Here is a 57671-nt window from a genome sequence, read left to right as displayed (position 1 = left end):
GAGGCGGTTTTCACTGCGCACATAGGTTGTCATTTCCACCCTCCCCGGTCGATTTGATCTAAGTTATCCTCAAGCCACTGGGCCATTTTCGTTGCTCGGAACCTGTAACCATCTCCCCGACCCTTCGACCAGTGCAGTAAGGCACCGCATCTCTCAAGCTCCGTTCGCTTTGGTTTCAAAACGTTGTTCAAAAAGTCAGTTCTGCGGTAGCCATTCAATCGCCTCAGACAGTCAGCAATTGACCAACGACCGCCAAGCAGTGCGGTTTCAGCTTCTTGTCTGGCTACCGCCAGCCGCTTTTCTAAGTCTTCCTGCCGTAGCACAATAATTCCTTCATCTGTGTCTTCAAGTACTTTTACTTGTAGCATCCCGTTCATTCCCTTTCACTTATGGTTTGTGTGTCCTGCGTCCTTTCCATTCAGAGGAAATAGCGCTACACTTGACTCATCAAATTGGACAAGGAGCTGATAGCTTTGGAAACCTTTTTGATTTTCACTGTGAGGTAATACGTTTGTCAGCACTGCGAAAGTGGGTACGCCTCCCTTAAAGCGGGCTCCAGCAGTCATGGAGAAGTGGTGCGAGCGACGTAGTTCATCAGCAGTACCGGACGACGATACCGGTGAATTGATGAAGACAAGTGTCGGATTTTTAACTGAGCAAAATTTCGCAGCCCCGAGTAGCCGACACTATTTGGGGTTTTTGATTGCCTGATTAGAATCAAAGTCTGGAAAACGCTTCTTGACCCGCCTTAGCAAGGCAATTCTTGGTTCTGGAAAACTGCCCTCGATTTTTGAGTAATGCGAATAGGAGGTCCCAATTTCCCTGGCAAATTCTGGCTGCCGCCATGAACCTTACACTCGACTCTCTCGTCAGCCTACTTGACCTCGCTGAGTGGATTACAATCAGTGACATTACTATGTCCTTTTCAAGATGACATCTCAGTTGTTTTCAACAAGCTCGCGAAAACGCGTCAGTAGCACGTCTGTGTCTTCGACTCCTATCAGCTCCAGAAACGGTCTGGTGCCAAAATGGCTGAGCAACAATGTGATCGATTTTCCTGAAGATCGTGGCGTTGTGATAGGCCGGATCCACCGTTGCAGGCAATACAGTTGACAGCGATACCCGGAATGCTGATGCGGTGTCCTCGCTAGTCAAGGTCGATGACATTCCCGTGGCGCGGACGAGATTGTCACTATCGATGGTGGTTCCATGGAGCCCACTACCAGCTGGGCGACCAAATCTGCATCCACTGGCAGCAGGTCATCGAATCCGGCGAGCTGGCTGTAGTCCGCGTACGGGGTGAAGTCGTCACCTTCAAGCAGATTCGCTTAGACGCGAAGGAGCTGCACAGATTCAATGACGCGTACCTCGGCAGAGAATTCAGCTACGAAAAGGTCGAAATCATTGGAAGGGTCATTCAGTAAATAGAGCCCATGTCATGAAATTACCAAGAATGAGAGAGGAAATTAGATATGAATAGCGCAACAGCCGTCACCATAGCATCACTAGTTCTTGCATCTATACAGTTTGGTATCCACTATCTGAGACACGATGAATGGGAGGTGTTGCTTGATAAAGACAAATTACAGTCCACCAGTTTAGAAACAGGGTTATTAACGATATGCTCCTTTCTTCTAGAATTCGTCTCAATCATTTTATTTGTTCTTCTGCTGTCGGATACAATCTTAAGGTTTACCCAGCCCAGTGCATCGCATTTTAATCATCCTTTTATTGGCTTTGTCATTGTACTAGTCTCAGCATGGTGCGGATTATCGGCGATGAGACTATTGGAGCGCCAAACTAGATACCTTGCTTTTGTACACACAAATCATGGCTACTTCAAGATAATCAAACTCATTGAACCTGGTTATCTCGTGGAAATTCTCGATAATAGCTTTGACGTAGCTGACATTACCCCAGCAAGAATGATTCTATCCAAAGATGCACTGACGGCACCAGGTACACAACTATATATTTCCAAACAACTGAAGGTGCGCTCACTGAGCTTCAATGACATCAAGGAGAGGCTGGACGAACAGCCTGCTCACCCTTGAACCTTTTTTCATTTAGCACTGAAGCCGCTCATTCACCTGAATTCAGCCGGGGTACAATCCACTCAAACTTAATTTGATTCGGAAGGTCGCAGAATACTACGGCTAAAGATAAAAAAGGCCCCGCCTAGGCTGAGGCAGAAGGAGAATAAATAAAAAATTTCTGACTTGAGTGTAAAACAAAAACGCCTATTTCTAGGCGTTTTTGCTTGTCCCAATTTGTCCTAAATGGGCTATTTCTGCGCAGCCCGGGAGTCGAACCCGGATTTCGAGAACCGGAATCTCACGTGCGATCCATTACACTAACCGCGCAAGTACTCAATTATGATACGTGACTGCCTCTTAAAAAGCAAGGGGCAGAAGCGATTAATTGAGCAACGCGGCCAGAATGCGCCGTTAGTTACCTGCCGGCTGCCGGGTGCCCTCGGCAATTTCGTTGAGCTTACGCAGGCGATGGTTGATGCCAGATTTGGAGATTGGACCACTAGGCACCATCGTCCCAAGCTCCTTCAACGACACATCAGGATGCGCTAGGCGCAACTCGGCAATCTCCCGCAGTTTGGCGGGTAGGCTGTCGAACATGCCATGGTCGTGCAAGTAGTTGATATTTTCAATCTGCCGCTGCGCCGCATCAATGGTTTTGTTCATATTGGCGGTTTCGCAGTTCACCAGTCGGTTAACGGAATTGCGCATGTCGCGGACAATCCGCACATCCTCAAACTTCAGCATTGCATTGGTGGCGCCAATCACCTGCAGAAAATCGGCAATTTTCTCGGCTTCCTTCAGATACACGATCCAACCACTGCGGCGCTCGACGGTACGGGCATTCAGACCAAAATCATTCATCATCTTGAGCACGCCGTCATTGTGGTCTTTGTACAGAGAATAGATTTCCAAATGGTAGCGGGACGTTTCCGGACTATTCACCGAACCACCAGCCAAAAAGGCGCCGCGTAGGTAAGACCGTTCGCGCTGCGGCTCATTCAGCACCTTGGGGGACACCGCCGTGCGAATCGCCATATCCGCGGGATCGAGAATGTCAAGATCCTGCAAGACCTCATTGACGCCTGAAACCAAGCGCACGATGTACTGATTATTCTTCTTAAGCTTCATCTTGCGCCGCACCACCAGCGCGGCTTCGCGATGATAGACCTGATCAATCAGCTTGTAAATCCGCCGCGCAATCGCCGGGTTTTCGGTTTGGACATTGAGCACGAATTCATGGGCCTGAATGGCCAGGGAACCGTTCATGCGAATCAGCGCCGACAGCTCGGCTTTAGCATGCTCTGGATGCACCTCCAGCTGGGTTAATTCTTTTTTGACCGTACTGGCGTAACTGGCCATGTTCTCACCGCTTTCGTTTCTTCATCGTCCCCACCTGAAAGGCCAGGTTCAAAATTTCCGAGGCGACTTTATCGCCATCATGAAACACCCCGTGATCGCGCAACTTCAGGAAGTCAGCGGAAATCACGCGGCAACCCATGGCGCGCAAGCCGGCGTAATCAGGCCGCACTGGGACGAGAATTTCGTTGTATTTTTGTTGATCGAGGTAATGACTCGGCACCGGCGCAATGTTGACCAGCACCGTGTCGACGAAATTGGCCCCGAGATGCGCGTTCAGCACCCGGACATGATCTGCGTCGGTGAAGCGCTCGGTTTCGCCTTTTTGGGTCATAATGTTGACCACATAAATCACTTCGGCCTGGGTTTGTAGCACCGCTTGACCGAGATTTTCAATCATCAGGTTCGGCAAGACACTGGTGAAGAGGCTCCCTGGCCCCATCACCACCACGTCGGCGGCCAAAATCGCTTGCACGACTTCATCCACCGCCTGCGGCTTCACTTCGCCATTACTGTCAGTGACCCAGACGCGCTTGATATGTTTGCCGGCCGCGGTAATCTCCGCCTCGCCGGCCAAAGTGGTACCATCAGTAAATTCTGCATTCAAGGTGAGCGGCCGGTCGCTGGCCGGATAGACATGGCCATCGACTTTCATCATGGCGGATAAGGACTGTACCGCCTGGAAAATGCCGCCGCGCATTTCGGACAGCGCCGCAATAATCAGATTACCAATCGCATGCCCGGCAAAAAAGGCATCACTGGTGTCAAAACGGTATTGAAACACGCTTTTTTCTAGCTCGGGTAAATCCGACAACGCCACCAGGACGTTGCGAATATCACCAGGCGGCACCACGTTAATATAGTTGCGAATCACGCCGCTGGAGCCGCCGTCATCCGCCACAGTCACCACCGCGGTGACATCGGCATTTTGCTCGCGTAGACTTTTTACAATCACCGGCAAGCCCGTGCCACCGCCAATGACGACGACTTTCGGGCGCCGGCCGCGAATCACGCGAATGGTTTTGGTTTCAGTCATGGTCATGAGCGATTCACCGTCGCTTTCCGTTTATTGACATCCCGATGTGTGATATCCACTGGGTAGTCGGCTTTGAAGGCTTTGCCAATCCGCTCGGCGAAGGCCACGCTACGGTGCTGGCCGCCGGTGCAACCGATGGCAATCGTGACCGAGCTTTTACCTTCTTCTTGATACTGCGGCATGATGGACGCCAGCATGCCATAGAATTTTTGATAAAAGTCTTCGGCGGCTTTATTGTCCATCACGTAATCGTAAACATCCTGATCGCGGCCATCGCGATTGCGGAAAGCTTGCACGTAATAAGGATTGGGCAAAAAACGCACATCCATCACGATATCAGCGTCAATCGGCAGGCCGTACTTGAAACCAAAGGACATCACTTCCAAGTGGAAAGTCGGATGATTGGCCGATTTAAAGGTGACGAACAGTTTCTCCCGCAGCTGTCGCGGACTGAGATTGGTGGTATCAATCACCACTTGAGCGCGATTACGCAGCTCTGTCAACAGCGCCCGCTCCTTGCGAATGCCATCCATCAAGCGGCCTTCTTGAGCCAAAGGGTGGCTGCGCCGCGTTTCCTTGTAACGGGAAACGAGCTCCGCATCAGTGGCGTCCAAAAAGAGAATTTTGGTGGTGACAAACGCCGTATTGTCCAAACTGGCCAACATATCGTTGATTTGATCGTAAAAGGCATGACTCCGCAGGTCGATCACCAAGGCGATTTTGGTAATCTTACCACTCTCCTTCACTAGTTCCCAAAACTTGGGCAGCAAAGCCGGGGGCATATTATCAACGCAAAAATAGCCGAGGTCTTCGAATGACTGCATGGCGACCGTCTTGCCGGCCCCAGACATCCCTGTGATCACAACGAGGTTCAATGATTCCGCCATCGTATCCCTTCTTTCTCGCTTCATTGTAACATGCCGGGCGTGTCATTGATACCAACCGTCTTCAAGGCAGCAAAAAAGTCGCATCCTGAAGATACGACTTTCTCTGGTTATAACTGCCGTTTCACAGCGGCGACAAGCTTTTCATACCCGGCATCATTGACATGCAAGCCATCTTTGAAGGCACTGGTATCAAGGTGCCCATTTTCGTCATACAAGGCGTCAAACATATCGATCATGTGGACGTATGAATATGGGATGACGCGCTGGTACTCCGCAAAGACCATGCGCAGGGTGTCATTGCGTCTGAGCGTGGTGCCTTTGGCCATGTAGCTTTGAATGGCTTCATCGCAAGGAATACAGCTCAGCAAATTGATGCGGCAATCAGGTAGATTATTGTGAATGATTTCAATAATCTCCTTCACGTTCAGGGCAATCTGCCGGGGACTCGTCATCGTAGTATTGCCCAGGTCATTGGTCCCCACCATCAGAAACACGGTGCTGGGCCGGTATTTGAGCACCCCTTCATCGATAAAGTGCAGCAACATATCCGACGTAATCCCAGCAATGCCGCAGTTATAAGCATTTTTGTATTCAGGATAGAAGCGCTTGAGATCCATGAACTGAGTCAAGGAATCTCCGAAGAACACTACCCCACCAGGCACCGCGTCCCGGTTGGCCATTGTGACTTCATTCAGACGCTCAATAATGTAATCGCGCAGCTGGTAGCGGTCCGTATCGTAAAGCATTTGTTCGCGCATAATTTTCCTTCTAACTATCTCGCAATTATTGTTGATCAGCGAGTTGTTCTTCGGCTTGCTTCTCAGCCACTTTGTCATTGATTTTGACGAATGGCGCGTAAATCAGCACCCCAGCGACTAAGATCAGCAACTGAATGACCACGGCGCGCCAGTCGCCCGCCGTTGCTAGAAAGGCACTGATGCCAACCGGCGTGGTCCAAGGTACCAAGGTCACACATGGGTTCATCCAGCCGGCCACTGTTGCCGCCCAGCTAACAAAAACGCCCAGCGCTGGGACGAAGATGAATGGGAAGATCAGGCTGATGTTGTAAACAATCGGGTAACCAAAGATGACTGGTTCGTTGATGTTAAAGATCCCAGGGGCAACGGACAAGCTCGCCACATTGCGGGAAACCTTGTTGCGGCTGAACAGGAAGGTCGCAATCAAGAGGCACAGCGTTGAACCGGAACCACCTATCAGGCCAAAGGAAGCGACCTGCGAAACGTTGATGATGTTGGGAATTGCTTTGCCGGCACTGTAGGCGGCAATGTTCTGGGTAATGTTGATGATCAACAATGGCTCCAAGATGGAACTGTAAATAACTGAGTGGTGAATCCCAAACAGCCACAGCAAATTGCCCAGAGAATAGAGCAGCAGCACGCCCCAGATTGAGGTCCCAACGTGGCGCAGTGGTTCTTGAATGAAGGTGGTAATCAGGTTAATCAGGTTCATCCCAGCCAAGTTGTTCAACAAGGCGGAAACAATCGCTAAGCCCGACAGCACCAAAATGACAGGAATAAGCACATTAAACGAGTTAGAAACTGCTGGCGGAATGTTGTCGCCTAAGTTGATTTGCAGGCGCTTCATGTGAGACACGCGGATAAAGATTTCCGTTGCCACCAAGCCCATGATGATCCCGGCAAACATCGCGCCGGTGCCCAGGTTGGTGTATGGCAACACGGCAGAAATCGAAACCGCCTTTTTCGCCCCATCAGGAATGAGGAAAACCGTGTTCGGCATCATCAAAATCAAAGCCGCGATTGAAACCATCGCTGCAGCAATGGGATTTTCAAAACGCCGATTTTTGGCCAAGCAGTACCCAATCATGGCCGCAATCATGACCCCAGAAAAGTTCAGGGTTGCATTGCTCAACAGCGTGCCCCAGTACTGGACTGACGTTAAGGTACTACCCTTAAAAATCCAGGTGAACACGGTGTTGTTCAACAAGGTCGCCAAGCCAGCCAAAATATACAGCGGCATGACGGTCGCGAACGCATCTCGCAATGAGCGCAGATGAATTTGATTGCCGAGCTTGGCCGCGAAAATCGCGAACCGATCGCCCAGTTTAGAGTTCTCCAAAGACATAATGCCATCTCCCTTTTATAAGTGCATCGCGCAGTTAGTCAGCGCCAACTACCACGAAAGAATGAAGCGATTTCATCAACCGCCAAAATCAGTATATATCAGAATGTTTCCATGTCAATACTTTTATATTTTTCATGTATATACCTATGTACAAAAAAAGCACCTGCAGTCAGGTGCTTAGGTGCTAGCGCTTCACGTCAATAAAGGTGTAAGTATGATGGGCGCTATAAGGATGTTGATCAATCGACATTTCAAAGGGTTGCCCGTCGTCCAAATACACCGTCTGCTTCACTTGCAAAATCGGCTCATCCGGCTTGGAATGCAAGTATTGCTCGTTGTATTGATCCGGCTTTTCCGCCGAGATCGAGCGATTGGCCCCACCGATCGTCAGCCCGCAGGTTTCGTGGAGGTAGCGGTAAAACGAACCTGTGAACACTTCCGGCTTCAATTGCGGAAAAATGGCGGCGTTTAGAAAGGTGTGCTCAAGCCCATACGGCTGGCCATCCACTAACCGCAACCGGCGAATTTCATAGACCGGCTGGTTTTCCTCGATCTCAAGCGCCTCCTGGACTTCCGCGGTGGGAAACCCAATGTCGAACAAAATCACTTTGCTTTCCACCGGCACCCCTAAGTCATTGCTCAGGCCGCCGTAGGAACTCAGCGGCAATGAATTGCGCTGTCGCACCACTTTGGGCCGCACGAAGGTCCCCACCCCGCGCTTCGGCAGCACATAGCCATCAACCGTCAAAATATCCAGCGCTTTTTTAACGGTCATGCGACTAACGCCCAGTTCTGCTGCCAGTTCCTCCTGCTTTGGAATCACACCGCCAGTTGGATAAGTGCCATCGGTAATTCTTTTTTTGATGACGTTCACAATGTGCATGTACTTCGGCTCCACCTTGCCATCCCCCATAAGTCTTTGTTTTAGATAAGTCTATACTTGGAACTATAGGCTATCCTTGGAAGCGCTGCAAGTCTCGAGGTTATGGCAGCGCAATTTTGCGAACCCTGGCCGCACAGGTAAAAAAAGACCCTTCACCGGATTGAAGGGTAAAGAGTCTGCTTGATTTTCGTTTTAGTCGCGAGCGGATTAGATCTGGCGCCGGGCAAAAGCCAACAGAATCGCATTGAGTCCCAGCAGGAAGAAAGCCGTGGCCAGTAAGATGACCATCCCGACTGCCGCCACTACCGGCTGCATCAACAGCAGTACGCTGACGACCAGCGCAAAGATGTCTAGCACCAAGTTCAAGATGAACCAGCCGGTACCAGCTGCGCGCATTTGTCCGGCATTGGCAAGGTTAGCGATACTATCGATCACGAACCAGATGGCAAACAGGTAAGCTAGCGTCAACGCCCCGGCTTGCAGGTTGAACAGGAAGACCACACCCAGGATCAAATCAAGAATCCCAGAAATCAACGTCAACCAAGCCAACTTTCCCGTAAACTCACGCAACTTGGCAAATGCCGCCAAGGTCGCAATCCCCCGGATAATGGCCACCAACGCGAACAGGAAAGTCAACGTGGCTAAAGTCGCCCCAGGGTGATGCAGCACCACTACCCCCGCTAAAATCAGGGCAATCCCTGTCATAAATTCGCCCCAGTCAAATCCAAAATGTGTCCGATTAAACATAAACCGCGCCTCTCTTTCTACCCCTATCATACCGGCTTCATCTACGTGGCACAAGAAAATTCAGTTTTAGCCGGCACTGCCGCGGGTTGTGGTGGTCGCTCAAGCGACGCGCATCCCAGTCAACCACGATTCAGCTCAGACAAAAACCGCCACTCAACAGTAGCGGTTCACAGGCTTATTTACTTTGGGCAGCCATGCGGGCCTTGTCCCGGGCCAGAATTGGCGCGAGGTATTGGCCGGTGTAGCTGTTCTTCACCTTGGCAATGGCTTCTGGCGTGCCGGTAGCAATCACTTGACCGCCGCCATCGCCGCCTTCTGGTCCTAAATCAATCAGCCAATCGGCGGTTTTGATCACATCCAGGTTATGTTCAATCACCAACACGGTGTTACCTTCGTCGACCAATCGTTGGAGCACCTCCAGCAACCGGCGAATATCGTCGGTATGCAAGCCAGTGGTTGGCTCGTCGAGAATGTAGAAGTTGCGGCCGGTAGAAAGCTTTTGCAGTTCAGAAGCGAGCTTCATGCGCTGGGCTTCCCCCCCAGATAAGGTGGTGGCGCTTTGGCCCATTTGGACGTAGCCGAGGCCCACATCAACAATGGTTTGCAGCTTGCGGGCGATTTTAGGAATCGGAGCAAAGAACTTCACTGCTTCGTCCACGGTCATTTCCAGCACATCAGCAATGTTCTTACCTTTGTAAGTCACTTCGAGGGTTTCGGAGTTGTACCGTTTGCCATGGCAGACTTCGCAAGGCACATAGACATCTGGCAGGAAGTTCATTTCGATCTTGATAATCCCGTCACCTTTACAGTTCTCACAGCGGCCGCCTTTGACGTTAAAGGAAAAACGACCTTGGGTGTAACCCCGGAGTTTAGCTTCACCAGTTTGGGCAAACAAGGCGCGAATGTCGTTGAACACCCCAGTGTAGGTCGCTGGGTTACTGCGCGGCGTGCGGCCAATTGGACTTTGATCAATGTCCACAAGCTTTTCGATATTCTTCCAGCCTAGCAGTTTGCTGTAAGCCCCAGGCTTAGCCGAGTTGCGGTACAACTTCTGGGCCAAGGCCCGCTTCAAAATCGAGTTGACCAAAGTGGATTTACCGGAACCGGAAACCCCGGTCACGCCAATGAACTTACCCAGTGGAAAATCGACGTCAATGTGTTTCAAGTTGTGGTCAGCCGCACCTTCCAGACGCAAAATCTTGCCACTACCGGCGCGCCGCTGGGTCGGTACCGGAATAAACTTCTTGCCGGCGAGATATTGGCCAGTCAGGGATTTGCTGGAGCGCATCACCTGCTTCGGGGTGCCGGCGGCCATAATGTGGCCGCCTTTGTCCCCAGCGCCAGGGCCAACGTCAATCAGATAATCCGCCGCCAGCATGGTGTCCTCATCATGTTCAACCACGATCAATGTGTTGCCCAAATCGCGCATTTTCTTCAGCGAAGCGATCAAGCGGTCGTTATCGCGTTGGTGCAAGCCGATGGAAGGTTCATCCAAAATATACAGCACGCCAGATAAATTGGAACCGATTTGGGTGGCCAAACGAATCCGCTGCGCTTCCCCACCGGACAGGGTCCCAGCCGCCCGACTCAACGTCAGGTAATCAAGGCCGACGTTTTCCAGGAAGGTCAGGCGATCGTTCACTTCTTTCAAAATGGGCTTGGCAATCACCACTTCATTTTCGGACAGCTCAATTTGGCTAAAGAACGGCAAAGCATTTTTGATGGCCAAGTCAGAGGCTTCCGCGATATCCTTGCCCGCCACTTTCACCGCTAGTGCTTGACGATTGAGGCGCTTGCCGTGGCACACCGGGCAAACTAGGGCGGTCATGTACTGCCGCATCTGATCAGAACCAAACGGTGTGTTATTGGAGCGGTAGCGGCGCTCGATGTTCGGTAGCACGCCTTCGAATGGGGCCATCACATCGCGCACCCCGCCGAAATCGGAATCGGCATGAAAGTGGAACTTCTTGCCTTGACTGCCGTTCAGCACCAAATCACGCTGGCGGTCAGTCAACTTATTGAATGGCTTGTCAATCGGCACCTTGAACGCCGTGCAGGCTTGTTCCAGCATGGTCGGATAGTAAGTGGAACTAGCCGTGTACCATGGCGCAATCGCCCCTTCGGCAATGGTTTTGTCAGGATCTGGCACCACCAAATCCACATCCACCGTCAACTTTTCGCCTAACCCATCACATTCCGGGCAGGCTCCAAATGGTGCGTTGAAGGAAAACAGCCGCGGTTCCAACACCCCAATCGTAAAGCCGCACAGCGGGCAGGCAAAATGTTCTGAGAACACGAGCGGCTCGCCGCCAATCACATCAACAGTGGCATAGCCTTCAGATAGGCGCAGCGCTGCTTCAAAAGAATCGAACAGGCGTGAGCGATTATCAGCATCTCCTGCCTTCACGACAATGCGGTCGATGACAATGTCGATGTCATGGTTCTTGTTCTTGTCCAATTCAACGTCGGCGCTGGCGTCCATAATCTCGCCATCCACCCGCATGCGCACATAGCCTTCACGGACAATCTTTTCCAGCACCTTTTTGTGGGCACCTTTTTTCCGGCGCACCACGGGCGAGAGAATCTGAATCCGCGTTTTGTCCGGGAGTTGCTGGACCCGGTTGACCATTTGCTCGACGCTTTGGCTGGTGATCGGCGTCCCGTCATTCGGGCAAATTGGCTTGCCAATCCGCGCCCACAGCAAGCGCAGGTAGTCATTGATTTCAGTGACCGTGCCCACTGTGGACCGCGGATTTTTCGAGGTGGTTTTCTGATCGATGGAAATCGCCGGGCTCAAGCCGTCGATTGAATCCACATCAGGTTTGTCCATTTGGCCAAGGAACTGGCGTGCATAGGCCGACAGACTTTCGACGTAGCGGCGCTGGCCTTCCGCATACAGCGTATCAAAGGCCAGGCTGGACTTCCCGGAACCGGACAAACCGGTCATGACCACCAATTTATTTTTGGGAATGGTCAAATCGACATCTTTTAAGTTGTGGGCGCGAGCGCCGTGAATCACAATTTTATCGTTAGCCATAAATCCTCACTTTTCTGCTTCCAGTTCCAAGATTGTGTCGCGCAATGTGGCCGCCTGCTCGAAATCGAGCTTCTTGGCAGCGGCTTGCATCTGCGTTTGCAAATTGTTGATCAGCTGCTGGCGCTCTTGCTTGGTCAGGTCATGCAGATCGACCTCGGCAAAGCTCTTGTTCTTGTCATCATCGCCGTTGCCGCTGGTATCCACCGCGGTGATCGCCTCGCGAATGGGTTTGATGATGGTTTTCGGCGTGATGTGGTGTTCCTTGTTGAACGCCATCTGGATGGTCCGGCGCCGCTTGGTTTCATTGATGGCGGCTTCCATCGAGTCCGTCATCTTATCGGCATACATGATAACCTTCCCATGCGCATTCCGGCTAGCACGGCCAATGGTTTGAATCAGTGACCGCTCCGCCCGCAGGAAGCCTTCCTTGTCGGCATCCAAAATCGCAATCAGGGACACTTCAGGGACATCGATTCCTTCCCGCAGCAAGTTGATGCCGACCAGGACATCATACTTGCCTAACCGCAAGTCGCGGATGATTTGCGTCCGTTCCAGCGTTTTGATATCTGAATGCAGGTAAGCCACCTTAATGCCTTCTTCTTTCAGATAATCGGTCAAATCTTCCGCCATTTTCTTGGTCAAAGTCGTGACAAAGACGCGCTCGTTGCGTTCGATGCGCTTGTTAATTTCTGAAGTCAGGTCATCGATTTGGCCCATAATCGGCCGCACTTCGATTTCTGGATCCAGCAACCCAGTCGGCCGAATAATTTGTTCGGCGATATCGGCTTTTGGCACCCGGTCCAGTTCATAAGGCCCTGGTGTCGCCGAAACATAGAGGATCTGGTTAACGTGCTGCTCGAATTCGTTGAGCTTCAGCGGCCGGTTGTCCAATGCGCTGGGCAGGCGGAAACCATAATCAATCAATGTTTGTTTCCGGGCCCGATCGCCGTTGTACATCGCCCGCACTTGCGGCATGGTGACATGGCTTTCATCCACCATGATCATGAAATCCTTGGGGAAGAAGTCGAGCAGCGTGTACGGCGGCTTACCTGCCGCGCGGCCTTCCATGTGCCGTGAGTAGTTTTCAATGCCGTTGGTGTAGCCCATTTCCCGCAGCATTTCGATATCGTAATTCGTCCGCTGTTCCAGGCGTTGCGCTTCCAGTAACTTACCTTGGTCACGCAGTTCTGCCAGCCGCTGCGTCAGCTCAGCGGCAATGCTTTGAATGCCTCGCTCCAGCGCGTCGTCTGAGGTCATAAAGTGGGTTGCCGGGAAAATGGAAACCTGTTCCCGTTCGCCGATGACTTCCCCAGTCAACGCGTCGACTTCAGTGATGCGATCGACTTCATCGCCAAAGAACTCCACGCGAATGGCGTGATCATCGCGGCTGGCTGGGAAAATTTCCACCACATCGCCGCGCACCCGAAACCGCCCGCGTTGAAAATCAATGTCATTGCGGTCAAACTGGATGTCCACCAGCTGCCGCAGCAAAGTGTTGCGGTCAATCTCCATGCCTTTGCGAATGGACAGCACATGGTCGCGGTACTCGGTTGGTGAGCCTAAACCAAAGATTGAGGACACTGACGCCACCACAATCACATCATTGCGTTCCAGCAAAGCGCTGGTGGCACTGTGCCGGAGCTTATCAATTTCATCATTGATGGCGGAGTCTTTTTCGATATAGGTATCTGAGCTTGGCACATAAGCCTCTGGTTGGTAGTAATCATAATAGGACACGAAATATTCCACCGCGTTGTGCGGGAAGAACTCCTTGAACTCCCCGTACAACTGGCCAGCCAGCGTCTTGTTATGTGACAAAATCAGAGTCGGCTTATTCAGGTTAGCAATCACATTGCTCATCGTGAACGTCTTCCCGGTCCCAGTCGCGCCTAACAGCACTTGTTCCTTTTCTCCAGCCAAAAAGCCCTGGGTCAGCTTTTCAATCGCTTCAGGCTGATCCCCCGCCGGCTTATACGGGGAGACCAAATCAAATTTTTTATCGGCAATGCGTTCAATCATGGCCGCAACCTCCTCACCTCAACGCGCAAAAAGCCGGAACCGAAATTCCGACTTTTTCATTGGACTAATTATAACATAGCGAACACACATTCGCCAATGTGTAAAATAGGCTGCGAAGACGGGCGCATTTAGCTCGACGAATAGCCTAGCCCTGAGCATTACCGGCGCCCTTTGCCGGTGAGGCTCGGGGCGTAGCTATTCGCTCGAGCGTTGCCCGCCGGAGCGCAACTACACGCTGCGGAGGGTGGCCGCCCTTAGCCGGATGGGTAGCCTAGCTCAAGGCATTGCCGACGCCTTTTGCCGGTGAGGCCTTGAGCGTAGCTAGCCACGCCGGCGTTGACCACCCGGAGCGCAACTACAGGCTGCGTAGCGGGGCGCTTTTAGCCCGTCGCTTAGCCTAGCGTTAGCCATTGTCGCGCTTTTTGCGACGAGGGCTAATGCGTAGCTAGGCGCACGGGCGTTGCCCCGCGGAGCGCAACTACACACTGCCGAGGGTGGCCGCTCTTAGCCGGATGGGTAGCCTTTCTAACGCATGTCTGCCTGTACGCGCTTTGCGCTACGGGCTGATCAAGCCAGATGGTTTGCCACCGCTTTTTGGTGGCTACTTCCTACTGTTTCGCCATCACCGACCGGGTCAACTTGGCCAGCATATCGCGATCCGCAAATTCTTCATTGAGCATATCCGGCAGAATTTGATCCAGGAAATACTGCACTGATGGCCGGTCTTCGAACGACATGATGACGCTCAAGCTTTCGGTGTAGATGTTAACAAAGACTCGCTCGGGGTTACCTTTTTCAATTTCGCCGAAGGATTCATACAGCAAGTCCACCTTGTCGGCGATGCTCAAAATCTGGCCTTCTAAGGTATCGTCTTTGCCTTCCGAAAGGCGCCGGCGGTAGACATCCTGATAATCAGCCGGGATTTCGTTTTCGATGAAGTTCTCGGTCATGGTGTCCTCGACATCAGCCAACATTTTGCGCAGCGTCGGCGTGGCATATTTAACCGGGGTCTTGATATCGCCGATGAACCGCTCGGTATAATCATGGTTTAAGGCCTTTTCGTATAGCATCTGCCAGTTGATCTGGTTGCCAGCGTGCTCTTCGATGTCGCCCAGTAGCTGCGCGATTTCTGCGACCTTAAAGCTGTGAGCGGCCACGCTGTGTTCAGCATATTTGAAAAAGCCTGGGGCCCGCCGCAAGGTTTCCAAATTGTTCAAGCCTTGAATAAATTGGTGCATTCCCATGATTAACATCCTCCTGTAAAGTTTCTAAAAGCTTACCACCGCGCAAAAAATCCGGCAAGCCACTTTACGACTTACCGGATAGCTTATGCTTTAATTATGCGGTGCGAAAAGCCGTCAAAGCCGTTTCAAAGCTGGCCAGTTTCTGCTCTGCTTCGGCCTCGGTGGCAGCTGAGGTGCCGACATAGAACTTCACTTTTGGTTCGGTCCCAGAAGGCCGAATGGCAATCCATGTGCCATCTGCCAAAATGTACTTCAGCACATCAGATACCGGCATCGTGATGGGACTGGTGCCTTCTGCCGTGGTAATGAGTTGCTTCTTGTAGTCTTCAGTACGCACGATCTTCACGCCGGCAAAGTCCGCTGGTTGCTCTTCCCGGAACTTGGTCATCAATGCGGCCATTTCTGCTGGGCCTTCCAGCCCTGGGAAGTCGACGCCCACGGTCTTTTCGGCAAAGTAGCCGTACCGAGCATACAAGGCCTGAATGCCATCCCACAGGGTTTGGCCTTTGGACTTGTAGTAAGCCGCTACTTCCGCCAGCAGTACAGTGGATTGAATAGCATCCTTGTCCCGGACGAATGGTTTGATCAGATAGCCATAACTTTCCTCAAAGCCAAATAAGAATTCATGGCTGCCGGTTTCTTCGTATTGCTTGATTTGGTCGCCGATGAACTTGAACCCGGTTTCCACATTGATCATGGCCACGCCATAATCCTTGGCAATCGCGGTAGCCAGTTCCGTCGACACAATCGACTTCACCACCGCGCCATTGGCGGGCAAAGTGCCGGCTTGTTTGCGGGCTTCCAGAATGTAGTGGAGCAACAAGGAAGCAATTTGGTTCCCGGTCAACAGTTGGTAGCCATCCCCGGTCCACACCGCGGTGCCAAGGCGGTCAGCATCCGGATCAGTGGCAATCAGCACATCGGCATGACTGGCTTTGCCCATTTCGATCGCCAAGTCAAAGGTTTGCGGGAATTCCGGATTTGGGAATGGTGTCGTCGGGAATTCAGGGTCTGCTGTGGACTGCGGCAGCACCAGCTGGAAGTTTTGGAAGCCGGCGTTGCGCAGCACCATTTGGGCCGGAATGCGGCCAGTCCCATTCAGCGGCGAGTAAATTAAACTCATATCCTTGCCGACGGTGTGGACCAAGTCTTGATTGATGGTGACGGTGGCCACGGCCTTGTAGTAGGCCTCATCGACATCTTCGCCAATCAAGTGCATCAGGTTCTGGGCCCTCAAGGCATGCACATCAAGCGTCTTAATGGCGAAGAGATCATCCACACTCCGGACGTACGCCGTGATGCGGTCGGATTCTTCTGGTGGCATTTGGCCGCCATCTGGGCCGTAAATCTTGTAGCCGTTATACTGCTTCGGGTTGTGGCTAGCCGTGATCATGATGCCCGCGTAAGTCTTGAGATACCGCACGGCAAATGACAGCTCTGGGGTTGGGCGCAAGCTGTCGAAAACATAACTCACAATCCCATGCGCCCCTAAAACTGCCGCCGCCTCTTGGGCAAACTGCTGGCTTTGGTACCGCGAATCAAAAGAAATTGCCACCCCGGCTTGTTTTTGACTGGCATCCAGGGTATCCATAAACCGGGCTAAGCCTTCAGTGGCCTGCCGCACCGTGTAGATATTCATCCGGCCAATGCCTGCGCCGATGATGCCGCGCATGCCCGCAGTCCCAAAGGCCATCGGCACAGAAAAAGCGGCCTCTTGCGTCTTCTCGTCATCCGCCATGGCGGTGAGCTCGCGCGCTAAGTCAGCGTCCATCGTCGGTGCGTTCACCCATGCTTGATAATTTTCTTTATACCCCATTTGATTCACTCCTATCCTTTGTCCGGTGCCTATTGCAAGTTCATTGTACGCCGCGAAGTTATTTCTGGCATTCACCAGCCCTTGGCCAGCGCAAAAAAGCATCGGCATAACGGTTTCATTATCGCATATCAAAAGCGGGTTTCAACTCAAGGTGACCAATTGTTACGTGATGTTAAACAATCACGGGCACCAAAAAGGGGGCTGACAAATGTCACACCCCCGATATTCATTCCAAATTTTCCAGCAGAGTTACGTGCCAAAAGGCCGGCGCCGAGCAGCTTGATCAGCCTGTAGTGCAAAGCACGTACAGGCTGACATGCGGCAGCAGCTACGCCATCCACCGAGTCCAAAGTTCGGACTTGGTAGATGGCTAGGCTACCTGTCGGCTCCAAAACCGCCTTTTGTCACAGCCTCCACATGTTACTTCGTTGCTGCCGTTAAAGTGGCATCTTGAAGACTTTGAATATAGTTGAACGCACTTTGGCCAGCCTGGCCGCCTTCGCCCACTGCGGTCGCGATTTGGCGCAAGCCCTTGGCCCGCACATCACCAATGGCGAAAATGCCTGGCACGTGGGTTTCCATCAGGTCATTGGTCGGAATCCAGCCGGCTTCATCAAGCACGCCGACGTTTTTGAAACTGTCGGTCAGTGGCTTGATGCCAACATAGATGAAGGCACCCGCCGCAGGAATCACATGCGTTTCGCCAGTCACTTTGTCCTTGTACTGAACGCCGGTGACTTTCTGGTCATCCCCGAGGATTTCCTGCACGTCTGCGTTCCAGACAAAATGCATCTTGTCGTTGGCAAAGGCGCGTTGCTGGATAATCTGCTGGGCCCGCAGCTGGTCACGGCGGTGAATCACCGTGACTTTGGAAGCCAGCCCGGCGAGGTAGAGGCCTTCTTCAACTGCTGAATCACCGCCGCCGATCACTGTGACTTCTTGATCCTTGAAAAAGGCGCCATCGCAGACCGCACAGTACGAGACACCACGGCCGCCGAATTCTTCTTCGCCAGGAATCCCCAGCTTACGATGTTCGGCCCCGGTGGCAATGATTACCGCTTTGGCTTCAAACTCGCCTTCGTCAGTCACCACGCGCTTCATGGCCCCTTCATCACGCAGGTCCGTCACATTGCCATACGCGTATTCGGCGCCAAATTGCGTGGCGCCATCATACATCTTCTGGCTCAGGTCTGGTCCCAAGATCGAGGAAAAACCAGGATAGTTTTCCACCGCGGCGGTATTGTTCATCTGACCACCGTAAATCCCGCGGTCCAGCATCAACACGGACAAATTGGCCCGTGAGGCGTACAGCGCCGCGGTCATGCCACCAGGGCCGGCCCCGATTACGATCACATCATATTGTTTTGCCATGGGACGCACCTCTTTCCAATTCGCTTACCTTTCGTAAGTCAAATTATACTATACCTTGTTTGGGACGACTTGTAAAGTGACCCCAAAATCAGATTCGGCCTTACCTTCCCGCGCCATTAGATCCGTAATCACCGTCTTGATTGGCGCCCCTTGGTAAAGGACTTGATAAATCGCATTGGAAATTGGCATCTCGCATTGCTGCTGCTCGGCCAATTCGTGCACGACTTTGGCCGTGGACACGCCTTCGACCACCATCCCCATATTGGCCAGCACCTCAGGCAATTTTTGGCCTTGCCCCAAAGCATTGCCGGCGCGCCAGTTGCGGCTGTGGACACTGGTACAGGTAACAATCAAATCACCCACGCCAGACAGGCCGATGAAAGTCATAGGATTGGCGCCCATTTTAACGCCCAACCGGGTGATCTCGGCCAAGCCACGCGTCATCAGCGCCGCTTTGGTGTTATCACCATAACCGAGGCCATGCAAGGCGCCAGCGCCGATGGCAATCACGTTTTTCAAAGCGGCCCCATACTCAACGCCAATCACGTCGGTGTTCGTATAGAGCCGGAAATAGTCGTTCATGAACAGTTGCTGCACCTTTTTTGCCACCGCTTCGTCTGCCGCCGCTGCGGTCAAGGTCGTGATGTCCCGCGTCGCCACGTCTTCGGCGTGACTCGGCCCGGAAATCACCACTGGGCCCTGATAACGGCCGGCTGGGAGCACGGCTTCCAGCACCTGCGAAACCCGCAACTTGGTGCCCAGCTCCAGCCCCTTCGCCGCATGGGCAATGATGGGCCGCTGCGTTTCATCCAAAAGCGCGCTAACCTGGGTGGCCACACTGCGAATGGCATTCGTCGGCACCACAAACAAAATCACCGTGGCGTCTTTCACAGCCGCCGCCAAATCAGCGGTGGCATGCAGCGCTTCATGCAGTTTGAAATCTGGCAGATAGTGCTGGTTGGTGTGCTGCTCATTGATTTCAGGTACTTGAGCCGGCTTATGTGTCCACAAGGCAACCTCCAGCTGGTTTTCCGTCAACAGGTTAGCCAGCACGGTGCCCCAGGAACCGGCGCCTAACACGGCGATTTTTTCGGTCAAAAGATCACTCCTATAAGTTATTGATCGTGTACCCGTCCATGTACCACGGCAGGTCTTGCTTGCGCCGGCGCCAAATGAACAGCCCCAAGGCGCCAACGAACAGCACAATCGACAGCAGCTGCGACACTCGCAGGCCTGGTAACATATACAAACTATCGGTGCGCATCCCCTCAACGAAGAACCTGCCAAAACTGTACCACATCACATAGCTCAACACGATTTCGCCGCGCTTGAACCACCCTTGATGATGGCGCACGCTCATAATAAGCACAAAGCCCACCAGGTTCCACATCGATTCATACAAGAAGGTCGGCTGGCGAAAAGCCCCGTTGATGTTCATTTGTTGGATGATGAATTCCGGCAAATGCAACCCGCGCAGGTAAGCCAGTGTGGTTTTGGCCCCGAACGCCTCTTGGTTCATGAAGTTGCCCCAGCGCCCAATACTTTGGGCAATCATCACGGTCGGCGCCGCAATATCCAGCACCAGCCAGGCTGGTAGCCATTTGATGCGGCAATAAATCAAGAACACTATCACGCTGGCAATCAGCGCACCGTAAATCGCAATCCCACCATTCCAAATCGCGATAATTTGATCAGGGTGGGCCGCATAATACGGCCACTCAAAGGCCACATAATATAGCCGCGCCCCAATTAGTGCAAATGGTAGCGCCCAGAGCACCAAGTTGATGATATGGTCTTCGCCGATGCCGCGCGCATTGGCTTCCCGGGTGGCGAGCCAGACTGCCAGCAGCACCCCGCAGGCAATAATCACCCCATACCAATGAATTTCTAAACCGCCTAGCTTCAGTGCAATTGGATTTAACGCCGCTAACATACTGTCCCTCTCAATCCGGAATCGTTACTTCGCCTTATCGGCCGCTTCATTTGATTTGATCAACTTGTTCAAGTTGGCCTCGAACGTCTTGGTAGCATCATAGCCCATGGATTTGGCCCGGAAGTTCATCGCCGCCACTTCGATAATCGAAGCCAGGTTCCGGCCGACTTTAACCGGAATGGTAATCTTAGGCACATTGACATCGAAGATTTGCTGGCTCTGCTCACCAGAACCCAGCCGGTCAAACTGCTTATCCGGCGTCCAATTTTCCAGATGCACAATCAAGTCGAGGTTGGTGTGCGTCCGCACGGCGCCGGCGCCAAACAGATTCATGACATCGATAATGCCCAGCCCGCGAATTTCCAGCAAGTGGGACAAAATCGCCGGCGCTTCCCCAACGATGGTTTGTTCATCTTTTTGGTAAACATCCACGCGGTCATCGGCGATCAGACGGTGGCCCCGCTGAATCAGCTCCAGCGCCGTTTCGGATTTACCAACGCCAGAATCCCCGGTAATCATGACTCCTAAGCCATACAAGTCGACGAGCACCCCATGCATGCTTTGGCGTTCAGCGAGCTTTTCTTCCAAATAATCCGTCAGCAAACTCGACAGCCGCGTTGTGGGCAAATCAGATCCCAGCACCGGCACCCGCACTGCCGCGGCTGCGTTCAGCATTTCCGGCAGCGGCTCAATGCCCCGCGAAACCAGAAACGCTGGCGTATCTTCCGCCGCCATGCGTTTGAAAATGACGAGTCGCTCCGGGGCGGACATATTGCGCGCAAAGGCGCTTTCCGTGCGGCCGAACAATTGAATCCGTTCATGCGGATAGTAATTGAAATAGCCCGTCAGCTCCAGGCCAGGCCGCGAAATATCGCTCACCACCACCTGGCGCTCCGGCAAATAATCCTCACCGCTATACACCTTCAACTTGATATCGGTCACCAATTGCTTCACGGAAACTTGATCTGCCATCAGGTCCACCCCGTCTTTCACATAGTTAGGTTAAGTTTATCATCACTGAAGGCAAGTGAACAGAGGAAGGCTGTGAAGCAGGCTGTGGAGGCGGGCGCACTTAGCGGGATGATTAGCCTAGGTCAGCACATTGAAGCCGTTTTTTGGCTTCGAGGTGCTGGCCGTAGCTAATCACTCCCGCATTGCCCGCCGCAACGCAACTACAGGCTGTGAGGCAAGGCGCACTTAGGGGGACGGGTAGCCTAGCTCCGGGCATTGCCGGCGCTTTTTGCCGGTGAGGCTCAGAGCGTAGCTATCCGCTCCCCCGTTGCCTTGCTGAACGCAACTAGACTGTGGCGGGCACCGCACTTAGCCGGACGAGTAGCCTTCTAACACGCCCCGGTTTCACGCAAAAAAGGAACCTGCCCTAGCAGATTCCTCTCTCATACGTTAATCGCGTCTCGGTTCCCCAAGCGTGGCATTCACGACACTGACAATGATGGCCAAAATCATTTCGGCCCCAAAGCCACTGAAGATGATGCCCGGCACCAAATGCGCCATCAAGCTCACCATCAAGGCATTCAAGATCAACAATGAAATGCCCAACGTCAGCAAGGTCAGCGGGAAGGTCAAGACCTTCAGGATTGGCCGCAAAAGCCCATTCAAGAGCCCCAGCACCACTGCGCCGGTTAACGCGGTTTGCCAATCGGCCACATACAGTTGCGCCGGAAATAGCTGGGAATAAACGATGAAAATCACCATCGTTAAAACCACTTTACGGATGAAACCCATTAAAAATCACTCCAGTCATCATGGTGCTCATGATGTGCTGGCTTTTCTTCGTGCACATGATGGGCTTCTTTGCGTTGCCGCGGCACAAATTGTTGCCAATCTTGATGCCGCGCCGGCCGGTTGCTGCCGTTGCGGCGGCGCAAGACCCACCAGACAATCAGGCCAATCACCACTGGCCAAAAAAGAATGTGAATCAACGCGACTCCGATAAACAGGCTCATGCCGATCACCAAGATCAACGCAATGCCCACCGCGATTAAAATGATGGGAAGTAACAGTAATGGCATGTTAGCCCTCCTTATTTCGTCAGCTCAGTGTCTTTCAGTTGCACATTACCACTGGAAACATTGAGTTTCAATTCGCCGCTGCCGGTGCCTGGACGATCCAAGGTCAGATTTTTGACCTTATCATCCAACACCACGCCGCTCATGCGACTCTTCAAACTGCCAAAGCGGGTTTTGATTTCACCCTTGGCCGCCACGCTGGCAGGCAAAGCCAGTTTCAGATCACCGTTGACGCTTGAAGCCGTTAACTGGGTGAAGTCGCTGACCAAAGTGGCCCGCACCGTACCATTGACGGTTTTCAGGTTCAGCACTTTGGCATTACCTTTAACTTTGATATCGCCATTGACGGCATCCACCAGCAAATCGTGAATCTGGCCGCTGACATGGACACTGCCATTAACGCCTTCGGTTTCCAGCATCACGGCGTCTAAATCCGTGAACTGCAAGTCGCCATTGGTGCTCTTGGCGTAGAAGTCCTTACCGGTCAGGTGCGCGGCTTTCACGTTCCCATTGAGCAAGCGCAAGGACACGTGGTCATAGCTGCGCGTTGGCAAGGTAATGATCAGGTCGGCTTGCACCCGCTTGTTCGGTACTTGGAAAATCAAATGATCATCCGTCACTTCGATGCGGCTGCGATCCAGAAAGGCCTGCAGCGGCTCGCCATCCATTTTACCAAATAACTTCACGTCAGCTTGAATGGTGATGTCGTCGCCGTCGCCTTGCACCAGCTGCACATCCCCGTTGGCCACCTTGACATCAATGATGGAGGCCTGGCTATTCGGGTAAGTGAAGGTGTGACTGAACTTTTCTGTTGCCAAGCCTGGCACGCGGACGGTTACATCTTTCCAATCCACGTTGTCGAGCACATCGCTGAAGGTCTTCTTCATGAAAGACCCCAGCTGGTTCGTAGCGTCATTCACAGTTTTGCCAATGTCGTTCAGCGCGCTCTTGGTTTGGTCTTGCCAGTCATCAGGCAGGACATGGTCGGTAAAGCGTTGCTTGGTGAGCTGGCGCTTTTGCCGATTCAAATCACTGAGCTTGTTGCGCAGTTGTTCTTGTTGATCGGCCAACTGCACGAGTTCCTCGCCCAGTTGTTCGTTTTCGCGTTTCAAGGCGCCGCGTTCTTGGTACTTATCCGCGGTCAAAGTGTCCAAATCTTCCATTGTGTCGAGCACAATGATTTGTTCCTTGTTGGCCGCCACTTTAGCGCGGGTCTTTTTGATCTGCATCGTGGCCGCATCCAGGCTGCCAGCAGTTTCCGCAATCTGGGTATTCAACGCGGTTAACGCTTCGTCTTCAGCTGACGATTGCTGCTGCGGTTGCGCGGCTTCCGGCTGCGCGGTGGTTTTGTTATCAGTGGTTTGGGCCTTAGCCAAGTTTTCGAGCAAGACTAATGCTTCTTCACTGGTGATGATCCCTTGTTTGACTAAATCTAAAATCCGTTCACGTTCATTCATGAGATTACCTCCACGGTTTTGACTACTGCTCTGTAGTTATAGTATGAACGGTCCCGGGTAAAATGACATAGGGCCTAAGGTTGATTTTGGCTTCGGGCCGAAGATGCGCAACGGCCTGCGCCCATCGGCAAAGAAAAAACAATCTAAGATTAGTTCCGGTAAGAGCTGGTGAATTCCAGTTTCTTACCGGAACTTTCTTTTTGCCCGTTACACTGAAGATGAAGCTAAGATCGAACAAAGCCCCTGGGACTTCGAGTCCGCAGCATTAAAAAAATCTCCGTCATCTTCGTCGCGCAAATCTGGTTTAAGATTGTGGACCCTTGAGGTCGTGTTTAGGAAATGAGTTACGAGAAGAAGATGCGGCTAGCTTCACCGGTTCAGAAAGGAAGTAATATTTTGTCCGATGTATTCGCATTGGATGTTTCCAAAGGCCACAGCTACGGTGTTTGGTATCGCGATGATCAGTGTCTAAGGGAGTTTGAGTGTGTGCACAACAAGATTGGTTTCGCTCAGCTCGGTCAAATGATTAAGCAAGCTGATGACCCGGTTGTATATTTTGAAGCCACGGGTATCTATTCAGAGCCACTAGTGCGGTTTTGCCAAGACCATCAGTTACGATACGGCCGCTTGAATCCGTTAGAGCTACACCTACACTCAGAGTCCCTGAGGCGAGTGAAGACAGATCAAAAAGATGCTCACAGGATTGCTCTATCTGTCCTGCATCATCAGTATCGGTTGACCACTCCCTGGAAGCCGGAATACGAGCAATTAAGGCAACTTAACCGTTTCTATCAACAAGTGATCGTTGATGTTAAGCGCACGCGCCTAAAGCTATATACCGCTCTCCAACAGACTTTCCCAGAAGTTGAAAATTTGTTCAGCTCTCGAGTATCAAAACTTGCACTAAACGTGATTCTTCTATTTCCGCACCCAGACTTTGTGCGTGGAATCTCACGTACTTGTTTGAAGAACAAACTGATGAATCAGACAGATAAAAAGCTGTCCAAGGCCAAGGGGCTAAAGTACGCTGAGAAGCTGATCACCTTCGCCAAAGATAGCTACCCTGCCGCCAATTCAGACAGTATTCAGGTTCAAGAAGTGCAATATTACTGTCGCCAGCTGATCGAGTTGACCATGCAAGAAGACTCGCTGCGTAAACAAATGACGACTGCCGCGGAAGCTTTACCACAATTTCAAATCTACCAATCAATGCCTGGCATTGGGGCTTTATCGGCGGCGCAACTGATTGGTGAACTCGGTGATATTCGTCGGTTTGATAATGCCAACCAAGTCAATGCTTATGTTGGAATTGACCTGAATCGCTATCAATCTGGTAAGTACACTCGCCAAGATCACATCAATAAGCGCGGTAACCCACACGCCCGTGCCTTACTATATGTGATTGTTAGAAATATGATTAGTCAAAAGGCCGCGGCGCCTAACCATATCGTCGATTATTATTACAAACTAAAAAAGCAACCCTTCCCGAAACGAGATAAGGTTGCCGTCGTGGCTTGTATGAACAAGACACTGAAATGCCTATATGCCATGGTCATGGCAGGCACAAAGTATCGTTACCGATACACGGACTCGAAGTCCACTATTAGCACGGAGTCGTAAGCTCCGACACCTGTATAGTAGTTCAAGCCACGTCGATTTAAAAGAGGAGAAGGCGAGGTTTATTTAACTTACCTAAAAAGCGATGACCGTTTGCGGCCCCCACCCCTAAATGCGAAATCCAAACACTTAGGTTCAAGACCTAAAACTCGGTTCCAAACCCTTGACTAATCGTAGGAAAGGGGCTGTGACAAATGTCACAGCCCCTACATTCACTCCGAATGTTCCAACAGAGTTACGTGCCAAAAGGCCGGAGCCGAGCAGCTAGCTACGCCATCCACCGAGTCCAAAGTTCGGACTTAGTAGATGGCTAGGCTACCTGTCGGCTCCAAAACCGCCTTTTGTCACAGCCCCACGCTGGTCATCAAGGTTTAAAACCCATCCTCTTTGGCATTGGAATTCAATTCCAAAAGCTTGCCAGTTTTGAGGTACAAAATCCATTCGCAGATGTTGGTGACGTAATCGCCGATGCGTTCCAAATAGGAAGACACCAGCATGTAATCCATCGAGCCCACGATGGTGTCGGCATCGCGAGTCATTTCGTCAATGCAGCGCTGGTAGATGTCCTTAGAAAAGGCATTGATGCCATGATCTTCTTCAGCAATTTTGCGTGCTTTGAGCACATCTTCTTTGACGTAGGCATCCAGCACGGATTCCACCATCGTCTTCACCGCCGCCGCCATTTCGGCAATCACTTGCTCAATCGCAGGCACGCGGGTTTCGCCTTTAACGCGAATGGTGGATTTGGCAATCGATACGGCATGGTCACCCATCCGTTCCAGATCTGAGCTGGCCTTCATGACGGTCACAATCATGCGCAGATCGGTGGTCACTGGCTGCTGCAAGGCAATCAGTTCAAAGCAGCGCTTTTCCAAATCGACCTCGCGCTTGTTGATGTGGTAATCATTGTCGATGACGGTGTGCGCCAAGGCTTTGTCATGATTCACAAACGCCTTCACGGAATTAAAAATGGCTTCGTTGACCATCATGCCCATCTCGGAAAAACGAGCGTGCAAATCATTCAACTCGTCTTCAAATAGTCGCCGCATGTCGGACCTCCTTTGTCTGTTGACTTACCCAAACCGGCCGTTCAGGTAATCTTCCGTTTCTTTTTCTTTGGGATTCAAGAACATTTTCTTCGTATCATCGAATTCCACGACGCGGCCTTGCAGGAAAAAGGCGGTTTTGTCGGAAATGCGCGATGCCTGGTGCATGTTGTGGGTCACTAAGATAATTGTATACTGACTGCGCAATTCCAGCAGCATATTTTCGATTTGAGTACTGGAAATCGGATCCAGCGCCGAGGTCGGCTCATCCATCAGAATAACTTCGGGCCGCACTGCCAGCACCCGCGCAATGCACACGCGCTGCTGTTGACCCCCGGATAAGGACAAGGCGCTTTCATGCAACTTGTCTTTGACTTCATCCCAGATGGCCGCCGCCTTCAAGCTGGTTTCCGCCGCCTCATCGAGCTGCGCGCGGTCCTTAATGCCGGCTAAACGCAGCCCGTACACCACGTTATCATAAATCGAGAAAGGGAACGGGTTAGGCTGTTGAAACACCATCCCCACTTGCTTGCGTAGCTGCACCACATCGGTATCCGGCGCATAAATGTTTTTGCCTTCAAGTTCAATGTCGCCGGTAATTTTGACGTTGGGAATCAAATCGTTCATCCGATTCAAAATCCGCAGGTAAGTGGACTTCCCGCAACCTGACGGGCCAATCATGGCGGTAATTTCATGCTCATTGAAGGCCAAATCAATCCCGGTTAAGGCCTCAAAGTCGCCATAAAATAAATGCACATCGCGACTGGTGATGACTTGTTTTTTCATCGCTGCCTCCTATACCGGTTTAGCCAAAGTGGCCTGATACATAATCTTCCGTGGCTTTAATCTTGGGCCGGGTGAAGATTTTGCGGGTTTCATCATATTCGATCGCTGTGCCAGAATAGAAAAACGCAGTGTAGTCGCTAATCCGGGCCGCTTGTTGCATGTTGTGGGTCACGATGATGATGGTGTAATCATCCTTCAGCCGCAACAACGTTTCTTCAACCGTGGCGGTGGAAATCGGATCCAAGGCACTCGCTGGTTCATCCAGCAGCAAAATATCCGGCTTCATGGCAATGGCCCGGGCGATGCACAGGCGCTGCTGCTGGCCGCCGGAAAGCGACAAGCCGCTTTGGTTGAGGTCGTCTTTGACCTGATCCCAGAGCGCCGCCTGCTTGAGGCTAGTTTCCACCAGCTCATCCAAGACTGCCTTGCGCTTTTCGCCAAAGCGCCGCGGCGCAAAGGTGATGTTATCGTAGATCGATTTGGCAAAGGGATTCGGACGTTGGAACACCATGCCGATGTGCTTACGCATCTCATACACATCCACCGCATTGGAGTTGATATCAAGGTCCCGGTACATGATCTGGCCGGTGACCTTAGTGCCTTCAATATTATCATTCATCCGATTCAGGGACCGAAGAAAAGTCGACTTCCCGGAACCACTGGCGCCAATCAACGCCGTAATCTTGTAGCGTTCAAATGGCAACGACACGCCATGAATCGCTTCTTTTTCCCCATAGAAGACTTTGAGGTCCTTGGTGGCGATGGCGATTTCTTGGCCGGCGTCAAAAGGCTTGAGATACGTATCGGTCAGCGAATAGTTTTGCATAAAATCCCTTCTTCCGCTACGATTCAGCGGTCATCTTGCGATACAAGCGATTACCCAGGAACCGGGCCAGGATGTTGAATAGCAGCACCGCTAAAATCAATACGGCACTGGCGCCGGCGGATACCGCGGCGGCATCAGGCTGAATGCCTTCGGAGTTGATTTTCCAAATATGAACAGCTAAGGTTTCCGCCGGCCGGATCGGATTAAGCGGACTCGCGATGTCAAACGGATTCCAGTCGCTGAAATTAAGCGCCGGCGCACTTTGGCCGGCGGTGTAAATCAGCGCCGCGGCTTCACCGAAGACCCGGCCAGCGCCTAAAATCATCCCAGTGATAATCCCAGGCAGTGATTCTGGAATCACGACATGAATCACCGTTTCCCAGCGCGACAGCCCTAGCGCCAGCCCCGCTTCCCGCTGCGCAAAGCTCACTTGCCGCAGCGAGTCTTCCACGTTTCTGGTGAGCAGCGGCAAGTTGAACATCGTCAAGGCCAAGGCGCCAGAGAGAATCGAGAACCCAAAGTTGAACTGCAGCACGAACACCAAAAAGCCGAACAGCCCTACCACCACCGAAGGCAGCGAGCTCAGGATTTCAATGGCCGTCCGGACAACATCCGTAATCCAGTTGGCCTTGGCGTATTCCGCCAAGTAAATGCCGGCGCCAAGCGCAATCGGCACGGAAATCAGCATGGACAAAACCAGTAGGTAAACCGAATTGAACAGCTGAATGCCAATTCCCCCGCCGGCTTCAAAGGCTTTGGCGGGCGAGGTGAGGAAATGCCAGGACACATGCGGCAAGCCTTGGATTAAAATGTAACCCAACAGGCTGGCCAACAGCAGGACGATGATGCCAGCAATGGCATACAAAATGCCGGTCGCCAGTTTGTCTTTTTGTTTCGCGTCCATCACTTCATCTCCCCTTTCTTCCCAATCCAGCGAATCAGCAGGTTAAAGGCCAAGGACATGAGCAGCAGCAGCAGGGCCAAGGACCACAAGGCATTATTTTCGAGGGAGCCCATCACGGTATTGCCAATGCCTGAGGTCAACACTGAAGTCAAGGTTGAGGCGGGGCTGATCAGGTTTTGCGGCAGCAAGGCGGCGTTACCAATGACCATTTGCACGGCTAGCGCTTCCCCGAAGGCCCGCGCCATCCCGAACACCACGCCAGTTAAAATGCCTGGCATGGCGGCGCGCAACACTACCTTAGAGATGGTTTGCCAGCGCGTGCCGCCTAACGCCAGACTGGCTTCGCGGTAATGGCGCGGCACGGCACTCAAGGCGTCCACCGTCATCGAGGTCACCGTCGGCAAAATCATGACGAACAGCACGAAGGTCCCGGCCAGAATCCCAAAGCCGGTGCCGCCAAAGACATTGCGAATCAGCGGTACCACCACGGACAGGCCGATGAACCCGTAAACGACACTGGGAATGCCCACCAGCAATTCAATCACCGGCTGCAGCACCCGTTTGCCGACTTGCGGCGAGATTTCCGTCATGAAAATCGCGGCCCCTACGGCAAAAGGCGTGGCGACAATCGCTGACAGGAAGGTGACCCCAAAGGAGCCCACAATCATCGGCAAGGCGCCGACTTGTGGGGCGCCGTGGGCATCTTTCACCGCTGGCGACCAGGTGGTTTTGCTCAGAAAGGACCAGAGATTGACTTTATTATCGAAAAACGTTGCCAAGCCCCGTGTGGCCACGAAGGAGAAAATCGCCACCACCACCAGCACGATGATGCTGATACAGGTGAAGCTGATCCAGCGGCCGCGCCGTTCCAGCTTGGCGGCTTTGGAGCGATGGAGCATCGCTTCTTTGATTGGATCCATCTTAGTTGCCCCCTAGTTTAACGAGATTGCCGCGATAATCGCGTTCAACTTTCATTGCAGTCATGGGAATGTAGCCCATTTTGCTGACGAGTTTCTGTTGCATGGTGGCACTTTGAATGTAGGCCAAAAACTTCTTGGTCAAGCCAGTCGGCGCGCCTTTGGTATACATATGTTCATACGACCAAATGGGCCAGGCCCCGGTGGTGACATTCTGGTCGGTGGGTTTTACGCCGCTGAGAGCCAGGGGCCGCACAGTTTTGTCCACATAGGAGAACGCCACATAAGACACCGCCCCTGGCGTGCTGGCCACAATCGACCGCACCATCCCGGTGGAGTCTTGCTCCTGGGCCGCCATCGGTTGCCGGTCGCCGAGCACCCATTTTTCAAACGTGGCCCGGGTACCGGAGCCTTGCGCGCGGTTAACCACCACCACTGGCAAGTCTTTGCCGCCGACTTGCTTCCAGTTGGTGATTTCACCGGTGAACAGACGGCGCAGTTGCACCACCGTCAAATCAGACACGCCCACGGCTTTGTTCACAATCGGGGTAATGCCAACCACCGCCACGCGATGATCGACCAGCTTTTTGGCGTTGATGCCGGTTTTTTCTTCGGCGAACAGATCCGAATTGCCAATTTCAACAGCGCCTTCTTGAATTTGCGAGAGCCCAGTACCACTGCCGCCGCCTTGGACGTTTATGAAGACGCCTAAGTGATCGCTTTGATACTGCTCCGCCGCGGCTTCCACCAGCGGCTGCAAGGCACTGGAACCCACCGCGGTAATCGATTGGCTGTTACTTTGTTTTCCGCACCCGACTAAGGCGAGCAAACCGGCCAACACAATAAAAATCAGTCGTTTTTTCACATCCAACCCTCCATTGACATAACAGAATTAATTGTAGCAATCACGTGTAAAACTAAAGGTCAATCCTTGTAAAAGGTGGGTAAATCGGCCAGGGGCAAGGACACAACGAAGGTGGTGCCCACCCCAAGCTGACTGGATAAAGAAACTTCCCCGCCCAGTTGCAGCACCATATCATGCACGATTGCCAGCCCCAGCCCAGTCCCACCATTGTGGCGACTGCGGGCCTTGTCGACGCGATAGAAACGCTCAAAAATGCGGGCCTGATCATTCTCGGCAATCCCAATGCCGGTATCGGCGACGCTCAGCAGCAGGCTCTTATCGTCCGTGGTGGCAGTCACGGTGACCTTGCCCCCATTGCGATTATAGAACACCGCATTGTTGAGCAGGTTGCGCACGACTTGTGAGAACTTCACCGGCACCGTGGTCAGCGTCAAGTCATCAGGAATGATAGTTTCCAAGGTCAGGTTCTTTTCTTCAATTGGCTTGCGCAAGTTCACCAGCGCCGTTTGCACGACTTCAGCCACTTTCACCGCCGTCGCTTGCGCCTGTCCGGTATCAGGCCGCGACAAGGTCAAAATATCGGTAATCAGTTGGGTCAAGCGCGTGCTTTCATCAAAAATAATCTGCAGGAACTGATTGAGCGTCGCCGGGTCATCCTTGGCGCCATTCAGCAGCGTCTCGGCAAAGCCGCTGATCGCGGTCACTGGCGTCTTCAGCTCATGGGAGACATTGCCCACAAAATCCAACTGCATTTGTTCAACTTGCCGCAGATAGGTCACGTCATAAAGCATCACCAAGACTTCCAAATGATCCGTGCCGCGGTTAAGCGCAATCACACTCGCATCAACCGCTTTTTGGGTGTTAAGCATGGTGAGTTCTTTGTGGTGCGTTTTCTGATTGCGGTAAGTGTGCTCAATCATCCGTGCCAGGCGGTAGGTTTTGATGTCATCAAAATAATCATGCTTAACCGCCGCAATCTGGTGGCCTACCAGCGTGCCCATCGCTTGGTTAGCCAGCACCACCTGACGCTCATCGTCTAGCAGCATGATGCCCAGAGGCAAGTGATCGATCAGGCGGTCAAAGGACGCTTGGCGAATGGCCACCTTATCCCGCAAGTGCCGCATCTCTTCGTCCAAAGCGTCAATCTGCTTGCCCATGGCCATGAACGCCGAACCTGGGGTCAAAATAATCGGCTCTGGCACCCCGCCGGCTTCGATGCGGGCCAAATTACTAGTCATTTTTTCGACATGGCCATTCCAATAATGGAATCGTTTGATCATCAAAGTGGCAATGGCCAGCAGGCCGAGCACACCGACCACAATCAGCGTCCAGGCAAAGGCCGGCGCTTCAGAGAACAAGGTGGCGCGCTGCTGCCAGACGCCAATAAAGGTCGTGCCTTCCCGCGCCACATAGACTTGCTCGGCTTGACCGTTGACCGTCAGCGTGGTGGTATGGCCAGCAATCGTGCGCTGGCGGTTCACCAGATCCTGCAGCAAAGTGCCGCGCCGATCAGTGGGTTTGCCTTTCAGCACCGTAAAGGTCACATGGTTGTCTTTTGCCAGCGGTTGCACTTGCGCCGCTGCGCCGTCAAAATCCCGGTAGGTTTGATACAGCGCGCTTAAATGATCTCCTTGCTGCTGATAAAGCGTCCGGTCCATGCCGAACCAGAGTAGAAAAAAGCCTGCGACGAAAGTAATCCCCGTCCAGGCGAGCCGGCGCTTGAATCTGCTACTCATTAGGCGCCTCCATTTGGTAACCAAAGCCGCGGACCGTCTTGATGTAGTCCGGATGCTTTGGATCCACTTCAATTTTATCGCGTAAATGACTGACTTGAATATCCACCATCCGCGTTTCGGCCGGATACTCAAAGCCCCAAACGCCGTTTAGCAGCGCATCACGGGAAAGAATTTTGCCGACGCGTTGTGCAAAGAACACCAACAGTTCGAATTCTTTCGGGGTCAGCTGCAGGCGCTCGCCATTTTTGGTTGCTTGATAATTATCTGGGTCAATCACCAACTCGCCAACGCTGAGAATTTTGGCTGGCGCCTTGGCGCTGGTTGGCGTCGGGGCTTGCACCCGGCGTTCGATGGCTTTAATCCGCGCCACGATTTCCCGCGGCGAGAACGGCTTGGTTACATAATCATCCGCGCCTAACTCCAGACCCACAATTTTATCGGTTTCGCTATCCTTGGCGGTTAAAATCATGATCGGCGTTTTGTTGTCAGCCGCCCGAATTTTCTTGGTCACTTCCAGCCCATCCAACCCTGGCAGCATCAGATCCAAAATGATAAAGTCAAAATTTTGCTGCAGCGCCAGGCTTAAGGCGGTATCGCCATCCCCGGCGGTGGTGACAGCGTAGTGCTCTTTTTCCAGGTTGTATTGCAATAAGGTCACGATCGCTGGTTCATCATCGACAACAAGAATTTTCTTCATGCTTGCTCCTCCGCAAATGTGATCATTCCTAATTCATGTGGGGCCCCTTTGAAAATCGCGGTTTCGGCGAGACGTATCGCCCCATCTAATCGCATGACCTTCAGCCGGCAATAGGTCGGCTGGGTTTGAAGCGCCGCGTAGAGTTCGGCTTCATTGTGCACCGGCAGATGGTTGCAGGTCAAAATAATATCGCCGGCCTGCAGCGCCATTTTACTGGCTGGCGTATCAGGCTGAACTGCCACCAGCCGCACGCCGGCACTGGTTTGGGAAATCGCTGCCGCGCCAAGCTTGGTGGCGCGCCAGTTGCCAATGCCCACAATCACGCCAAGCACCGCCAGCATCGCCACCGCCGAACCGGCAGCGGCGGGCCGCCAATAGGTCAGACCGGCGATGATCAAAGCCAGCACACTGGCGCCTAAGTATTGCCAGCGCCACTGCAGCGTCGCGGCTTGCGGTAGCTGCCGCTTGGTCATCAGCGCCGCCCCAATCACCAGCGGTACGAACAGCAAAGCGAACTGGTGCGTCCCAATCCCCAAGGTCGGCCACCAGCTCGGGGCGGCGAACCAAGTCCCCGGCACTGGCACCACCAGCGGCAACCAGTACCACTGGCGGTGGCGATAAACCGCGACTTTTGCGCCGCGCTTGCCTGCCACCACTTTGGGAATGTCGATCGGTGGATTGAGCAAATGAAGCAGCAGCGCCGTGGCGGCCCAAATCCCCGCCACCAACACGGCAAACCCACCAACCCAAGCTCCTAACGCCAAATGGGCACTAGGAATGAAAGCGACTAACCCGGCGAGGGCAAAGAACCATGGCGAAAAACCAAACCACGATAGCAGCAGCGCCACCACATTCAGCCCCACCACCGTCAGCCACACCCATTGCGGTAGCAAGGCCCCGGCTGCCAAGAGCATCCCGTCGAGCACCAGGCTGACCGCGACGCCGCCAATTAACCCGGCCCATAGTCCAGTCCAATGGCGATCGATGCCAACGCCAAATAGCCGCCTTTCTTGGCGAATGCGCAGCACCCGGCCGAAACCAGCGACCAGCGCGCCCACCCAAGTCACTGGGCTTAAGATAAATGAAAGCACGAGCTGTCCCATAGGTGCCCCTTTCCTGACTGGATTTACTGTAAGTATAGCATATCTGACGCGAACTCGAAGCGGGATGAATTAGGGCTAAGTAGGCATAGCAAAAGGGGCTGCGACGAGTGTCACAGCCCCTAGCATTTAGCTTAACTGTTATAGCAGCACTGCGCGCCAAACAGGCAAACTCGCCTTTTGTTACAGCCCGCTTAAATTTTCAGGAAGCGGCGCATGGAAACCACCGCACCTAACGCCCCGATGACCATCCCGATCACTGCCAAGGCGAGATCGATCCACACCAAAAATGGCATGTTGGGATACAACGAGAACCCATTAGCCGCTACCGTGAATGGCGCATTGCGCGTTACCAGGCCGTAACCAAAGTCGACAATCAGCATCGGCAGCACCGCGCCGAACAAGCCGGTCCAGGCGCCTTCCAGCAAAAATGGCCAGCGAATGTAGGCATTCGTTGCCCCCACCAGTCGCATGACGCCAATTTCAGTGCGCCGCGACAAGATGGTAATCCGGATGGTATTGGAAATCAGGAACACGGCCACAAACAACAGCAAAATGGTAAAGCCGAGCCCCCAGCGCTGAATGGTGGCCACGGTCTTAAAGAGCTGCTTGGCCTTGGCGCCACCATAAGTGGCTTCCGACACATGCTTGAGTTTGTCGGCTTTCTTGGCCACTTTGATCGTGTCCTTGGCGGCTTTCGTGTCTACCACGAACACGTTGTTCAGTGGGTTTTGATCGCCCTTGAAGGTCTGCCACTGCTTGCCGTAACTGCCAACGATGGTGTCCAGTTCTTGGCTGGCCGAGCGGAATTGCACGGACTTGACTTCGGCGAAGTCCTCCAGTTCCTTTTTCAAGGCTGCCTGTTGCTTCTTGGTGGTGCCTTTTTGAATGGAGACCCGCACCCGCACGTCATTTTCAACCTGGCTAGAAACCCGGTTAACATTGGCCAACAAGGCTAAGAAAATCCCCACCAACAGCAAGGTGACCGTCACGGCAGAAACCGCCGCCACTGACATCCAGCCGTTGCGTTTCAGGCTCTTGAGGGAATCTTTGAGGTGGCGCATCATGACATCAGTCTTCATCGCTGTAACTCCCTCCTTGTTCGTCCCGTACCAGGCGGCCGCCGGCAATTTCTAGCAAGCGGTGCGGCCGGGCATTGACGAGTTCGCGATTATGCGTCGCCATAATAATGGTGGTGCCATCGGCGTTGATACGCTCCAAAATGTCCATGATGCCATCAGACGTATCTGGATCAAGGTTCCCAGTCGGTTCATCGGCAATCACGACATCTGGCGCGTTAACAATGGCGCGGGCAATGGACACTCGCTGCTGCTCGCCACCGGAAAGTTCACTAGGGAACCGGCGCACTTTTTGTTCCAAGCCAACCAGCTTCAACACATGCAGCACGCGCGGCTTAATGTCTTCGTCGCGGGCTTCGATAACTTCCATCGCATAGGCAATGTTTTCGTACACCGTCAGCCGCGGTAGCAACTTGAAGTCCTGAAACACAATGCCGATGCCGCGCCGGAAATAAGGCACATCCTTATCGCTCATTGTACTGAAATCATACTTACCAACCTGGATGGTGCCGCTGGTGGGCACCAGTTCATGGTAAAGCATTTTAATCAACGTTGACTTCCCGGCACCACTGGGGCCGATGACATACAAAAACTCCCCGGGGTCCACCGTCAAGCTGAGATCTTTAATCGCGATGACACCATTGGTATACTTTTTCATCACGTTTTTCATCTGAATCATGACTTCGCTCCTTTATTGAATCACTAGGCCGAGTATAGCAGACCAATAACACAGACTGATTGCAACCACGTTACAATTGCTTTCAGACTGGATTCGACTGGGCCAGCTGCCACTGCAAATAGGCATAGATGAACGGATTAAGGTCGCCGTCCATCACGGCCTGGCCATTGCCGGTTTCATAATTACTGCGGTGGTCTTTGACCATCGTATAGGGATGAAACACATACGATCGGATTTGGGAGCCAAACGCCACGTCTTGCTGCTGACCTTTGATGGCCGCCGCCTCTTGGGCTTTTTTCTCTTGCTCGCGCTGATACAGCTTCGCCTTCAACATCGCCATCGCGGTGGCTTTGTTTTGGAACTGGCTCCGCTGAGCCTGACTCGAAGTCACAATGCCAGTGGGAATATGAATCAGCCGCACGGCGCTAGAGGTTTTGTTAATATGCTGCCCACCAGCGCCACTGGAGCGAAAAACTTCCATCTTGATGTCTTCGGGCCGCAAATCGACCTCAATGTTGTCATCTAGTTCCGGCATGACATCAACCGAGGCAAAGCTCGTGTGCCGGCGCCCTGCCGCGTCAAACGGCGAAATCCGCACCAGCCGGTGCACGCCTTTTTCGCTGCGCAACATGCCATAAGCATTGGCGCCATTGATCAGCAGCGTCACGCTCTTGATGCCAGCTTCATCCCCAGCTTGATAGTCGGCGACTTCGACGCTGTAGTCATTCTGGTCGGCCCAGCGCTCATACATCCGGGTCAGCATCGAACCCCAGTCTTGGGCTTCAGTGCCCCCAGCCCCGGGGTGAATTTCAACGATGGCGTTATTGTGATCATAAGGCTGGTTCAGCAGCAAGGTCATTTCGTAATGATCCAACTGTTCTTGCAGCGTGGTGATTTGGGTCGTGACTTCCGTTTGCAGCTCGGCGTCAGGCTCTTCCTGCAGCAGCTCAAACGCCACTTCAATGTCTTCCAGCTGATTCTGTAAGTTCAGGAAGTTATCATGCTTGCCTTTCAGCTGATTGTTTTCATCGATTAGCTGCTGGGCCTGCTCAGCGTGGTCCCAGAACCCGGGTTCCGCCATACGGCCTTCGTTTTCAGCGATGCGTTCGTTCAAGGCATCGAGGTCAAAGCGACCCCCTAAAGTGATTAATTTTGGCCCGCATGGTGGCCAAGATGGTGCGCATTTCTGCAATTTCCATGTTTGTGTGCTCCTTTTTTTGCCTCGTCTAGTGTACCATGCCGACAAAAATGGGACAAAACCATTTTGGTTTGCCCCATTCCCGATTCGCTATTAACGGCGAATGTTTTGCCGAATCTGTGCCTTCATGAACAGACGGGTCACACCATCGTCCATGTTCGCAATCATTTCTTCAAACATCCGGTACGCTTCTTCTTGGTATTCGACCAGTGGGTTCATTTGCCCATAACCCCGCAGGCCAACGGATTGCCGCAGCTGATCGAGCGCATCGATATGATCCGTCCACAGACTGTCGACCACCCGTAAAATAACGACTTTTTCAAACTCAAGCATTTGGTCTTTATCGCCGAGCTGGCTGAGCTTGTCAGCGTAGTTGGCTTCCGCTAAGGCTTGGAGTTGCGCGATGATTTCGTCTGGCGTCTTGTCATCCAAGGCTGAGCGCTTCAAGTCCTCATCAGTGACCATATTGGTAGTGACATAATCGTAGATCTTGTCCAGATCCCAATCTTTCTTGTCGCCTTGGGTATGCGCCAAGACAATTCGCGTGACGCAGCGATTGATCATGGCCATCAAGACTGCCTTCAGGCTTTGGTCTTCGTTGATCACTTGCTGGCGCTGCTTATAAATGACTTCGCGCTGTTCCCGCATCACATCATCATATTGCAAGGTATTCTTACGGGTATCGTAGTTGTTCCCTTCAACCCGCTTTTGCGCGGATTCAACTGAGCGGGAAATCATCCGACTGCGAATCACTTGTTCATCGTCTTCCAGCTTGAAGCGATCAAGCATTTGCTTGATGCGATCTGAGCCGAAGCGCTTCATCAAGTCGTCTTCAAGGGACAGGTAGAACTGCGTCGAGCCTGGATCCCCTTGCCGGCCAGACCGGCCACGCAACTGGTTATCAATCCGGCGGCTTTCATGGCGTTCGGTCCCGATGACGGCCAAGCCGCCCACTTCCTTGACGCCAGGGCCGAGCTTGATATCGGTCCCCCGCCCGGCCATGTTGGTCGCGATGGTGACAGCGCCGCGCTGGCCTGCGTTCATGACGATTTCGGCTTCACGGGCATGGTTCTTCGCGTTCAAGACGCTGTGCGGAATCCCTTCATCATCCAGTTGTTTGGACAGGCGTTCGGAAGATTCAATGGCGACGGTACCAACCAAAATCGGTTGGCCCTTTTCGTGCCGCGCCTTGATATCGGCAGTAACGGCGTTGAACTTGGCATCCAGCGTCGGGTACAACACATCAGGTGAATCCACCCGGATGACCGGCTTGTTGGTGGGAATGGAAATGACTTCCATGTTGTAGATTTCGCGGAATTCTTCTTCTTCGGTTTTCGCCGTCCCGGTCATCCCGGCCAGCTTGTTGTACATCCGGAAGAAGTTCTGATAAGTGATGGTCGCCATGGTGGCATTTTCGTCTTGAATCTCGACGCCTTCCTTGGCTTCAATCGCCTGGTGCAGGCCATCCGAGAAGCGGCGACCTTCCATGGCGCGCCCGGTGAACTGATCGACAATCAGCACTTCGTTTTCCGGTGACACCATGTAGTCGATATCCTTCAGCATGATGAAGTTAGCCCGCAGCGCCTGATCCAAATGATGGGTCAAGGCGGTGTTTTCGGTGTCATAGAGGTTCTTCAAGCCGAAGATTTTTTCGGCTTTGCGAATCCCGTTTTCGGTCAAAGACACGGTCTTGGTTGGCCAGTCGATCTTGTAGTCGTCTTCTTCTTTAAGCGTCTTGACGAAACGATCCGCCCGGATATAAAGCCCGGTGGACTTTTCAGCCCCACCGGAAATAATCAATGGCGTCCGCGCTTCATCGATCAAAATGGAGTCAACTTCATCGACAATCGCGTAGTTCAGCGGCCGCTGAACCATTTGCTGCTTGTACACCACCATGTTATCGCGCAGGTAGTCAAACCCAAGTTCACTGTTGGTGGAATAAGTGATGTCGGCATCGTAAGCGGCGCGCTTCTCATCGGAGCTCAAATCGTGGGTATTGAGGCCCACACTCAAACCGAGCCAGTTATACAACTCGCCCATTTCGGTCGCGTCACGGCCACTCAGGTATTCGTTAACGGTGACCACGTGCACCCCTTGGCCGCCAAGGGCATTCAGGTACACGGGCATTGTCGCGGTCAGGGTTTTCCCTTCCCCGGTTTTCATTTCGGCGATGTTACCTTCATGCAAGGTAATCCCACCAATGATTTGCACGCGGAATGGGAACAGGCCCAGCACCCGCTTGGCGCCTTCACGGGCAACCGCAAAGGCTTCTGGCAAAATATCATCCAGCGTTTCGCCTTTTTCCAGGCGCGCTTTGAGGGCCGGTGTTTTGGCTTGCAGCTGTTCGTCGCTTAATGCGGCATATTCATCTTCATAGCTTTGGACTTGATCGGCGATTTTACCAAGCCGCGTCACTTCGCGCTTGTCGCTTTCAACCCATTTTTTTAAGACGTTAGGCATTGTTGATCCTCTCCTGTCATCAGTATGCGCATAATACTGACAGTATCTTATGTATTTTAGCATTGATGAAGCGGCTTTAACACCTCGTTAAAATAAAAAAACGCAAATCCTCACCGGATCTGCGCCATGTTTAATCAGCGATTGCTTTATTCGTCGGTTTCAATCAGCCCATAACGGCCATCCCGACGCTTATACACGATGCTGGTCCCATTGGTATCGGCATCTTCAAAGATAAAGAAGTTATGCCCAAGCATATCCATTTGCAAAATGGCTTCCTGCGAATCCATTGGCTTCAGTGATACCCGCTTGGTGCGGACCACTGTCAGGTTATCCTCTTCTTCCGCTGGCTCAGTTGGTGCTGGCGTGCCTTCTGGGGCCACGTCAATCGGGGCAAAGCCCTTTTCCCGCGACTTACGGTTGATCTTGGTCTTGTACTTGCGGACCTGCCGTTCCAGCTTGTCGGTGACTAAATCGACGCTGGCGTACAAATCAGGGCTAGTTTCTTCAGCGCGCAGGGTCAGATAGGACAATGGAATTGTCACTTCGACTTTGGCGGTTTTATCAGGATACACCTTCAAGTTGACGTGCGCGGTCGCCTGAACTGAGCTCTCGAAGAACTTGTTGAGCTTGCTGATCCGCTTTTCGACATAACTGCGGATGGCATCAGTGACCTCGATGTTTTCGCCACGAACGTTGTATGTGAGCATAAAACTTCTCCCCTTTCATCCGTGCAAGTCGCTTGCACGTGGGCGATTGGGTCTATTAAAGCCCTTTCACCCTACACCCTTATTATAGCGAACTGCTCGCCTTGAAACAAATATAATCCGTTTATCTAATCAAGGTCCGAGCCGTAATCGTGCCCTGATAGCCGGCCTGGCGCAGTGCGGCCTGAGCATGATACAAGGTGCGGCCGGTGGTGTATAAATCATCTAATAAAATCACATGTGGCGGCAACTTGGCCGGCAAATGCGCCGTGAAGCTTTGCGGCGTCTGCAGGCGGCCTTGGCGATCTTTTTGGGCTTGCGGCATTGCCGTGTCGGCTTTCTTCAACCACAGCGCTAGCGGCAAGTGGCCAAACAGCCCAATCACCGGATCAAAGCCGCGCCGCGCATAATGCCCAGGTTCAGAAGGCAGCGGCACCAGCGCCGTACGCCGTGTAGGCAGCTGAAGTTGGTCAGCAAAGGCTTCATGCAACCGGTAATCGCCTAAGCCTTTGTACTGCTGAATAAAGGCTTTCATGGCTGGTGTATAGCTAAACCAGGCGCGGTTGTGGAGCAGCGCATACCCTTGCTGCCGCCAGCGCTGGCAGTCGGCACAAAGCTTTGGCGAGTGGGCGCGGCCGCAACCAGGGCAAGCCGTGGCGGCCGCAATCGGCGTGAATTGAGCCAGGCATTGGGCACACAGCCGACTCAGCGTTAGCGGTTTGAAACTGAGCAACTGCGCCAGCGCCCAATCACTGCGTAAAGGCTGCTGGCATAGCAAGCAGTTCATGACTGGCGCCGATTCATTTGCCGAATGGCATGAATCGCCTCAACTTGGGCCAGGGTGACGTGCCGCGCCAAAAACCACACGGGATCATCAGGGTTGGCCGCACTGCGACCGGCCCGGCCAGCCATCTGAATCAGGCCACTGGCCGAGAATTGCGGATCATCGGCGGCCACCACTACCACGGCGCAGCGGGGAATGGTGACCCCGCGCTCCAAAATCGTGGTCGTGAGCAGCACCGTAAACTTACCTTGCCGAAAGGCCTGCACCACCGCCGCCCGGTCGGAATCGGCGGCATGCGCTGTGCGCACCGCCAGCCCAACTTGCTGCAGGTGCGCCGCCAGCGGCTTGAGCCAGGCAATCCGGGGCACAAATACCAACACCCGGCGGTCAGCAGCCAGGCTTTGCAGAAGCGCCAAATCCCGCTTGCCCAGCTGCTTAGGCACCTGTTTGAGCGCCGTCAGCCGCAGTTGCGGCACCGGCAGCGGGGCGCCATGAAACCGCCGCGGCAGAAACGCCACTGCCAGTTGCTGGCGTCTGACCGCCTGTTGCATCGGCTTATCTGGTGTGGCACTCAGAAAAATGGTTGGCCCGCGCCTAGCCTGTTTGACCGCTGCCGCCAGCATCGGGGTTTGCGTATACGGAAAGGCGTCCACTTCATCCACCACCATGAGATCAAAATGCCGATAATACCGCAGTAGTTGGTGGGTGGTGGTCACCGTTAAATCCGCGGGGTTTTCTGGCCAGGCGCTGCCGCCATACAGTACCGCCAGCGACGCCTGCGCAAATGCCTGCGCAAAACGCGGGGCTAATTCGCGCACCACATCGACTCGCGGTGAGGCAATGGCCACCCGCTGCCCCCGGCTTAAAAACGCTGCCACCACCGGAAATAACATTTCAGTTTTGCCGGCCCCGGTCACCGCCCAGAGCAAAAAATCCCGGCCTTGGTCGACTGCTGTTAACGCCGCCTGGGCGGCTTGCTTTTGCGCCGGGGTCAACGTGCCACGCCAGGTCATGGCACTGGGGTTGGCTGGTCCTGATGGCAAGCGCCAAAGCTTGGTCGTGGTGGTCACCCGCCCCAGCCCCACGCAGGCGGTGCAATACTGCCGGCCATCCGGTAATGGCGCCAACGCGCGCTGCTGACAGCGCTGGCAGCGCCCGGTTTGAATGGCCATGATTGGCGTGACCTGTGCTAAACTGGCCATAGTGAGGCTCACTTTTGGCAATTCTTCATCAGTCAACTGAAAGCCTAACGGCAACATTTTGCTCACCTCAAAAGGAGATTACGCAATGTCTGAGTATCGCACCATCAAAGCCGCTGGTCAGGCGGAACTGGTGATTAAAAAATCGCGATTCATTTGCCAGGTGGGCCGCGTGCACACCGAAGCTGAGGCCCAAGCCTTTATTGCTGGCGTGCGTAAACAAGAACCGAAAGCCACGCACCACGTCCCGGCTTATCAACTCGGCGATGACGATCACATTCAGCGCGCCAGCGATGATGGTGAACCTGCCGGTACCGCTGGCGTGCCGATGCTCAAAACCCTGCAAGAAATGGGACTGCATGATGTCGTTGCCGTTACCACGCGGTACTTCGGCGGGATCAAACTCGGTGCTGGCGGCTTGATTCGAGCCTACGCCAACAGTGTGGCGGCAGCGGTCCATGAAGTGGGCATCGTGAGGCGCGTTATGCTCCAAACCATGAACCTAGCCGTGCCTTACCCCCAGCTCGATTCGCTCCAGCATTATCTCAACACCAACGCCATTGCTTTACTCAACAGCGATTACGGCGCAGCGGTCACGTTAACCATTGCGGTCCCCAAATCTGAAGCCGCCGCGGTGGCCATGGCCATCACCGACTTAACGGCTGGCAAAGTTGGCATCACCTTGGGGCCGCTGCAAGCCAGTGAGGTCCCAGTCACCGAATAAAGCGCTAGCAACGCAAAAAAGGCCATCAAACTCCAGGTTTGATGGCCGCTTTGTTGCGGTTATTCGGGATCTTCTTTGGGATTGATAATCTCGGTTTCAGTTTGAATCGGTTGGTTCTTTGCCCGCAGTTTGAAGGCTTTCGCATTCATAATCTGATGTTTCGAGAAGGCCACGGTGCGCGGCACGCTGATGAACAACGGCACGACTTCTTCGACCACATTCGAGAATTCAAGGCCGTACCAGTTGGCCGGGCTCGTGGTGACATTTTGCAACCAAAGTCGGCCGCCAATCAAGCGGCGCTGCCACCCTGGGATATTTTCCGTCGCCATCAAATTCTGCGCTTGCTCGCGAATGATAACGAACTTGAAGTCCCCGACATTGCGGTTTTTGACCGTGGTGTACTTTGGCGTCTGCGGATCGATCACCTTGGCGTTGAGCAGGTCATTGATGATCTTACGAATGTAGACATTGACATGCTGTGACATTCTGAAGCCCAAGTAAATCTGGACCGAAATCACATTGCGGGTGTGGAGCATGTCGACGGTGTAACGCATTTCCACCGGCTTGTCGGTTTCATTCACCGTCACGAACCAGTAGACTTTGGCGCGCTTGGGCCGTTTGTCCAAAATCGAGTACAGCGTGGAGCGCTTCAGCCGGTACCCCGGTTTAACCTTGGTCATGTAAACCAAGTTCGTGGTGTAAGTCGGAATGCTGTCATCCGCCGCCAATGCGGTCAGCTGATCCAGATAATCAGTCAGCACGACATATTCGCTTTCATCCTGGTAATGCTCGCGGACTTTGTTCCCGAAGTACCACACCACCATCATCGCCAAAATCAGCAACATGATGAACAGCGTGATGTAGCCCCCATGCAGGAACTTCACCAGGCTGGCAATCAGGAAGACGGTTTCGATGATGCCGAAGAAGCCGGCCACCAACGCCGCCATTGCTCGCTCGATGTGCATGGCCAAGAATTCGTAAAGCAACAAGGTCGTCATCAGCATGGTGACCGTGATGGCCAAACCATAAGCCGCTTCCATGGCTTTGGAAGTCCGGAAGAACCAAACCACACTCAAGGTGACCAAACACAGGAACCAGTTCACAAAAGCGATGTAAATCTGACTGCGTTCACTGGATGGATGCTTGATGGCCATCCGCGGCAAGAACTTCAACCCCACGGCTTCGTGCACCAGCGTGTAAGAGCCGGTAATCAAGGCCTGCGAGGCAATGATCGCCGCTGCCGTCGCCAGAATAATCGCGTATGGCCGCAGCCCCGTTCCTAGCATTTCATAAAACGGGTTCATCGTCGTCAGGTTGGCATACGCCGCATCTTGATAATGCGCAATCAACCATGCACCTTGGCCAAAGTAGTTCAGCATCAACATGACATAGACAAATGGCCAGGTGGCATAGATATTACCCTTGCCGACATGGCCCATGTCGGAGTACAAGGCTTCCGCCCCAGTGGTGGCCAGGAAAATACTGCCTAGCAAGAAAATGCCGACTTTATTTTCCGGGCTGAACAAGATCTTAATCGCATAAACCGGCGACAAAGCCTTCAAAATTTCCAGATGACCAGACATATGGCTCAGGCCAGCCACCCCGAGGAACAAGAACCACAAGAACATGATTGGTCCAAAGGCGTTCCCAATCTTCGCGGTGCCGAAGCGCTGAATCAAAAACAGCGCCAGCAACACGCCGGTGGTAATCACCAGCACCACGGTTTGGTTATTGCTGAAGACAAAACGGCCAAAGGTTTGACCCTTTAGCCCTTCCAGCGCGGTGGTGACCGTCACAGCCGGTGTCAATGTGCCATCCGCCAGCAGCGCTGCGCCCCCAATCAAAGCGGGAATGGCCAGCCACGCGCCACGGCGGCGGACCAGAGCATAAAGCGCAAAGATACCGCCTTCGCCGTTGTTATCGGCCTGCATGGCCAGCACCACATACTTGATGGTGGTCAAAATCATCAGGGTCCAGAAAATCAGCGATACCGACCCAATAATGTAATCAGGCGAAAGCGCCCCAACCGAGCCGGCATCAGCGATGATCGCGTTCATAACGTACAGCGGTGACGTCCCAATATCGCCGTACACGATGCCCAAAGTAATCAACATGCCAAGCATGGTGGCTTTTTTCTTACGTGTCATTTTTCTCTCCTCAACCTCCACGCTTTACCGCGGTGGAAGAAACTACTGTCAAGGAATCATAGCTCATTGCTGTGATTGCGTCAAACTGTCAAGGCTGCGGAGCTGGACGCACTTGGCCCGACGGGTAGCCTAGCGTTAGGCATTGCCGCTGGGCTTAGCGGCGAGGCCTAATGCGTAGCTAGCTGCTCGGGCGTTGCCCAGCGCAGCGCGACTACGCTTACAGCACTCAACTGTCGGCCGGGCAGGCCAGCTTCCGCAGGCATGGGCTGGAACGTGGTGGCCAGCGCTTTGAGCCTCTACGCGTCTCAAAGTCGCGGCTTGTTCTAAGCCAACAAGTTGGCTAAGAACAATTTCACCACTGAGCCCCTGCCTGCTCCAGCTGACCCGCCCTAGTTTGATCGTAAGATGCTGGATAGCGTCTCACTCACGAATTCCGTCTTGTTCAATATTAAGACCCAGATGACGCAACAGCCAAAACAGGCATCATGATGTAACGATAAAACTTGAGCCTCACTATTATTGACCGGACCCGCGGCCACCGAATCAAAAAGTGCCAGGTTACCCCAGCGCTTGTGATCACTTCGCGTATTCCACCGTCCTCTTTTCGCGGATGACAGTGACTTTGATGTGACCTGGATATTCGAGTTCTTTTTCGATGCGATTGCGAATGTCGCGCGCCAAGACGACGGATTGTTCATCCGACAGGGCCTCAGGCTGCACGATGACGCGCACTTCGCGGCCAGCTTGAATGGCATAAGAATGATCGACACCGGTGAAACTGTTGGCAATTGACTCCAACTTCTCCAAACGGTGCAGATAATTCTCCAGCGATTCTGACCGGGCGCCTGGGCGGGCGGCGGAAATAGCATCCGCTGCCGCCACTAAGACCGCAATCACACTGGTTGGTGCCACGTCGCCGTGATGCGAGGCAATCGTATTAATCACCACTTGTGGTTCTTTGTACTTGGTGGCTAATTCCACCCCAATTTCCACGTGGGAGCCGCCGACTTCACGGTCCTGCGCTTTCCCGATATCATGCAGTAATCCTGCGCGTCTCGCTAAATTGACATCTTCACCCAGCTCAGCGGCCATAATTCCAGCCAGCTTCGCCACTTGAATCGAGTGATCCAACACATTTTGCCCATAACTGGTCCGAAAATGAAGGCGCCCTAAAATCTTGATCAGATCCGGATGCATGTTATGAATGCCCACGTCAAAAATGGCTTGCTCCCCGACTTCACGAATGCGTTCATCCATCTCCTTGCGCGCCTTGTCGACCATTTCTTCAATGCGAGCAGGGTGGATTCGCCCATCCTGAATCAGTTTTTCAAGCGCCATCCGCGCAATTTCACGCCGAATCGGGTCAAACCCTGATAGCACAACGGCTTCCGGGGTGTCATCGATAATCAAATCAATGCCCGTTAAGGTTTCCAACGTCCGAATATTACGCCCTTCACGGCCGATAATCCGGCCTTTCATGTCGTCATTCGGCAAAGTCACCGTCGTCACCGTGGTTTCGGCCACGACATCAGAGGCGCTTCTTTGGATGGCATCAGCAATCAACGACTTGGCCGTGCGGTCAGCCGTTTCATGCGCTTCATCTTCACTTTCTTTAATCAACTTCGCCCGTTCATGGGCCAACTCTGCCTTGGTGGCAGTGAGGATTTGGTCCCGTGCTTGGTCTTTGGTTAAGCTGGCAATGCGTTCAAGTTCTGCTTGTTGTTTGGCAATGGTTGAAGTAATGTCTTGTTCTCGCTCGTCCAATTGTTGCTGCCGATCGTTGAGGTGCCCCTCGCGATCCGACAAGCTCTGTTCCTTCCGATCAAGGGTATCATCACGATGGTCCAAGGCCTCTTCCCGCTGCAAAACGCGGTGTTCTGACTGTTGGACTTCATGGCGCCGTTCCTTGAGTTCGTTTTCCACCTGCGTGCGATATTGATGGGATTCTTCTCTGGCCTCGACTAATTTCTCTTTTTTTAGCGTCTCGGCTTCTTTGTTAGCAGTCTCGATGATCCCGGCAGCACTATCGTGGGCTTGGTTCAAAGTATTCTGGTGGCTCCGTTTCTGAAGCCAGTTTCCAATCAACAATCCGAGCAATAAAGCGATGACTGCGAGGATTATCGAGATCAGCATTTCTGCGCTCATCTTTTCACCTCCGCATCATCAATTTCTTTCAAGATGCAAATTATATTTTTAAATATGACACAAGGTCGATTGTAGCGGTTTCGCGATTTACTGTCAATACAGGGCCAGGCCGCCAGCCTTACGCTAAAAAGGCTTTGACGCCGGTTCTAGCCAGCATCAAAGCCTTTTTCAGTTACTCTGCTTGCAGCGTTTTCAATAGCCAAAACAACCCGGCTTTGACCGCCCGCCCGCGAACGGCCGCCCGGCTGCCAGGAAAATGAAACAGTTGGGCCTGAGCTTCCTGGCCGCGCTGGGCTAACCCAATCCACACCGTGCCGGCCGGTTGACCATCATTCGGGCCCGGCCCGGCCACGCCGGTAAAGCTGACGGCGAGATCCGCTTCGGCTTTGGCCAACGCGCCAGTAGCCATCGCCTTAGCAGTGGCTTCACTGACCGCCCCATCACGATTGATTGTGGCTTCATCAAGGCCGAGAAAGGCTGCTTTGGTGTGATTTGAGTAGGTGACAAAGCCGCCTTTGAACCATTCAGATACCCCTGGCACATCCGCCAAGGTCGCTTGGAACGCGCCTGCAGTCAAGCTTTCCGCGGCCGTGACTTGCTTTTGCTTTTCCGCCAAGGCTTTCACCACCGCTTGCGGCAAGCTATTGTCGTCGCCATAGCCGTAGAAGTACTGCCCGAGGCGGCTTTGAATTTCAGCTTCCATGGGATCAAGCAAGGCCTTGGCCGCCGCTTCATCAGCCGCTTTGGCAGTGAGGCGCAAAGTGACTTCATAGGGTTTGATGTAAGTGGCTAACGTGGGATTAGTTTGCCCTGCAATCAAATCCGCCAGCACCGTGGTGACTTTGGATTCACCGATGCCGAAGAACCGGAGCACGCGGCTCACCATTGTGGCATCGTGGCCTAGGGTTTTGAGCAGATAAGGGACCAGCTGATCAAGCACCATCGGCTCAAATTCTTTCGGCGGGCCTGGGAGCAAGATGTACTGTTTGCCTTGGCTGACGCTCACTGCACCGACTGCCAAGCCGACCTTGTTCATCAGCACCGTGGCGCCGGCAGGATATTTAGCTTGGAGCAAATTGTTTGGCGTCATCGGTTGTTGCTGCTGGGCGGCATACGCCTGCAGTTTCGCCAAAGCCGGCGCATCATCCACCAGCGCAACGCCTAAATGCGCGGCTAACGTCTGCTTGGACAAATCATCTGGCGTGGGGCCCAACCCACCAATCAAAATAATAATCTCGGCGCGCTGCTCCGCCAAGGTGATGGCGGCGTCCAACCGGGCCTGGTTATCACCCACCACCTGCTGATTAAGGCTGTCGATGCCTAACTCCGCCAACTGATTGGCCAAAAACGCGCCATTGGTATTGGTGATTTGTCCGAGTAAGATTTCCGTGCCGACTGCGATTAATTCTGCGCTCATTTTGCCACCTCGAATGATTGACTTGATTGCATGAGAAAAGCGCAAGGGCGAAGGCCCCTGCGCCGTTGGTTATTGTCCAAATGAATCCGCAAAGACACTGCGATTTTTGTAGAAGTATTCGACCCCGGAGTACACCGTAAAAATCACGGCCAGGTAAAACAGAATTTCACCCAGGCCAACGCCGAAGATGGCAGGAATGCCAAAGTCATTCATGAATAGAAAGACAATCGCCAAATCCTGAGTCACGGTTTTGATTTTGCCAGGCCAAGCTGCGGCGAGGACCTCACCGCCATTGGCTAACAGCAGCCGCAAGCCGGTCACCGCCAGTTCCCGCCATAAAATAATGGCGACACCCCAAGCCGGGATAATCCCAGCCGCAGTGAGGAAAATGAAGGCGGTCATCACCAGCAGCTTGTCGGCCAACGGATCGGCAAACTTGCCGAAGTTGGTGACCAAGTGCCGGGCCCGGGCAATTTTGCCATCAGCCAAGTCTGTCAGTGAAGCCGCCACAAAGATAATGGCTGCCACCAGATACGTGACGCTGAGCTTCGCGCTTCCCAGCATGATGGTGCCGGCTGGCCAGCCCAATACCAGCAAAATCGTGAACACTGGAATCAGGATAATCCGTAGCATCGTCAGTTTATTTGGTAAATTCACGCCTAATCCCCGCTTCCTGTGGTACTGCTATCAGCGAGCTTAAAGGTAATCGTCCGCACCACGCCGGTAGCCCCGCTGATATCCACGGTCTTATCGTTCAACTTGATGGTGGTCCCTGGCGTATTGCCCGAATGCACGGCAAAGCTCGTGACTCCATCGGGCAAATCAACAGTGTGATCTGAGCCGCCTTGGAGCGTGCCTTGCCAGCTGATACTACCGTTGACGTACACTGCAATCCAAGCGGCGCCATCAGGAGCAGCGACCGTCAGCTTGTTGCCAGATTTAGGCAGGTTGGTGACCGTGGCCGTTTGCTGACTGGAGCTGACCGTGGTTACCGCAACGCTCTGTTCAGCTTTTTTACTGCTGGATGAGGCCTTCTTCTTGCTGGAAGAGGCCGCCTTTTTGCTCGAGCTGGTCTTCTTGGTCGAAGACTTAGCTGAGCTGCTGGCTTTCTTCGAAGAAACCGAAACGCTGGCGCTGTCTGTCGGCACGGTTTGCTTGGGCCCTTGTGAGGACTTCCACATCACAAAGTACACGCCGAACACAATAATCACCACCGCCACCACAATCATGATGGGTACGGCATGCTGGCGCAACTTGTTCACTGGGCTGGCGGCGCTACTACGTTCACTGCGGGTCCGATTTTCAACTGATTGTTCAACATATTCCTGCGGCTGTGTGTCGGGAATATCCTGCTGAAATTGTGTGAGCAGCTCGTCGGCGTTCAGGCCAACGGTTTCCGCATATTGCTTAATGAAGGCCCGAACGTAAAAGTCACCTGGAAGCGCATCAAAATTGCCTTCTTCGATCGCGATCAAATAACGCTTTTGAATCTTCGTGATCTGTTGAAGGTCATCTAATGTATACCCTTTTTCAATTCGAGCAGTCCGCAGCTTTTGCCCAATTTCATCCATTTGTTTTCTTCACCCGCTATTAATTATTCGTCGTTTTCAGTATAGCATGAAAATTACATCCCATGAATTAAGAAATTGTTGAGATGCTAACGCAGCCAACCCCCGGTGACATATAACGTTTGGCCGGTTAAATACATCGCTTCTGGCGCCAGTAAACTGGCCACATAGTAGCTGATATCCTCTGGCTGGGCTAATCGACCAGCGGGAATATCCGCCTGCACCGCCGCTAAAGCCTCCGGCGAGAAAAAGCGATTCATCTTCGTCGCCACCGCGCCTGGTGCCACCACATTCACGGTGATACCAAGACTGGCTACTTCTTTAGCATAAGCCCGGGCAAACGCTGACTGAGCGCCTTTCACCGTGCTATAAGCGACTTCCATCGCACTGCCACTGCCGCCATAGACGGAGCCAATAAACACCACCCGGCCGTGCCCTGAAGCGGCCAATTTGCCTTGGAGCTTGGTCAACAAGGCCATGGGCGTGAGCAAATGCACCTGCATCAGCTGGGTCATTTCCGGCACCGTGCTGCTTTCAAACAGGTGATACGCCGTCGCCCCAGCCGCAAACACCACTGCATCTACGGCAAATAATTGCGCGGTGAGGGCATCCAAATGTGCCGGGTCGGTTAAATCATACCGCATCGGGATAAAATCTTGCTTGGGATAAGCCTTCACCAGTTCGGCGGTCAGGGCCGTCACAGGCGCCTCATGGTCATGATAATGCAGATATAAGGACCAGCCTTGGCTTGCCAGCCGACGCGCACAGGCCTGGCCGATATCGCCACTGGCGCCAAGAATCAAAGCTGAACTCATGGCTCTACCTCCGGCCGAATGTGAAAGACTGACAACGCGTCAACATCAAAGAACGTCGCCGCCGCGGCCTTTAAGTCAGCCAATGAGATGGTGCGCATGATTTTGGCCACATCAAAGTCGTTCACCTGGTAAAAGCTTTGGGCGCTGAGCTGGTTCGCAGTTTGTTCCAGTGAATTCAAGGACATGTAATACTTACCCAGACTGGCCTGCTTGATGCGATCAAAGCGGGCTTGCGTCAAACTTGGCTGGTCTGCACCATTGGCAATCACCGCCGCCACCGCATCGGACAACCGCGAGGGTTCATCCGTATCACCGGAAAACAGTGCGTAGTTATACGTGCGGCCCGCCGTGAATTCAAAGTCAAACGAATCATCCACCCAGCCCCGATCGTACCAGTCCTGGTAGAGCGGTGACGAGTCACCAAATAACATTTCCAGCAGGAGCAAAATCGTCAGCTTGTACCGCGTGCCGGCTTCATCATCAGGAATATCCACCTGCCCTTTCAGCCCAACGGCACTTTTCGGCCGAATGACCGGCAAATCAGCAGCGCGATAAGGCAAAATTTCCGCCAGTGAACCATCAAAGGCCACCCCGCGCACAATCGGTGTCGCCGGCGCAAAGGTCTTGGCGGCTTGGTTAGCAGTGATTAAGGCCATGATTTGATCAGGATCAAAATGGCCCACTAGCGTCAGCGTCATGTTGCTGGGCTGATAGAACGTCCGATACGCCCGGTACAGCTTCTCCGGGGTAATGGCGGCAATCGAAGCCAGACTGCCGGTCACATCTTGGGCAATCGGATGGTCCGGATACAAGTTACCTAAAATGCCATAGTACAAAAGCCAGCCAGGATCATCTTGGTACATCTGAATTTCCTGGCCAATAATGCCTTGTTCCTTGGCCACAGTTTCGTCACTGAAATAAGGCGCCTGAACAAAATCCAAAAGCGTGGTGAGATTTTCCGCCACGGCATTCGCCGAGGAAAATAGGTACGCCGTATTGGTTGCGCCGGTAAAAGCATTGGCTGAAGCGCCGGTTTGACCAAATAAGGCAAAGGCATCGTGATCTTCTTTTTCGAACAGCTTGTGTTCCAGAAAATGGGCAATACCTTCTGGGTCCTGCACCATTTCACTGCTGCCAGCCGGCTGATAACGCACATCAATGCCGCCGTAATCTACGGCAAACATGGCATAAGTCTGATGATAGGCCGGCTTGGGGACCAGCTGGACGCGCAAACCATTGGGCAAGGTTGCTTTGAGCAGGGTTTCCCCTACTTCGGGATACTCGAACTTCTCCAGCGCCATCACCCTTCCTCCTGTTCTTTCAGCAAATACACAGCCTGCAGGCGCCAAGTTTGCGCTGCCGCCTGCACTTCGGCTTTGGTCACCGCATCAATCGCCGCGGCATAAGCGGCAAAACCAGGTTGGTGGTTCACCGCTAAGGCGTGCAGCAACTCTTGGCGGGCCAAAAAGCGCGGCGAATCATAGGCCGCTTGCCGGCTATTGCGCAAGCCTTCCTTGATGCGGTCCAGCAGGTCATCCGCAAAGGCCCCAGTCTGGACGGCTTGCAGTTGTGCCGCGATCAGGGCCTGCACGCGTTTGGCGTTTTGGCCATCGATGCCAGATTGCACCACCATCATGTTCCGAAACGGATCGAAGGCAGCGCTGGCATAGTAAGCCAGGCTGGCTTTTTCCCGCACGTTGGTGAACAGCAGCGACAGCGGTGAGCCGCCAAACAAATCAGCTGCAACGACATTAGCAAAGTATTTGCGCCCATACAAATCGGCATCCACATGGTAGGCCAAGTTCAACTTAGCTTGGTTGACATGCGCCGTTTGCGTTTTGGTGCGGAATTTGCCCACTGGCCGGTCGACGGTGAGTTTCATCGGCGCCACTGCCCGCGGCGCAAAGCCCAAAGCAGAAGCCAGCGGCAAAACGTCTGCTTCTGTCACCTGGCCAAGCACCACGATTTCGATTTGGTCATGCGCCAGCATCTGCTGATAGGTTTGCATCAAGGACGCTGGCGTCACCGCCTCAAGCTGCGTAATGGTGCCAAAGCTCGGCGTCATTTGCGCCGGCTGACCCTCGAAATAGAGCCGCTGAGTCGCCATACTGGCTTGCAACTGGCGATCCTCATCCAAACTCCCCAGGTAAGCGGCGAGATTTTGCTGTTCCCGGCCAAAAACTTGGGCATCAAACTCGCCGTCCGCCAAGAGCGGGTGCATCAAAACTTCCTTCAACAGTGCAAACCCCGACGCCAGTAGCGGTGCTTGGGCCAGTTGGTCGCTCACCAAATTCAAGGTCGCGGTCACGCGATGCATCTGGCCATCTTTGGCCACCCCAATGCCGAAACTAGCGCCAAAGAGCTGCTCTAGCGCCGCCGACAGCAAACTCTGGGTCGGATAAGCGGCGCTGCTGGTTTCCAGCACCGAGGTCAATAACGTGCGGGCCGCATAAGTGGTGGCATCTGCCGGGGCGATAAAATGAATCGCCACCCGCGTGGTTTTGAACTGGGTGGTGGGCACCACATTCAGGTAAACCCCTTGCGTCAATTCCGTTCGCATAGTAACTCCTTTGTTAGTCGTGATCAGATTCGTCAGGCTGGATAAAGACCTTGCGCGGTTTGCTGCCTTCACTTGGCCCCACCACATGATTGGCAGCCAAATCGTCAATCAGCCGGGCCGCGCGGTTGTAGCCAATGCGAAAACGCCGCTGCAGTAGCGAGGTGGAGGCCCCTTGCTGTTCAATCACAAACGCCTTGGCTTCTTCATACAATTCATCTTCCGAATCGCCCTGATCGGCTTTGTCCGTGCTTTCACTCGGGGCCATGTCTTCAACATATTCCGGTGCCACTTGGTCGGTGATGGCTTTCACCACGGCTTCCACATCGGCAGAAGGGATAAAGGCACCTTGAATCCGCATTGGCTTAGCCGCATCTATCGGCGCATACAGCATATCGCCGCGGCCCAGCAGTTTTTCCGCGCCGTTCATATCCAAAATCGTCCGGGAATCGACCCCACTGGACACGGCAAACGCAATGCGGGACGGGAAGTTGGCTTTGATCAGGCCAGTGATAACATCAACCGAGGGGCGCTGCGTGGCAATGATGACATGAATGCCAGCCGCCCGGGCCATTTGTCCCAGCCGCACCAAGGCGGTTTCGACTTCATTGCCAGCCACCATCATCAGATCGCTTAATTCATCGACCACCACGACAATCAGTGGCATGTGCGGCAAATCTGGATCGTTAGCCGCGGCGACTTTGCGATTATACTCGCCGATATTGCGCACGCCAGCGGCAGAGAAGCGCTCATAGCGATTCTCCATTTCCTTCACGACTTTATTCAAAGCCGATGGCGCCTTTTTGGCTTCGGTGATGACTGGCGTCAACAAGTGAGGCACGCCATCATACACCGACAGCTCCACTTTCTTCGGATCGATCAACATCATCCGCACGGCTTCTGGTTTAGTGGTCATGAGCAGGCTCGTGATGATGACATTGATCATCACCGACTTACCGGAGCCGGTCGCCCCAGCAATCAGCAGGTGCGGCATTTTTGTCAGGTCAAAGGTAATTACATGGCCATCGACATCTTTCCCCAGCGGGATGACCAGCGGCTTGCCAGGGTGCGGCGGGGTGGCTTCCAGCACATCACGATAACCCACCGTAGCGATTTGCTGATTCGGGACTTCGATCCCAATGACTGATTTTCCAGGAATCGGGGCCTCAATCCGAATATCTTTTGCCGCTAAGGCCAACGCCAGGTCATCAGAAAGATTCGTGATTTTGGACACTTTCACGCCTACCGCGGGTTCAATTTCATACTGCGTGATGCTGGGGCCTAAATTGGCGGCCTTCACCGTCACGTCCACGCCAAAGCTCTTGAGGGTATCGCGCAACTTAGCGCTGTTGGTCCGAATTTTACTCATTTCTTTGGACTGATCGACCGCCGGAATAGCGGTCAGTAGTTGCATGCTAGGGAGATTATAATCTGATGTGCCATCCCCAGCGGCCAGCGGCGCTTCGTCTTTTTCCGCCGAGTCATCCGCCAATAGTTCGGTTTGTTCTACTTTAGGTTTAGGCACATTGATTTTGAACTCATCGGCCTCAGCGCGCGGCGTCGGCAAGTCCTTTTCTGGGGCCGGCTGCGGCTGCGGCTCAGGGGTAGCGGTTGGTTGCGGTTTGGGCTTAGCCGCCGTTTTCGGCTTGGCTGGCCGTTCGGCAAATTGCGCCTGCAAACTGCGTACGCCTTCAGCGAGCTTGCTACCCAGCCAGTGCGCGGCGGCAAAGACTTGCGCCGCTTTGACGCCAGCGAGAATACTTAAGCCTACCAACACGAGGAGCCAAAACAAAATCAGCGCCCCAATGTTGGCTAACAGCGGCGTCAGCACATTCACTAGCGCCCCACCAATCAGACCACCGCCCACGCGATTGGTCGTGGTCATTAACGTGAAATCTTGTTGCAGCAGGCGCCAGGTCGCCAGCAAAAAATGCGCATGCACATGCTGCGCGGTCATTGCGAAGCTGGACAAAATGCCCAAGCCCCCCAGTGCTAGCACCCCACTGCCCCACAGCAGCCGCCCAGTTGGCCGCAGGGGTTTCCCCGCTACCAGCAGCCACGCGCCGTAAGCGATGAGCACCCCTGCCCCGATGAGATAGGCATCCCCAATCACCAAGCGGAAGCAGTTAGCAAAAAAGGTGCCAACAATGCCCAAGCGGAAAAAGGCCAGCGCGGCCACGACAAAAATACCGCAGCCCACCCAATTGAGCGTGTGGTCATCAGGCCGTTTCCGTTTGGTGGCCGGCCGTCTCTTTTTACTGGTTTTTCGCGCTTGCGCCATAACTGCCTCCTTGAATCATTCACGCCCATTATACACGAGGGGTAACGGAACTAAAACCGCCGAAAGCCCTAGGCCCCCAAGAAAAAAGCGGCTTAGACAGCCGCTCATGAGGTTATTTGAGTTTATCGTGCGGGTAAGTGTGACTGCGCTCCAGCCCAGCGAAGTTTTGCTGACGCAGCGCTTCGTAAACCACCAGCGCCGCACAGTTGGAGAGATTAAGCGCCCGCACCTTGTCGGTCATGGGAATGCGCACCGCCTTTTCGGGATTAGCGCGCATAAACGGCTCTGGCAGCCCAGTGGTTTCCTTTCCGAACATGAAATAATGATCCACCGTGGGATCACTTAAATCGCGGTCGGAATAGGTGGTTTCCGCAAACTTGGACACCAGGTACAAATACCGCTGATCTGGCACAGTCTGCATGAAGGCCTCAAGCGATTCGTGGTACACGATTTGAACCGAGGCCCAATAATCGAGCCCGGCGCGCTTGAGATGCTTGTCATCGACTGAAAAGCCCAAGGGTTTGATCAAATCCAACACACTATCGGTGGCTGCCGCCGTGCGGGCAATATTGCCGGTGTTAGCCGGAATTAAAGGTTGATACAACACAAGGTGGTTCGTCATTTTACGCCTCCGCTAAAAACATTGTTTCTATCTTACCACACAAAAAAACGTACTGCCTCGGTGTCTGCACGGCGAGGCGGTACGTTAATAAAGTTTTTCATCGCTAACTTTTATCAATTTCCCAAAAGCAAGCCCTGATAAAAGCCAGAAATAAAAATGCTTGTCAATAATCTAACACTTTTGTTCAGGAAAAGCAATCGAATCTTTAGAAGTTGTTCACTTGTAATAGACGAACTGCCACATGAATGTGCGTTGGTGGCGCTGCTAGCAGAGCCTCGCGTTTGGCTGTTGGCGCCTGCCAGCTCAGTGGCGTCATGGCCATCACATCGGCGAACTGCGCTGACGTCACTGGGAAGTCGTAGCTGAACAACTGACTGGTGGCCTGCGGATAGGTCGCCATGAAGCGGCTCAGCACTGCCTCATTACTATAAGTGGCTTTATCAGTGCCGGCATACAACCCGGTCCGCAATTCTTGCAGATACCCCGCTTCTGGGATCACCTTAAACAACCGGCCCCCAGGTTGCAGCACCCGGTCAAATTCGCGATAAGCGCCTGGCGAAAACAGATCCACTACGGCTGAAAAGCGTTTTCCCAGAAACGGCAGGCGGGCCAAATCGGCCACACAGTACAGCGCCGGCGTCGCCAGACTCCCAGCCAGATTAATCGCCGGCGCCGAAATGTCAAAGCCCACAGCCGGCGCCTTGGTCGCCAGAAACGCCGTTGGGCTGCCTTCCCCGCACCCAACATCAAGCACTAAATCCGCCGCTGTGAGTTGCGCTTTGATGGTCGTCAAAAACGGTTCAAAGAATCCCGCTTGGAGCACCCGACGCCGCGCCGCCAGCATCG

Annotated in this window: 50 protein-coding genes and 1 tRNA gene (1 of these 51 only partly in view); 4 read left to right on the top strand and 47 right to left on the bottom strand. The window is 53.4% G+C overall.

Annotation, left to right across the window (positions count from 1 at the left end):
* Positions 1-29 precede the first annotated feature (29 nt).
* Entirely contained in the window at positions 30-368 is a 339-nt protein-coding gene (locus JUF11_RS06455) for a DUF771 domain-containing protein (RefSeq protein ID WP_204118860.1), read from the bottom strand.
* A gap of 792 nt (positions 369-1160) precedes the next feature.
* On the opposite strand from JUF11_RS06455, the gene JUF11_RS06450 reads away from it, so the two are divergent.
* Both JUF11_RS06450 and JUF11_RS06445 read left to right on the top strand, forming a co-directional pair.
* Entirely contained in the window at positions 1161-1424 is a 264-nt protein-coding gene (locus JUF11_RS06450; protein ID WP_204118859.1) for a LexA family protein, read from the top strand.
* A gap of 48 nt (positions 1425-1472) precedes the next feature.
* On the top strand, positions 1473-2054 hold the full coding sequence (locus JUF11_RS06445; RefSeq protein ID WP_204118858.1) for a hypothetical protein: 582 nt from the start codon (positions 1473-1475) through the stop codon (positions 2052-2054).
* A 237-nt stretch (positions 2055-2291) separates the two neighbouring features.
* Here the strand turns inward: JUF11_RS06445 and JUF11_RS06440 are convergent.
* The 19 genes from JUF11_RS06440 to liaX all read right to left on the bottom strand — a co-directional run bounded on the left by JUF11_RS06440 (position 2292) and on the right by liaX (position 23952).
* Positions 2292-2363, bottom strand: a tRNA-Arg gene (locus tag JUF11_RS06440).
* An 84-nt stretch (positions 2364-2447) separates the two neighbouring features.
* A complete protein-coding gene (whiA, locus tag JUF11_RS06435; RefSeq protein WP_204118857.1) occupies positions 2448-3395 on the bottom strand; it encodes a DNA-binding protein WhiA in 948 nt (315 codons plus the stop codon).
* Between the two features lie 4 nt (positions 3396-3399).
* Complete coding sequence (mgfK, locus tag JUF11_RS06430) at positions 3400-4428, bottom strand: gluconeogenesis morphogenetic factor MgfK (protein ID WP_373305862.1); 1029 nt, start codon at positions 4426-4428, stop codon at positions 3400-3402.
* Between the two features lie 2 nt (positions 4429-4430).
* Positions 4431-5315 (bottom strand): RNase adapter RapZ, encoded by an 885-nt coding sequence (gene rapZ / locus JUF11_RS06425; protein ID WP_125580948.1) that lies wholly within the window; start codon positions 5313-5315, stop codon positions 4431-4433.
* A gap of 107 nt (positions 5316-5422) precedes the next feature.
* A complete protein-coding gene (locus tag JUF11_RS06420; protein WP_125580950.1) occupies positions 5423-6073 on the bottom strand; it encodes an SGNH/GDSL hydrolase family protein in 651 nt (216 codons plus the stop codon).
* 25 nt (positions 6074-6098) lie between these two features.
* Positions 6099-7412 carry a PTS sugar transporter subunit IIC gene (locus JUF11_RS06415; RefSeq protein WP_204118871.1) on the bottom strand — a complete coding sequence of 438 codons (1314 nt, stop codon included), beginning with the start codon at positions 7410-7412 and terminating at the stop codon, positions 6099-6101.
* 190 nt (positions 7413-7602) lie between these two features.
* Positions 7603-8301: a GntR family transcriptional regulator gene (locus tag JUF11_RS06410; RefSeq protein ID WP_236000465.1), complete on the bottom strand. Its 699-nt coding sequence runs from the start codon at positions 8299-8301 to the stop codon at positions 7603-7605.
* Between the two features lie 207 nt (positions 8302-8508).
* On the bottom strand, positions 8509-9048 hold the full coding sequence (locus JUF11_RS06405) for an HdeD family acid-resistance protein (RefSeq protein ID WP_204118854.1): 540 nt from the start codon (positions 9046-9048) through the stop codon (positions 8509-8511).
* A 175-nt stretch (positions 9049-9223) separates the two neighbouring features.
* Positions 9224-12085 (bottom strand): excinuclease ABC subunit UvrA, encoded by a 2862-nt coding sequence (gene uvrA, locus JUF11_RS06400; protein WP_204118853.1) that lies wholly within the window; start codon positions 12083-12085, stop codon positions 9224-9226.
* Positions 12086-12091: 6 nt separating this feature from the next.
* Positions 12092-14104, bottom strand: coding sequence for an excinuclease ABC subunit UvrB (gene uvrB, locus JUF11_RS06395; protein ID WP_204118852.1), 2013 nt, complete (start codon positions 14102-14104; stop codon positions 12092-12094).
* A gap of 608 nt (positions 14105-14712) precedes the next feature.
* Complete coding sequence (locus tag JUF11_RS06390; protein WP_204118851.1) at positions 14713-15348, bottom strand: YfbR-like 5'-deoxynucleotidase; 636 nt, start codon at positions 15346-15348, stop codon at positions 14713-14715.
* A 94-nt stretch (positions 15349-15442) separates the two neighbouring features.
* Positions 15443-17164, bottom strand: a complete 1722-nt coding sequence (locus JUF11_RS06385) for a phospho-sugar mutase (RefSeq protein WP_204118850.1) — start codon at positions 17162-17164, stop codon at positions 15443-15445.
* 420 nt (positions 17165-17584) lie between these two features.
* A complete protein-coding gene (trxB, locus tag JUF11_RS06380; RefSeq protein ID WP_204118849.1) occupies positions 17585-18535 on the bottom strand; it encodes a thioredoxin-disulfide reductase in 951 nt (316 codons plus the stop codon).
* Between the two features lie 48 nt (positions 18536-18583).
* Complete coding sequence (locus JUF11_RS06375; RefSeq protein WP_204118848.1) at positions 18584-19633, bottom strand: NAD(P)H-dependent glycerol-3-phosphate dehydrogenase; 1050 nt, start codon at positions 19631-19633, stop codon at positions 18584-18586.
* Between the two features lie 10 nt (positions 19634-19643).
* Entirely contained in the window at positions 19644-20468 is an 825-nt protein-coding gene (gene lgt, locus JUF11_RS06370; protein ID WP_204118847.1) for a prolipoprotein diacylglyceryl transferase, read from the bottom strand.
* Between the two features lie 24 nt (positions 20469-20492).
* Entirely contained in the window at positions 20493-21440 is a 948-nt protein-coding gene (gene hprK, locus JUF11_RS06365; RefSeq protein ID WP_204118846.1) for an HPr(Ser) kinase/phosphatase, read from the bottom strand.
* A gap of 429 nt (positions 21441-21869) precedes the next feature.
* Positions 21870-22211 (bottom strand): phage holin family protein, encoded by a 342-nt coding sequence (locus JUF11_RS06360; protein WP_204118845.1) that lies wholly within the window; start codon positions 22209-22211, stop codon positions 21870-21872.
* Complete coding sequence (locus tag JUF11_RS06355) at positions 22211-22498, bottom strand: hypothetical protein (protein WP_204118844.1); 288 nt, start codon at positions 22496-22498, stop codon at positions 22211-22213. The genes JUF11_RS06360 and JUF11_RS06355 overlap by 1 nt, the downstream gene beginning before the upstream one ends.
* An 11-nt stretch (positions 22499-22509) precedes the next feature.
* Positions 22510-23952 (bottom strand): daptomycin-sensing surface protein LiaX, encoded by a 1443-nt coding sequence (gene liaX, locus JUF11_RS06350; RefSeq protein ID WP_204118843.1) that lies wholly within the window; start codon positions 23950-23952, stop codon positions 22510-22512.
* A gap of 396 nt (positions 23953-24348) precedes the next feature.
* Between liaX and JUF11_RS06345 the strand changes: the two genes are divergently transcribed.
* Complete coding sequence (locus tag JUF11_RS06345; RefSeq protein WP_204118842.1) at positions 24349-25572, top strand: IS110 family RNA-guided transposase; 1224 nt, start codon at positions 24349-24351, stop codon at positions 25570-25572.
* A gap of 368 nt (positions 25573-25940) precedes the next feature.
* Here JUF11_RS06345 and phoU read toward each other — a convergent pair whose 3' ends face one another.
* The 16 genes from phoU to JUF11_RS06265 all read right to left on the bottom strand — a co-directional run bounded on the left by phoU (position 25941) and on the right by JUF11_RS06265 (position 42609).
* Positions 25941-26618, bottom strand: coding sequence for a phosphate signaling complex protein PhoU (phoU, locus tag JUF11_RS06340; RefSeq protein WP_125581177.1), 678 nt, complete (start codon positions 26616-26618; stop codon positions 25941-25943).
* A gap of 24 nt (positions 26619-26642) precedes the next feature.
* A complete protein-coding gene (gene pstB, locus JUF11_RS06335; RefSeq protein ID WP_204118841.1) occupies positions 26643-27401 on the bottom strand; it encodes a phosphate ABC transporter ATP-binding protein PstB in 759 nt (252 codons plus the stop codon).
* A 19-nt stretch (positions 27402-27420) separates the two neighbouring features.
* A complete protein-coding gene (gene pstB / locus JUF11_RS06330; protein WP_204118840.1) occupies positions 27421-28227 on the bottom strand; it encodes a phosphate ABC transporter ATP-binding protein PstB in 807 nt (268 codons plus the stop codon).
* Positions 28228-28243: 16 nt separating this feature from the next.
* A complete protein-coding gene (pstA, locus tag JUF11_RS06325) occupies positions 28244-29131 on the bottom strand; it encodes a phosphate ABC transporter permease PstA (RefSeq protein ID WP_125581183.1) in 888 nt (295 codons plus the stop codon).
* Positions 29131-30051 carry a phosphate ABC transporter permease subunit PstC gene (gene pstC / locus JUF11_RS06320; protein ID WP_125581185.1) on the bottom strand — a complete coding sequence of 307 codons (921 nt, stop codon included), beginning with the start codon at positions 30049-30051 and terminating at the stop codon, positions 29131-29133. Before pstC ends, pstA begins: the two co-directional genes overlap by 1 nt.
* Position 30052: 1 nt before the next feature.
* Positions 30053-30901 (bottom strand): phosphate ABC transporter substrate-binding protein PstS family protein, encoded by an 849-nt coding sequence (locus JUF11_RS06315; RefSeq protein ID WP_373305861.1) that lies wholly within the window; start codon positions 30899-30901, stop codon positions 30053-30055.
* Positions 30902-30972: 71 nt separating this feature from the next.
* Positions 30973-32649 carry a two-component system histidine kinase PnpS gene (gene pnpS / locus JUF11_RS06310; RefSeq protein ID WP_204118838.1) on the bottom strand — a complete coding sequence of 559 codons (1677 nt, stop codon included), beginning with the start codon at positions 32647-32649 and terminating at the stop codon, positions 30973-30975.
* The gene (locus JUF11_RS06305; protein WP_204118837.1) at positions 32642-33346 is read right to left on the bottom strand and encodes a response regulator transcription factor; all 705 of its coding nucleotides are present in this window, start codon (positions 33344-33346) and stop codon (positions 32642-32644) included. The genes pnpS and JUF11_RS06305 overlap by 8 nt, the downstream gene beginning before the upstream one ends.
* The gene (locus tag JUF11_RS06300; RefSeq protein ID WP_204118836.1) at positions 33343-34449 is read right to left on the bottom strand and encodes a PDZ domain-containing protein; all 1107 of its coding nucleotides are present in this window, start codon (positions 34447-34449) and stop codon (positions 33343-33345) included. The genes JUF11_RS06305 and JUF11_RS06300 overlap by 4 nt, the downstream gene beginning before the upstream one ends.
* A gap of 191 nt (positions 34450-34640) precedes the next feature.
* Positions 34641-35528, bottom strand: a complete 888-nt coding sequence (gene ftsX / locus JUF11_RS06295) for a permease-like cell division protein FtsX (RefSeq protein WP_204118835.1) — start codon at positions 35526-35528, stop codon at positions 34641-34643.
* A complete protein-coding gene (gene ftsE, locus JUF11_RS06290; protein WP_204118834.1) occupies positions 35518-36204 on the bottom strand; it encodes a cell division ATP-binding protein FtsE in 687 nt (228 codons plus the stop codon). Before ftsE ends, ftsX begins: the two co-directional genes overlap by 11 nt.
* 82 nt (positions 36205-36286) lie before the next feature.
* Positions 36287-37403, bottom strand: a protein-coding gene (gene prfB / locus JUF11_RS06285; protein WP_204118833.1) for a peptide chain release factor 2 whose coding sequence is annotated in 2 segments (ribosomal slippage) — positions 36287-37330 and positions 37332-37403 — 1116 coding nt in all. Because the reading frame shifts where the segments join, the coding sequence is not laid out codon by codon here.
* Positions 37404-37495: 92 nt separating this feature from the next.
* Entirely contained in the window at positions 37496-39862 is a 2367-nt protein-coding gene (secA, locus tag JUF11_RS06280; protein WP_204118832.1) for a preprotein translocase subunit SecA, read from the bottom strand.
* A 146-nt stretch (positions 39863-40008) separates the two neighbouring features.
* Positions 40009-40569 carry a ribosome hibernation-promoting factor, HPF/YfiA family gene (gene hpf, locus JUF11_RS06275; RefSeq protein ID WP_125581204.1) on the bottom strand — a complete coding sequence of 187 codons (561 nt, stop codon included), beginning with the start codon at positions 40567-40569 and terminating at the stop codon, positions 40009-40011.
* Between the two features lie 121 nt (positions 40570-40690).
* Positions 40691-41353: a ComF family protein gene (locus tag JUF11_RS06270; RefSeq protein ID WP_236000460.1), complete on the bottom strand. Its 663-nt coding sequence runs from the start codon at positions 41351-41353 to the stop codon at positions 40691-40693.
* Entirely contained in the window at positions 41350-42609 is a 1260-nt protein-coding gene (locus JUF11_RS06265) for a DEAD/DEAH box helicase (protein ID WP_373305860.1), read from the bottom strand. Before JUF11_RS06265 ends, JUF11_RS06270 begins: the two co-directional genes overlap by 4 nt.
* A gap of 28 nt (positions 42610-42637) precedes the next feature.
* Here JUF11_RS06265 and JUF11_RS06260 point away from each other — a divergent pair, with 28 nt between their 5' ends.
* Positions 42638-43273: a YigZ family protein gene (locus tag JUF11_RS06260; RefSeq protein WP_204118830.1), complete on the top strand. Its 636-nt coding sequence runs from the start codon at positions 42638-42640 to the stop codon at positions 43271-43273.
* Between the two features lie 59 nt (positions 43274-43332).
* Here JUF11_RS06260 and JUF11_RS06255 read toward each other — a convergent pair whose 3' ends face one another.
* The 11 genes from JUF11_RS06255 to JUF11_RS06205 all read right to left on the bottom strand — a co-directional run.
* Positions 43333-45420: a KUP/HAK/KT family potassium transporter gene (locus JUF11_RS06255; RefSeq protein ID WP_204118829.1), complete on the bottom strand. Its 2088-nt coding sequence runs from the start codon at positions 45418-45420 to the stop codon at positions 43333-43335.
* Between the two features lie 576 nt (positions 45421-45996).
* Complete coding sequence (rny, locus tag JUF11_RS06250; protein ID WP_125581212.1) at positions 45997-47565, bottom strand: ribonuclease Y; 1569 nt, start codon at positions 47563-47565, stop codon at positions 45997-45999.
* 172 nt (positions 47566-47737) lie between these two features.
* Entirely contained in the window at positions 47738-48982 is a 1245-nt protein-coding gene (locus tag JUF11_RS06245) for a competence/damage-inducible protein A (protein WP_204118828.1), read from the bottom strand.
* Between the two features lie 69 nt (positions 48983-49051).
* Positions 49052-49639 carry a CDP-diacylglycerol--glycerol-3-phosphate 3-phosphatidyltransferase gene (gene pgsA, locus JUF11_RS06240; RefSeq protein ID WP_125581216.1) on the bottom strand — a complete coding sequence of 196 codons (588 nt, stop codon included), beginning with the start codon at positions 49637-49639 and terminating at the stop codon, positions 49052-49054.
* 2 nt (positions 49640-49641) lie between these two features.
* Positions 49642-50553 (bottom strand): helix-turn-helix domain-containing protein, encoded by a 912-nt coding sequence (locus JUF11_RS06235; protein WP_204118827.1) that lies wholly within the window; start codon positions 50551-50553, stop codon positions 49642-49644.
* An 86-nt stretch (positions 50554-50639) separates the two neighbouring features.
* Positions 50640-51365: an elongation factor P 5-aminopentanone reductase gene (gene ymfI / locus JUF11_RS06230; RefSeq protein ID WP_204118826.1), complete on the bottom strand. Its 726-nt coding sequence runs from the start codon at positions 51363-51365 to the stop codon at positions 50640-50642.
* Positions 51362-52666, bottom strand: coding sequence for an EF-P 5-aminopentanol modification-associated protein YfmH (gene yfmH, locus JUF11_RS06225; RefSeq protein ID WP_373305859.1), 1305 nt, complete (start codon positions 52664-52666; stop codon positions 51362-51364). Before yfmH ends, ymfI begins: the two co-directional genes overlap by 4 nt.
* Positions 52666-53925 (bottom strand): EF-P 5-aminopentanol modification-associated protein YfmF, encoded by a 1260-nt coding sequence (gene yfmF / locus JUF11_RS06220; RefSeq protein WP_204118825.1) that lies wholly within the window; start codon positions 53923-53925, stop codon positions 52666-52668. The genes yfmH and yfmF overlap by 1 nt, the downstream gene beginning before the upstream one ends.
* A 13-nt stretch (positions 53926-53938) precedes the next feature.
* Positions 53939-56203 (bottom strand): FtsK/SpoIIIE family DNA translocase, encoded by a 2265-nt coding sequence (locus JUF11_RS06215; protein WP_204118824.1) that lies wholly within the window; start codon positions 56201-56203, stop codon positions 53939-53941.
* A gap of 112 nt (positions 56204-56315) precedes the next feature.
* A complete protein-coding gene (locus tag JUF11_RS06210) occupies positions 56316-56825 on the bottom strand; it encodes a tRNA (cytidine(34)-2'-O)-methyltransferase (protein WP_204118823.1) in 510 nt (169 codons plus the stop codon).
* A gap of 205 nt (positions 56826-57030) precedes the next feature.
* On the bottom strand, positions 57031-57671 hold the 3' portion of the coding sequence (locus JUF11_RS06205; RefSeq protein ID WP_373305858.1) for a putative RNA methyltransferase. The gene runs 190 nt beyond the window's last position; only the last 641 of its 831 coding nucleotides appear in the window; the start codon falls outside the window, past its right edge; it ends in the stop codon at positions 57031-57033.

The organism is Lacticaseibacillus suilingensis, from assembly GCF_016861845.1.
Classification (GTDB): Bacteria; Bacillota; Bacilli; order Lactobacillales; family Lactobacillaceae; genus Lacticaseibacillus; species Lacticaseibacillus suilingensis.
Note: the sequence above shows the minus strand (reverse complement) of the source record. Positions and strands in the feature narration are given on the sequence as shown.

Coding starts and splice junctions, on each gene's coding strand:
- JUF11_RS06455 (WP_204118860.1), bottom strand. CDS start 368: ATGCTACAAGTAAAAGTACTTGAAGACACAGATGAAGGAATTATTGTG.
- JUF11_RS06450 (WP_204118859.1), top strand. CDS start 1,161: ATGACATTCCCGTGGCGCGGACGAGATTGTCACTATCGATGGTGGTTC.
- JUF11_RS06445 (WP_204118858.1), top strand. CDS start 1,473: ATGAATAGCGCAACAGCCGTCACCATAGCATCACTAGTTCTTGCATCT.
- whiA (WP_204118857.1), bottom strand. CDS start 3,395: ATGGCCAGTTACGCCAGTACGGTCAAAAAAGAATTAACCCAGCTGGAG.
- mgfK (WP_373305862.1), bottom strand. CDS start 4,428: ATGACTGAAACCAAAACCATTCGCGTGATTCGCGGCCGGCGCCCGAAA.
- rapZ (WP_125580948.1), bottom strand. CDS start 5,315: ATGGCGGAATCATTGAACCTCGTTGTGATCACAGGGATGTCTGGGGCC.
- JUF11_RS06420 (WP_125580950.1), bottom strand. CDS start 6,073: ATGCGCGAACAAATGCTTTACGATACGGACCGCTACCAGCTGCGCGAT.
- JUF11_RS06410 (WP_236000465.1), bottom strand. CDS start 8,301: ATGCACATTGTGAACGTCATCAAAAAAAGAATTACCGATGGCACTTAT.
- JUF11_RS06405 (WP_204118854.1), bottom strand. CDS start 9,048: ATGTTTAATCGGACACATTTTGGATTTGACTGGGGCGAATTTATGACA.
- uvrA (WP_204118853.1), bottom strand. CDS start 12,085: ATGGCTAACGATAAAATTGTGATTCACGGCGCTCGCGCCCACAACTTA.
- uvrB (WP_204118852.1), bottom strand. CDS start 14,104: ATGATTGAACGCATTGCCGATAAAAAATTTGATTTGGTCTCCCCGTAT.
- JUF11_RS06390 (WP_204118851.1), bottom strand. CDS start 15,348: ATGGGAATGCACCAATTTATTCAAGGCTTGAACAATTTGGAAACCTTG.
- JUF11_RS06385 (WP_204118850.1), bottom strand. CDS start 17,164: ATGGGGTATAAAGAAAATTATCAAGCATGGGTGAACGCACCGACGATG.
- trxB (WP_204118849.1), bottom strand. CDS start 18,535: ATGGCAAAACAATATGATGTGATCGTAATCGGGGCCGGCCCTGGTGGC.
- lgt (WP_204118847.1), bottom strand. CDS start 20,468: ATGTTAGCGGCGTTAAATCCAATTGCACTGAAGCTAGGCGGTTTAGAA.
- hprK (WP_204118846.1), bottom strand. CDS start 21,440: ATGGCAGATCAAGTTTCCGTGAAGCAATTGGTGACCGATATCAAGTTG.
- JUF11_RS06360 (WP_204118845.1), bottom strand. CDS start 22,211: ATGGGTTTCATCCGTAAAGTGGTTTTAACGATGGTGATTTTCATCGTT.
- JUF11_RS06355 (WP_204118844.1), bottom strand. CDS start 22,498: ATGCCATTACTGTTACTTCCCATCATTTTAATCGCGGTGGGCATTGCG.
- liaX (WP_204118843.1), bottom strand. CDS start 23,952: ATGAATGAACGTGAACGGATTTTAGATTTAGTCAAACAAGGGATCATC.
- phoU (WP_125581177.1), bottom strand. CDS start 26,618: ATGCGGCGACTATTTGAAGACGAGTTGAATGATTTGCACGCTCGTTTT.
- pstB (WP_204118841.1), bottom strand. CDS start 27,401: ATGAAAAAACAAGTCATCACCAGTCGCGATGTGCATTTATTTTATGGC.
- pstB (WP_204118840.1), bottom strand. CDS start 28,227: ATGCAAAACTATTCGCTGACCGATACGTATCTCAAGCCTTTTGACGCC.
- pstA (WP_125581183.1), bottom strand. CDS start 29,131: ATGGACGCGAAACAAAAAGACAAACTGGCGACCGGCATTTTGTATGCC.
- pstC (WP_125581185.1), bottom strand. CDS start 30,051: ATGGATCCAATCAAAGAAGCGATGCTCCATCGCTCCAAAGCCGCCAAG.
- pnpS (WP_204118838.1), bottom strand. CDS start 32,649: ATGAGTAGCAGATTCAAGCGCCGGCTCGCCTGGACGGGGATTACTTTC.
- JUF11_RS06305 (WP_204118837.1), bottom strand. CDS start 33,346: ATGAAGAAAATTCTTGTTGTCGATGATGAACCAGCGATCGTGACCTTA.
- JUF11_RS06300 (WP_204118836.1), bottom strand. CDS start 34,449: ATGGGACAGCTCGTGCTTTCATTTATCTTAAGCCCAGTGACTTGGGTG.
- ftsX (WP_204118835.1), bottom strand. CDS start 35,528: ATGAAGACTGATGTCATGATGCGCCACCTCAAAGATTCCCTCAAGAGC.
- ftsE (WP_204118834.1), bottom strand. CDS start 36,204: ATGATTCAGATGAAAAACGTGATGAAAAAGTATACCAATGGTGTCATC.
- secA (WP_204118832.1), bottom strand. CDS start 39,862: ATGCCTAACGTCTTAAAAAAATGGGTTGAAAGCGACAAGCGCGAAGTG.
- hpf (WP_125581204.1), bottom strand. CDS start 40,569: ATGCTCACATACAACGTTCGTGGCGAAAACATCGAGGTCACTGATGCC.
- JUF11_RS06270 (WP_236000460.1), bottom strand. CDS start 41,353: ATGAACTGCTTGCTATGCCAGCAGCCTTTACGCAGTGATTGGGCGCTG.
- JUF11_RS06265 (WP_373305860.1), bottom strand. CDS start 42,609: ATGTTGCCGTTAGGCTTTCAGTTGACTGATGAAGAATTGCCAAAAGTG.
- JUF11_RS06260 (WP_204118830.1), top strand. CDS start 42,638: ATGTCTGAGTATCGCACCATCAAAGCCGCTGGTCAGGCGGAACTGGTG.
- JUF11_RS06255 (WP_204118829.1), bottom strand. CDS start 45,420: ATGACACGTAAGAAAAAAGCCACCATGCTTGGCATGTTGATTACTTTG.
- rny (WP_125581212.1), bottom strand. CDS start 47,565: ATGAGCGCAGAAATGCTGATCTCGATAATCCTCGCAGTCATCGCTTTA.
- JUF11_RS06245 (WP_204118828.1), bottom strand. CDS start 48,982: ATGAGCGCAGAATTAATCGCAGTCGGCACGGAAATCTTACTCGGACAA.
- JUF11_RS06235 (WP_204118827.1), bottom strand. CDS start 50,553: ATGGATGAAATTGGGCAAAAGCTGCGGACTGCTCGAATTGAAAAAGGG.
- ymfI (WP_204118826.1), bottom strand. CDS start 51,365: ATGAGTTCAGCTTTGATTCTTGGCGCCAGTGGCGATATCGGCCAGGCC.
- yfmH (WP_373305859.1), bottom strand. CDS start 52,666: ATGGCGCTGGAGAAGTTCGAGTATCCCGAAGTAGGGGAAACCCTGCTC.
- yfmF (WP_204118825.1), bottom strand. CDS start 53,925: ATGCGAACGGAATTGACGCAAGGGGTTTACCTGAATGTGGTGCCCACC.
- JUF11_RS06215 (WP_204118824.1), bottom strand. CDS start 56,203: ATGGCGCAAGCGCGAAAAACCAGTAAAAAGAGACGGCCGGCCACCAAA.
- JUF11_RS06210 (WP_204118823.1), bottom strand. CDS start 56,825: ATGACGAACCACCTTGTGTTGTATCAACCTTTAATTCCGGCTAACACC.